Genomic DNA, 50,739 nt, shown 5'->3' with positions numbered 1-50,739 from the left:
CAGCCTTATCGACGTTGACCCCAAAAACAACTTAACCGCAGATGGTGTCCAAAAATATACCTATACGGCGGTGATTTTAGATCGTAATAACCAGCCTGTACGCAATGAAAAAATTAACCATGTAATATGGGATACCAATAAAAAGGGAATTGCCGGACTTAATTTGAAGTGGGAACCCATAACAGATAACGACGGGAAACTCACGGCAAGTTTAACCAGTACGGAGCCGGTAACGAATATCACGGTTTCACTCACGATTGAAAACCAAAAAGCGGTAGAGGTAAAACAGGCGGTATCGTTCGAACCGGAACAGCTATCGCCAATAACCGTTTCACCACCCAGCCCGATATTAGTGAATAATACTTATACCCTGAAAGTGAAAGTGAAAGATACCACGGGTAAAAATCCAGAACCTAATAAGAAGGTTAACTGGACGATAAAAGACCCGGCCCAGAAAGGCGTGACACTGACCCCAACCAGCGGCACAACCGATGCCAGCGGTGACGCCACCACAACATTGACGAGTACCCAAGCTCAGAAGGTCACCGTAGTGGCTTCAGTGGAAGGAATTAAAACACCGCAGTCTGTGGATGTGGAATTCCATTGGCCAACGATTCAGAAAATAGAGTTAACACAAAAGAATGGCACCGTTCTTCCCGGTGGAAAATATGACCTTACCGCAACGATATCAGGTACTTCGGCGGATAGTATTGACCACTATAAGGGTAAATTTGAATGGCAGCTTGAAAGCCCAACCAATCAAGGACTCGCTTTGTCGCCGGCCGGAGCCGTGTCTGTTGAACCCGGTGGAATAGTAAAGGCGAAATTGACAAGTCCAGCGGGTAACCCCCCCGTTACAGGTGCGAAAGTCTGTCTGAATGTTGTGGGTGCCCCTGCTGTTGGAAAACCGTTGTCGCCAGCGCAATGTATAGATCCTGTGAATTTTGCATCTCCGCCGGTGGAGTTCGATATTGTCAGTGTTGAAGTGACAAATTTTGATAAAGATAAGCCATTACAAGGTGATGGATTATCGGCGTATCGCTATAAAGCATTGATTGTCAAAAAAGGTACAACAGAACCGATTACCCATCACACATTCAGCGGTGTGAATTGGGTTCATGATCATGACAAAATTGCAGAATCAAAGCTCCCTCCGCCTGAAGCCTATTCACCCACAAAAGATGATAAATTTAAAACAGACGGGGCAGGGTACTTATATGCAAGATTGAAGAGCCATGTCGGTGTTGAAAATGTCAAGGTGACATTGAAGATACCGGAACCTGATGGTACAGAAGTGAAACGTGATGTAGTTGATGCAGATAAAGTGGAATTCAGCCCGGTAGTGCAAGATGGAGTGCTGTATGTTTATAATAATAATAATAAAAGTGTATATAAATATTTTGATAATACAAATGGCCAGAGTCATCCGCATACTGTTTTTGAAACGTTACGAGGGGAATTAAGAGCGTCAATAAATTCTGATTCCTTTTCTAGTGATAAAGACGTCGCTGAAATTGTTTATAGCCTGCCACCTGATAGCATTAAATCGCCATATGGCGCTATGATGCTATCATTTGGTGATGGAAATCACGGACCAATACAATTTAACGCGCCGGGAACTGCCATAATAAATGTGACAATAACAAAGAAAAGTGGAGAAATTCAATTGCATAAATATGAAATAACTATTATCAAATTGGCAGCTATGGACAATAATTACGGATATGTTGGTGTAAGTTACGATGTTAGTTGCCAGGACAACATTCCTAATTCTGTCGGTTACCTATATTCAGATAATGAGGTATATAATCCTAAAGAACCTTCAGATCCGTATTCTTTGCATAACGAATGGGGAAATATATATAAATGGGGAGTGTTTGATAATCATCCTGTAAGTATATCCAATGAAGAAGCATTTATAGTGAAAGACTCTGATCCTAATAATAACATTAGGTTCAGAATTTATAATGCTAAAAATAATACTTTTGAAGATCAATCTGAGGGACTTGTTTTATGTTATTTTGCAAATAATGAACAATAACCCATAAGAATACAAAATGGTCATGTAATGTCTCTCGTGATAATAAAAAATTATCAGTCGATAACTTTTTTTCATTGTCTTTTGTTTTTATATACATTTACTATGAGCATGAAAATGGAGTGGTTACAGAGGAGGTGATGTTGAACTTATTATGCCAATTCAATATATTAATATATTTTAAAAAAACCATTTAAGCATTAAATTATTTCCAATTGAAATAAATCGATTTAATCTATTAATCGTAAATTATATCTAAATGTAATTAAATTATGAGGTGATAAGATGCCGGGCAATAATAAAATAGAAGTTTTAATTAATCAAGATGCTAAATTAGTTATCGGAAAGAAGGTTAATGTCACTGTAACATTAAGCTCTGATAAACCTATTGATCCTAACAAAGCCATAACCATAAAAAAAGTCAGTCCAAATATAAAGTTTGACCAAGATATTACTCAGCCTATTAAACTTGTCTACGAAGATCATGAAATTAAAGCATCGGCACAATTGAGTTTTACCGTGCTTGAGAAAGTAGGGACTGTACCTGTACAAAAGGGTGCCAGCATTCATTTTGACGTAGATACTGATGCGACTGCAGGTGGAAGTGGCTTCACTGTTACAACTTTCTCAGATAAAGTTATAGCAGATAATAACAATAAAATGGAAATTTCAATTGCTCAGAAGGCTGATTTAGTCATAGGGCAGAGCGTGATTTTTACAGTAAAATTAAGTTCGGAGAAAATTATTCTTCCAGCAAAAAGTGTAATCATAAAAAATGCCAGTAATAATATAAGATTTGATCAAGATATTACTAAGCCTATTGTTCTTAAATATGGAAGTAATTCACTCTCTGCATCTGCAACATTAAGTTTTACAGTGGAAGATGTTAGTGGTAATCCTGTACAAGAGGGTGACAGTATTCATTTTGACGTACATACTGATGCAGTTACTAGTGAAGGTGATTTTCAATCTTTACCTTTTGCAGGTCAAGCCAATGAGATTGATGTAAATTCATTAGCACTTTTTATTACAAGACCTTATCTGCAAACACCACTTAAAGATAATATTAAGCCATCAGAGAATAATAATTCCACATCAATATATACAACGTTAAAAAGTAAATCTGGAAAAGTGTTAGTCGGTACCCCCGTGTTTATTACGTCAGGGATTCATAATAAAATGGAAGAGTTTTATTTTAAGGATGCCAATAATACAAATGAGATTCTCCTTGAGAAACTTGGGCCTAATAAAGGAATAGCGATAACTTCAGATAGTCATGGATTAGTTAAATTTTATCTTTACCCTAAATTGTCACTGGTGAGTATACTTGATTTAAAAATGGTTATTCCAAATGTATTTGATATCCTTGCTAAAAATATGCTTTATGTGGTTAATTACAGCAACCCAGGCTATATGAATTCTATTGGTATGCCAAGTATTCTTGGTTATGCTTCCGGTAGCTTATCTGCAGATGGGGGAGTACCATATTTTCTCACAGCTGTAAGCAGCTACGATGCCCAATCACCAGGTGATATGATCTTATTTTTTGTTAATGGTATCTTTACCGGTCATATTGTGCCCGTTGATTCCAAAAAAAATAAATTAGATCAGTACGATATTGAACTTCCTTATTCTATCTTTAAACAAGATGAGCTATCTAATTTTTCTTATACTGTGATTAAAGAAAGTGGGCAAGCGTTATATTCTGAACCATTACCGTTGACTTATGTAGGCGGAGTTCCTTATGAAGCGGATACGGAGGCTAAGAGAGAATATGTATCTTGCGTAGTTCATACCAGCCTTGGTGTTGATGCTGATAACATTATACCAGAGGATAATTATATTAGTTATGATTCTATCATGAAATACCCTGGGTACACCCATAATGGGTTATTTATTGAGGTATTACGTTCTAATACCAATACCAATACCAATACCAATACCAATACCAATACCAATACCAATACCAATACTCCTACCCCAGTGATACAACAAGTTCCGTTAAATATAACGGATATTACTTTAAATATGTACATAAATTCACAGAACAAAAATTTTATGACATCTTATACCGCACAATCCACCTTGCATGAAATTGGTGGTAATGGTAATGCAAGTTCTGTTTTTTTTCATATTCCTTATCTGGATATAGTTAATGTAAGAGGAAATGGCAATATCAGTTTTGACTATCAATTTTATCAAGGCGAAGATTTGAAATATAGTGAAATTTGGAATGGATTTATTGAAACCGTTCCGGGTCCAGGTCAAGATAAAGGTCAAGGTAATAGTTAATTTTTTAAGAAAAAGTTAGGGATCATACTGATAAGAATACTCGAATAACTTCATCTTTATAAATGACATTTTAAAATGTAGGGTACACACTTACTCTCCGCACTGCGGAGAGTAAGGAATATTCAGTTTTTCAATGTATAATATTGAGTCGCTGTTTTGTGAGGTTAAAAATAAAACTGTTACAAATAATTTATGTAATAGGATGAACTTAATAGCCATTAATTATAACCATTATTAATTAAATATGAGGTGGTAAAATGTCAGGAAAAAATAATAAAATGGAGATTTCAATTTTACATAACGCTGATCTAATTATAGGTCAGCATGCTAGTTTTGTTGTAAAATTAAGTTCGGATGAAAAAATTCTTCCATTAAAAAACATAATCATAAAAAACCCCAGTGATAATATAAGTTTTAATGTGGTTTCTGCTAAAATTGTCTATGATTCCACTTCAAAAAAAGGTTCTGCAACGTTAAGTTTTACAGTACTGAAAAAAGTGGGTAATAGCTCCATACAAGATGGTTATCCCATTAAATTTGAAGTACATACTGATGCAACTACTAGCGATGGGAGTGGTTTTCAGGCGGTGAGTTTTGCGGGTACTGCGCATGAAATAAATGCAGAGACATTATCGCTGTTTATTGAAAAATCTTATCTGCAAACACCACTTAAAGATAATACCAAACCATCAGAAAATCATAATTTCACATCAATATATACTACGTTAAAAAGTAAATCCGGAAAAGTATTGGTTGGTACTCCCGTATTTATTACGTCAGGAATTCATAATAAAATGGAAGAGTTTGATTTTAAGGATGCGAATCAAAATGAGATTCTCCTTGAGAAACTTGGGCCTAATAAAGGAATAGCGATCACTTCAGATAGTCATGGTTTAGTTAAATTTTATCTTTATCCTAAATTATCACTGGTGAGTATGCTTGAATTAAAAACAGTTATTCCAGATATATTTGATGTTTATGCCAAAAAGACGCTTTATGTGGTTAATTACAGTAATCCAGGTTATATGAATTCTATTGGTGTACCAAATATTCTTGGTTATACTATCGGTAATTTATCTGCTGATGGTGGGGTGCCATATTTTCTCACAGAGGTAAGCAGCTACGATGGCGCATTAGTAGGTGATGTGATTTTGTTTTTTGTTAATGATATCTATACTGGCTATGCTGTGCCTCTCGTGGATATAAAAGCACAGTTGGATCAGTACAGTGTAAAATTGCCTTATTCTATCTTCAAACAAGAAGAACCATCTAATTTTTCTTATACGGTTGTTAAAAGTAGTGGGCACTCGTTATATTCTGAGCCATTACCGTTGACTTATGTAGGCGGTATTCCTTATGAACCTGTTGCAGATGTTAAAAGAGAATTTGAACCTTGTATAGTTCATCCCAGCATTGGCGTTGGTCCAGATAACATATTACAACCCGGTAGGGGGAATTATATTAATTATGACGCCATAATGAGGTATCCTGGATATAAACACAAAGGATTATTTATTGAAATTATACGTTCTAATGATATTAATAAGAATGCAGAGATAAATCCCGTCCCATTAGATATAACAGATATTACTCTGACAATGTATATAAATTCAGACAATAATAGTTTCCAAAAAACTTACACCAAACAAATGTCCTTAGCTGAAATTGGTGGCACTGGTAATCCAGACTCTATTTTTTTTCATATTAAGTATGATGATATCTCTGGTATAGAAGGTCGTGGTTATATATATTTTGACTATCAATTCTATCAAGATAACTTATTGAAATACGGTGTGGCATGGACTTCAAATATTGAAACGGCTGCAGGCCCTGGTGAAACAGGTAATTAATTAACAAAAATAAATATGAGCGCTGATTGTAGCAGCGCTCTTAAATCTAATTTTTATAAAATAAAAAAGGAAATAAAAACATGGCTGGTACAATTGAATTTTCCCTACCTGATAATGGCGATTTAATTATAGGACAAGAATTTTTATTTACAGTAATACTATCATCTAATGAAAATATTGATGACCTTTCCACTATTTCATTTTATAATAACAAAAATATTACTGTACCATTTGGCCCTATCCCCTTAACACTAGATCACAGTAAAAAAACGGCGACAGCAACAATCACTCTTACTGTACCTAACTCTGTAACAGAAAATGAAAATATTTATTTTAGTGTAAAAACATCGTCAACCGGTTTTCCATCTAAAAATTTACAATCCACAGCAAGAACTATTGATTCGGATTCAGTGAGATTACATATTGATAACCCATGTTTAGTTATTCCAATCTCATTTACCGACTCTCAAATTGGCTCTATATTAACTAAAATTCATACAATTTTAAGAGATAAAAATGGAAAATCATTATCAGGAGTACCTGTATTTATAAAATCCAATATCACTAATCAGTTAAAAGAAATAAACATTTACCATGCTGATAAAACCACAAAAATAGAAATTCATGAATTTGATAACCATCAGGGTATTTTCATAAATTCAGATGAAGAAGGAAAGTTGGAATTTTATATTTCCCCGAAAAAAGCAACGTCACCAATTATTCAATTATCTTCTACCATACCAAAATCAACCGACTTTAAATTTGCTAATGATCCTATATTTATATTTGTTGATGATTTTAAAGATTATCGGCAACCTTTAAATATAGTAACCGCCATTAACGATAATATAAAGTCAGAAGGCGAAAGTAAATTCTGGGTAGATATGTCACCGTGTGATGATCATAAGTTAGGTGATTTTTTGTTATTTTTTGTTAACGATGAATATAAGTACTACATCAGAATCCTTAGTAATAATGAAAGTGAACCCTGTTTAAAGGCGTTACCTTATTTTATTTTCAAAAAAGATGAACCATCAAAACTATCTTATTTGTTAATTAAACCAAGTGACAATGTAATCGCTAAATCCAGTCCTACTGATGTTATTTATAGAGGAAGAAAAAACCAACCGTGGAATGATATTGATAGAACCTATGAACCTTGTAAGGTTTACTCTAGCTTCAATGTTCCTATTGAACAGGATGGCGGCATTAATAACCAAAAGGTCTCCAATCATGAACACAATCTTGGTGATGCAGGCTTGTTTGTTAAAATAACAGGAACTAATGATAAAACGGATAATACCAAAGTTAAACTGGGTTCAGAAATAATTTTAAATTTATATATTAACTCTAGCACCAGAACAATAACACATAGTTTCAAAGGAAATATGCCATACCAACCCGATAAATCAGGTGGTGAAACAGCTATATTAACATTTGGTATACCCTATGATTTATTGAATAATAACTTAGCTTTTCCATACCATGATGGAGAAATTTACTTTGATTATCAAATCGGAAATGATAATGATATTGACGTGACATATGGAGGTATCTGGTCAGGGCATATTGTTGTGTTCTAAGTGCCTTTTTATAATAGTGATACATTACATTTATGAAGAGCCCTAACTCCCAGTATAGCGGGAGTTAGGGAGTGTTCTACAATTTTGAGATGTCATTTAAAATTATTTTATTAGAGAGGTTTTTATGAGTGTTCTGGATACAAATCTTCTACCGGCACCTCAGTTCCCTCAGGATTATGGGAATGGTAAAATTAATATTTCTGATGTCAGAGCTATGGGTAGTCAATATATATTGATGCAGGTGGATAAATATGATAAGGCAGAGGTGGAAGATAAAATAGAAGGCGTTATTTATCTAAAAAATGACACAAATACCAAGGTGAAAAGTGTTCCTTATACGATTACACCAGATAAGCTCAAACGGAATTATCATCTTCTATTGTTTCATGTTAGCGAGATAGAGGTATCTGGTTTATACGAAGCTGAATATACGGTAACAGAATTAATTAATAATCAACGTTACTCATTAAAATCAAACATCACTTTTACAGGATCTTGTAATATGAATACATCTGGCAATGAAGTAATATTTCTTGATGCTAAAAACTCTACACTGGATTTACGCACAATAAAGTCTGAAGGGGCTATTAAGATTAGGGCGAAATTTACAGGATTAGTAGATTATGACAATATGGTTATTACCATTGAATCTTTGAAAAAAGACGGCTCGGAATTGAAATCTTTGTCCTCTGCAAGCCTACCATTGCTTCCTAAAGATATACAGAATGGTTATAAGGATTATGACTTTTCTATAAATAAATTTGACTTTATTGAAGCCGATTCTTTTATTGCAAATTTTTCCATTACGAATAAACAGATAATCTCTGATTATACTCAGGTTACACTATTAGAAGATTTGGATACGATTAATGTTAAAGTACAAACAACTAAAAACATTGCTGGTAGGATTAATAAATTTCCTGATATAAAACCGCTTTTATCCGCCATAATTTATACGGAACCTAATAACAAATTAAATGCGCAGCTAACAAATGCTTATTTTAATAATGGTATCACCAATACCGAAATAACTACAAATGATAAAGGTGTAGGGTATCTATATATCTATAGTGATGACATTACCAAAAACAGTGTCTTAAGCCTTAACTATGATAATCCGGTTATTGCCTATAATGTTCCCTTGAGTTTTGCGAATTGGAAGTCATCTTCAGACGGAATGATATCTTATACCTATAGTTCTTATGGTGTCGCAGACGGGATCTGTGAGTGTGAACTTCTTATTCAATTTACCTTAAAAAAACCTGCTGTTACCGGGATTACCGTCAGTTTTGATAGTACTGATATTATGATTAACAATGGAGGTCATATTTTAGAAATAACCCATCCTGATGTTAATAATATATTGGTTTATAAATTGAAAACTAAGAAAGCGGTTCGCTCTAATTTTACGGTAAGTGTGACCGGTGTTTCCATGGACCCAATTAATAACACTATTGTTTTTATTGACCCTCTTACATTTTAAGTGAGGCTATATGAGTATTAACGTGATATTTTCTCAATCTGATACCACCTATCAAGAAAGACCGGCGACTAACATTCAGTTTTTAGTGCGCGAAGGAAACATAAATCTAGGTAATGTCGTTTTAAATCTTGAATGCTCATTAGGCAGCTTTATTGTCAATGGTCAGGATATAGGGCAAACGACATTTCAAACTTCCACAGATAGTTCAGGAATGTGTACTGTTTTGATTGCAGGTTCGAGTGCTGGAGGGGATGGACAGTTGACCATCACTCTTCATGAAAGCGGTCAACAAATTGGTGTACAATCCTACCATTTTAAGGCCGTGGCAAATTATACGCTGAACTTTAAGGTCATTCATGATAATGCGATGGCTGATGGTGTGCAGAGTAATAAGGTCAGGGCGATCCTCACAGGAACAGGTTCAGGGGCAAATATTGCTAATCGCAATCTAAAGCTGAACGTTACAGACTCAGCATCTTTTGAGAAAGGTAGTGCAATTAAGGCTACCACGGTTACCACTGATACATCAGGAATGGTCAGTTTTGAACTCTATGACACAAATAAAGATGGGGAAGCTGTAACACTCACGGGGATGTTAGATACCGACCAAGCCGTTAATGCAACAACACCAGTCCATTTTCAGCTTAATCTGGATTGTGAAACGTCTCCTCCCAGCGATGGCATCTACATTAGATCAATATTTACCTATTCCATCAATAATCAACTGTATCTTTTGCGCCAGCGTCAATGTGATCATCTGGTGACGGTGCACCAGCTTCTCTCAGGTGGAAAAATGGGAGAGCAAACATCCACTGGACAGAAATGGACACATTTTTATGATTTACTCTTTCCTTTTGTTCTTGGGAAAGAACAATATATTTTCGGACTGGCGAAAAATCTTATCAATACATCACAAGTTACGTATAAATCCTATTGGATGATCGCGAAACTGGATGAAAAAGGACATAAAGAAATCATAGATAGTGGATATTGGGATAACTCTTATGATGTAGGTTTTGCATATGCAAATAGAGGTAATCAATTTATTTACCTTCATAGTAAAGATAAAAGTAGTAGTGGGGGGTATCCTTATATTATACAGAATATCCATCCGAATGGAAAAATAGGTATAATAACAGATAATGGTCATCGGGATGATTTTTATGAAGCTACATTTTCCTTTTCAATAAAAGAGAAGGTATATATTTATGGTCAAACACGTGTTAATAACGCTTTTTTTATCTATGAATTGGATACGTATGGAACTATAGGTAAGTTGACAGGATCTGGTAATTATGACGATTATTTTGATTGTCAGTTTTCATATTCATTTCGTGATGAACATTTTCGCTCAGGCCAAAAATATAGTAATAATCAATGGTTTATTTCTCGTATGAATAAAGAGGGAACGTTGGAGCGTTCTGAGCGTTCTATGACTCACGGGATGTGGGATACTATTTATCAATATCAAGTTCCATTTCTTATTGATAATGAACAATACTTCATCAGGCAGAATCAGAGTAAAGATCATTGGTATATTAGAGAGCTTGGGATTAATGGTGATATGATGGACAGTGACACAGATTCTAATAATAATCACTAGGAAATATTCATGTTTTATCCAGCCCGTATGAGTGGCTACATTATCATAAACACCAATACCAATACACAGACGTAATTTTATCTGAACCCATCGTATTTTTATTCTGCATGAATGATGATAAAATTGGGAAAAATAGCAAATAAGGTAGATTACAATAAGGGGCATATAATGCCCCTTGTCATTTGTCCTGATGAATAACCCATTATTCAACTTCAAGTATGCGGCAGGTATTGGTGCTGCCAATGGTTCTCATTTGATCGCCCTGAGTCACCAGTACTAAATCTCCAGAGGTGAGGTAGCCTCTATCGCGTAGGCGGGTAACTGCTTCGCTTGCCGCCGCGATCCCGTCAGTGTGTGTGCTGCAATAAACCGGGGTGACACCACGATAAAGCGCGGTACGGTTTAAAGTCGGTTCATGGCGTGACATGGAGAAAATAGGCAGGCCAGAGCTGATGCGGGACATCATGCGAGCCGTGCGTCCTGATTCCGTCATGGCAATAATGGCTTTGACCCCCTTCAGGTGATTGGCGGCATACATGGTAGACATGGAAATCACTTCTTCGATGCTATCGAAGGTAATATCCAGCCGATGTTTGGAAATATTGATGCTCGGCATCTTTTCCGCCCCCAAACAGACTTGCGCCATGGCTGCAACGGTTTCCGCCGGGTATTGACCCGCCGCTGTTTCGGCTGAAAGCATAACCGCATCCGTGCCATCCAGCACTGCGTTGGCAACGTCCATAACTTCAGCGCGGGTCGGCATTGGGTTAGTGATCATGGATTCCATCATTTGTGTGGCGGTAATTACGACACGATTCAGTTGTCGGGCGCGGCGGATCAGCTTCTTCTGTACACCGACCAGCTCAGGATCGCCGATTTCAACCCCAAGATCACCGCGAGCAACCATAACAACATCCGCCGCCAAAATGATTTCATCAATAATTTCGTCACTGCTGACGGCTTCCGCCCGCTCAACTTTGGCAACGATTTGGGTTTCACAGCCTGCATCGCGTGCGAGGCGGCGGGCATAATTCAGATCTTCACCTGAACGAGGGAAAGAAACCGCCAGGTAATCCACCCCAATTTTGGCGGCGGTAATAATATCTTCTTTGTCTTTTGCCGTCAGTGCTTCGGCTGATAATCCGCCACCCAGTTTATTGATGCCTTTATTGTTAGAGAGTGGGCCTCCTACCGTGACTTGCGTGAATACTTTCATGCCCTGAACATCCAGAACCTTCAATTGTACTCGTCCATCATCCAGTAGCAGGATATTACCGGCCGTGACATCAGACGGTAGACCTTTATAGTCAATACCGACTTTTTCTTTATCTCCTTCTCCTTTGCCCAAATTGGCATCCAGCAGGAATTTATCCCCAATATTGAGGAAGATTTTTCCTTCTTTGAACGTGGATATGCGGATTTTGGGGCCTTGAAGATCACCGAGGATAGCAACGTGGCAGCCTAAACGAGCAGCAATTTCGCGCACTTTATTGGCACGTTGGATATGATCTTCCGCAGTACCATGAGAAAAATTAAGGCGGACGACATTGGCGCCCGCGTTGATAACTTTTTCTAGATTGTTGTCACGATCTGTAGCCGGGCCAAGTGTAGTGACGATTTTTGTTCTTCTGAGCCGTTTGGACATGTATTACTCCGTTGACCTGTGAAGTTTCGGTTACTGTAGAATAACCATTAATTTACTGACTATTAACCCCATACTGCGAATATGCAGATGAGGGAAAGTCTACCTATGCTATCAGTCTGGAGAGTTGATAAATAGTGAACAAAAACACAGTCTATTTTCTGGTTTATTCATGCTTATCAAACCGCGAATTGCGCAATGCTTCCTTGACCCTCTTCAAGTTATCCCTGAATTTTGAGCCTCGACGCAGTGTAAAACCGGTTGCCAGCACATCTATGATGGTAAGTTGAGCAATTCTTGAGACCATCGGCATATAGATATCTGTATCTTCAGGAACGTCCAGCAGAATGGAGAGGGTCGCTTCGTATGCCAACGGGGAGCCGGTAGAGGTAATGGCGATCACCGTTGCATCATTCTCGCGGGCCAGTTTAGCGATTTCCACCAGGTTTTTTGTTCTTCCGGTATGGGAAATCAGTACAACCACATCGCCGTCGGTACTGTTAATGCAGCTCATGCGTTGCATCACAATATCGTCAAAATAGGTCACCGGAATATTGAAGCGAAAAAACTTGTTCATGGCATCATGGGCGACAGCGGCTGAGGCCCCCAAGCCGAAAAAAGAGAGTTTTCTGGCCTGTGTCAGCAGATCAACCGCCCGGTTCATTACCGCAATATCCAGATTACTTTTGACCGTTTCCAGATTCGCCATAACAGATTCGAAAATTTTATGAGTATAAGAGGTGACGCTGTCACTTTCTTCTACGTTACGATTGACATAAGGTGTGCCATTGGCAAGGCTTTGTGCCAGATGCAGTTTAAAATCAGGAAATCCTTTGGTATCCAGGCGACGACAAAAACGATTAACCGTAGGTTCGCTCACATTCGCCATTTTAGCCAGAGTGGCGATACTTGAATGGATGGCAGTCTGTGGTGAAGCAAGAATGACCTGCGCAACCTTTTTCTCTGACTTACTCAAAACATCAAGACTATTTTGGAGCCGTTCCAGTATGTTCATAAAACGCGGTTTAACCTCGGTTTTAACGATTTCATTAACAGGAGAAATCTATGTCATTTTGGTGAAAATATACTACTTGTTATTGCACGCTGGCAGTGGCAATAACCGGATAACAGGCGATTTTTCATGAAAGTATGACCAGTGTCTAACTTTCAACTTAGTAATATTACTTCGTAAACGTTAGAAACTTACAGTTTCTTGCCACTAGTAGCGACAAATTTTGACCAATAAACGTTGCATGAAGAAAATTTGAATCGTTTTTTTTCAACGGATCCTATATTGCAGTCAAACGGCAATTTAAAAGACGCAGGGTGTATACGAATAATCAATGTTTACTGCTTATAACCAAAAGAGTACATTACTCGCAGGTTCTGTAAAAAAATTACAATATCCCGTAATTGAGGAGATGCAACAATGGCGGTGACGTCTACAGCTCAGGCTTGTGATTTGGTAATTTTTGGGGCTAAAGGAGACTTAGCACGCCGGAAATTAATGCCTTCCCTTTACCAGTTAGAAAAAGCGGGTTATATCCATCCTGATACCCGCATTATTGGTGTCGGTCGGGCCGACTGGGATAAAAAAGCCTATACCAAAGTCGTTGAAGAAGCGTTGACGACATTTATGTCCGAGAAACTGGATACTGAATTGTGGAAGAAACTGAGTTCACGTCTGGAATTCTGTAATTTGGACGTTAATGAGACAGAACATTTCACCGAATTGGCAAAAGTACTTAATAAGGATAACTTGCCGGCCATCCATTATTTTGCCATGCCGCCAAATACCTTTGGCTCAGTATGTCACGGGTTGGGGGTTGCGGGACTGAATAAGGAGCCCAATCGCGTGGTGATGGAAAAGCCGCTGGGCACAGATCTCGCTTCTTCCAAAGCCATCAATGATGAAGTTGCAAAATATTTCAATGAAAGTCAAATTTATCGCATTGACCATTACTTGGGTAAAGAAACTGTATTGAACCTGTTGGCCCTGCGTTTTGCCAACTCCCTTTTCGTCAATAACTGGGATCACCGCACGATTGATCATGTGCAAATCACTGTTGCAGAAGAAGTCGGCATTGAGGGGCGCTGGGGGTATTTTGATCAGGCAGGGCAGATGCGTGACATGATCCAGAATCATCTCCTGCAAATTCTGACAATGATTGCCATGTCTCCACCTGCTGACCTGACGGCCGATCGCATTCGTGACGAGAAAGTGAAAGTGTTGCGTTCATTGCGTCGGATTGATCAGACGAACGTGCGGGAGAAAACGGTTCGCGGGCAATATACTGCCGGTTTTGTGCATGGCAAGAAAGTGCCCGGTTATCTGGAAGAAGAGGGGGCGAATAAGGTCAGTAAAACGGAAACGTTTGTATCGATTCGTGTTGATATTGATGACTGGCGCTGGTCTGGCGTCCCTTTCTACTTGAGAACAGGGAAACGTTTGCCGGCTAAATGCTCTGAGGTTGTCGTCTATTTCAAACAGCCTCCGCTGAACCTGTTTGCTGAGTCTTACCAACAATTACCACAGAACAAATTGACTATCCGTTTGCAGCCAGATGAAGGCATTGATATCGAGGTATTGAATAAAGCGCCGGGATTAGAACATAAACACCGTTTGCAAACGACCAAATTGGATCTGAGTTTTTCTGAAACCTTCAATCAAACGCATCTTGCTGATGCTTATGAAAGATTGTTGTTGGAAGCTATGCGTGGCATTCAGGCATTATTCGTCCGTCGTGATGAAGTGGAAGAAGCATGGAAGTGGGTGGATTCCATTATGGAAGCGTGGGCGGCGGATAATGAACCCCCGAAGCCTTATCAGGCGGGCACTTGGGGACCCGTGGCCTCTATCGCCATGATTACCCGCGATGGGCGTTCGTGGAATGAGTTTGAATAACGAGGTGTTATTTGGGTTGTCCTGAATTCACTCATTAAAGTCACAGCCGGGCTTAATGTCCGGCTGATGTTGTTTCATGTGATACGGCATAATCTATCCCACTGTTTAAAACCAAAAACTATCAACAAATACAAATCATTGCTTTTTATTTTAAGCTATGATAGAAATATTCCTTCATTAACGCCACCAATATGAGGGTTCTTAGTCTATTGCACAGTTGTTATCGTGTGATGAAAGAATGAAAAAATCATGAATAGCGCCAAAAGCGTCAACATTCAACATAGTAATAAAATTCAACGTTGTACCCACGTTTTTTTCCTTTCAGCTATCTTATCCAGTGAGCACTATTGGTGCGGCGCTCTTTAGTGCCTTCTCCTGTTAACCGGTTCTTCACCGGTCATTCTTATTTGCCAAAATATTTCGCTAAGACGTCAGTTTGATTCTGACATTATCTCATTGTATTTGCAGCCGTTTCTGTTGGCATTTATAGCTTGATATCTTGGCATGCTTATCAGTATGTTCAGGAGAAAAAAAAATGATTTATTGGATATTTCTTGCACTGGCGATTGTGGCAGAAGTGACAGGCACTCTGTCAATGAAACACGCCAGCGTTTCGGGTGATTTTACCGGTATGATCGTGATGTACACCATGATCACAACGTCTTATATTTTGCTGGCAATTGCCGTGAAAAAAGTGGCATTGGGCGTGGCTTATGCCTTATGGGAAGGTATTGGTATCCTGTTTATCACGACTTTTAGTGTCGTGTGGTTCAACGAATCTCTGTCATTGATGAAAATGGCTGGATTGGTATTGCTGATGGCAGGCATTGCTTTGATCAAAATAGGGTCGAAAAAAGCATCAGGCAGCTCTTCAAACAATTCCTCAAGTAAATCCTCAAATAATGTCTCAAACAATGCCTTAAACAAGCAAATGAAGGAGGCATAATATGTTGACTCAATTTGAATGGTGGCATGGCGCGTTTCTGGTACTGGCGGTTGTTTTGGAAATTGTGGCGAACATTTTATTGAAATTATCCAATGGCTTTCAGCGCTTTTGGATCGGTGTTTTATCTCTGGTCGCTGTTTTGGGCGCATTCAGTGCGTTGGCTCAGGCCGTGAAAGGCATTGAGCTTTCTATTGCTTATGCTCTGTGGGGAGCATTTGGCATTATTGCTACAGTCGCCGCAGGCTGGATAATGTTTAATCAACGACTGAATTTTAAGGGATGGGGCGGTATTGTATTGCTATTGATTGGCATGCTTATGATTAAGATGGCTTAATTTTTGCGTCCCATACCTTAAACTTCATTTTATACATGCATTTCCATCAGGGCATTGAGCGAGTCATCGCTCGTTCAATGCTCTGTTTTTTCAGATGAATACAGATTATAAAGCGGCGATAATTTTGATTTCTACTTTATACTTTGGGTTCATCAATGCAGCCTGAACGGTACAGCGGACAGGAGCGCTTCCGGCAACCACCCAGGCATCCCAGGCAGCATTCATGCCGGCAAAATCAGCCTTGTCCGCCAGAAAAATGGTAGCATCCAAGATCTTACTCTTATCTGACCCAAGACGATGTAACAAGGTATCAATGGCTGTCAGTGTATCGGTGGTTTGCTCTGTAATATCGCCATCCAGCTTTTCGGGTACGCTGGTATAATAAATGGTGTCATTGTGAACGACCGCTTCTGACCAACGAGTATCTGGATCAATGCGTTTAATAGTCATTAAATCTCCTGTTAATTCATACAGTTTTTTGCTGAACCGGGTGGTTATTACAACTCAGTATTGGCATAATTCTGCCACATTTTATTGAAAGAGACAGTTCGTGTCAGACGATTTTGCGAAAAATGGCATACTTGCCAAAGCCATAACGGGTTTTAAGCCGCGTGATGCCCAGCGAGAAATGTCTTCAGCTATTGCGATGGCAATCGAAAAACAACAGCAATTGGTTGTGGAGGCAGGAACGGGAACCGGTAAAACATTTGCTTATTTAGTGCCTGCTTTGCGTTCCGGCAAGAAAGTGATCATTTCTACTGGCTCCAAGGCATTGCAGGATCAGCTCTACAATCGGGATCTGCCTACCATTGTTGATGCTTTGGAATTTACGGGGCATTTGGCGCTGTTAAAAGGGCGTGCAAATTACTTATGTCTTGAGCGCCTGGAACAACAGTCAGTCGGCAATTCGCAATTGGAGGCTGAAATATTGGCGGATGTGATCAAGCTGAGACACTGGTCAGCCCATACGGATGAGGGGGATATCAGTACTTGCCACCAAGTAGCGGAAGACAGCACTGTCTGGCCATTGGTCACCAGTACGAATGATAATTGTCTTGGCAGTGATTGTCCTCGCTATCAGGAATGTTTCGTCCTTAAAGCCCGTCGCAAAGCCATGGAAGCAGATGTGGTGATCGTGAATCACCATTTATTTATGGCGGATATGGTGGTTAAGGATACCGGGTTTGGCGAGTTAATCCCGCGAGCCGATGTGGTCATTTTCGACGAGGCGCACCAAATTCCCGATATTGCCAGCCAGTATTTTGGCCAGCAGTTAAGTAGCCGCCAATTGATGGATCTCTCAAGGGATATCATTATGGCTTATCGGACTGAAGTCCGGGATCAGGCCCAACTACAAAAAAGTGCAGACCGCCTCAGCCAAAGTGCGCAGGATTTTCGTTTATCGTTGGGAGAAAACAGCTATCGGGGCAACCTCCGTGAAGCCCTGCAGCAGCAACAAGTTCAGCGGTCACTTGTGCGGTTGGATGATGCCCTGGAGCTTTGTTATGACGTGATGAAGCTCTCTTTAGGACGTTCAGCTATGCTGGATGCGGCGTTTGAACGGGCCACTGTTTATCGTAATCGCCTTAAACGTCTTATTGACGTCAGCATTCCTAATTTCAGCTACTGGTTCGAAAGTTATGGCCGGCATTTTTTGCTGGCATTAACGCCATTATCTGTTTCAGATAAATTCAGTGAAATGCTCCGGGAGCAATCCGGTTGTTGGATTTTTACGTCAGCAACCCTGTCGGTTAATGAACAGCTTGATCATTTCACAGAACGTTTGGGGTTGAAACAGGCTCAGACGCTGCTTCTGCCCAGCCCGTTTGATTATCAGCGTCAGATGTTACTGTGTGTTCCCCGTCATTTACCATCACCTAATCAGCAGGGTGGAGCAAAGTGGTTGGCACGTATGTTAAAGCCGCTGATTGAAAGCAATAAAGGCCGCTGCTTTTTCCTCTGTACCTCCCATCAAATGATGCGCAGCCTGGCGGAAGAGTTCCGTGCCAGTATGACATTACCGGTATTGGTACAGGGAGAAACGAGCAAGGGGCAATTGTTGTCTCAATTCATCTCCGCAGGTAATGCCTTGCTGGTAGCGACGGGTAGCTTTTGGGAAGGGGTGGATGTCCGTGGTGATGCACTGTCCTGTGTCATTATTGATAAATTACCCTTTACGGCGCCGGATGATCCGCTACTGAAAGCCCGCATTGAAGATTGTCAGCTTAAGGGCGGAGATGCGTTTAATGAAGTCCAGCTTCCCGATGCGGTAATCAGTTTGAAGCAAGGGGTCGGGCGCTTGATTCGCGATATTGATGATTATGGCGTTGTGGTTATTTGTGATAACCGGTTGGTGATGCGCCCATATGGCGAGGTATTTCTTAACAGCCTGCCGCCTGCGCTTCGTACCCGTGATTTATCAAAAGCAGTGGCATTTCTGAAATCACACCCATCACAGCCCGAGTAAAATTGTTGGGGTTATGGGGGTTATGGTAATTATGGTAGTATAGCCCCCTTGTTTCGAATACTTTTCTTGCCGGAGTTAAGGCATGTCCACGCGAATTTTAGCTATTGATACTGCAACCGAAGCCTGTTCTGTTGCACTTTGGAATGAAGGTGTCGTAGAGGCACAGTTTGAGATTTCCCCACGCGAGCACACTCAACGTATTTTACCGATGGTTCAAAATGTATTATCGAAAGGCAACGTGAGTCTGCAACAACTGAATGTACTGGCATTTGGTCGTGGGCCGGGTAGTTTTACGGGGGTGCGGATTGGTGTCGGTATTGCCCAGGGGCTGGCATTGGGCGCTGAATTGCCGATGCTGGGTATTTCTTCTCTGAAAACGATGGCACAAGGTGCCTTTCGCCTAAAAGGGGCGACAAACGTTCTGGTTGCCATTGATGCGCGCATGGGGGAGATCTATTGGGGGCAATACAGCCGTAATTTACAGGGTGAATGGCAAGGTGATGAAACAGAAGCAGTTTTGAAACCTGAACAAGCACAAGAGATGATGAGTTCCTTGTCTGGTGAATGGGCCATTGCTGGAACGGGATGGGAAGCCTATCCTCAATTATTGGATAGCCATTTAACACTGGTAACCAGTGATATTACCTTGCCTCATGCGGAAGATATGTTGCCACTGGCGATCCAGATGTGGGAAGCAGGAGAAGCGACGTTGGTTGAACATGCTGAACCTGTTTACTTACGTAATGAAGTCACATGGAAAAAATTACCCGGTCGTTAAATAAATTCTGTCTGAAATCCATTGATTATAGTTTGTTTGGTTTATAGCTAGTTTAATTGTAGTTAGTATGATCAAATTTCACAGGGTTACCCTGATTATAGCCATTTGGAATATATAGTGTGGACTTAGACCAAAAAGTAGTAAATCAATGTATAATCAACATATTATAAATCCAGAGGTTAATCAAGGAATTAACTTATTGATAAATAAATAAAAATAGCATAGGCGGCAGAAGCTGCCTTATTTTTTGCCGCAATTGATTGTATTAATTTAGTGATGTGCATCGCCAACCTGAACATTGTTTCTTTTCAAACTGGTACGCTGAGTTAATAATTTGTTAAATATACAGGTCTGGTTTGTTTTATGGTCAGTGGTGACACCGCAATTAGATTTCAGGAGTATTCAACTTGGAAAAAGTCTGGCTAAAACATTATCCGGCAGATGTTCCGGCAGAGATCGATCCCGACCGTTATTCGTCGTTGATTGAAATGTTTGAGAATGCTGTGGCGCGTTATGCCGATCAAGTCGCATTTATCAATATGGGCGAGGTGATGACTTTCCGTAAACTGGAAGAGCGTAGCCGTGCCTTTGCTGCTTATTTACAGAATGGATTAGGGCTGAAAAAAGGCGATCGTGTGGCATTGATGATGCCGAATCTGCTGCAATATCCCGTTGCCCTGTTTGGCATTTTGCGGGCAGGGATGATAGTCGTCAATGTCAATCCGCTCTATACCCCACGTGAATTGGAACATCAGCTTAATGATAGTGGAACATCTGCTATTGTTATCGTTTCAAACTTTGCTCATACCCTAGAAAAAGTTGTCTTCAACACCAAAGTCAAACACGTTATTTTAACGCGTATGGGCGACCAACTCTCTCGTCCAAAAGGAACCTTGGTTGATTTTGTCGTCAAATATGTTAAGCGGCTTGTGCCAAAATATCATTTACCTGATGCCATCTCATTCCGTAGCGCCATGCACAAAGGCTACCGTATGCAGTATGTCAAACCGGATGTGCAAGGTGAAGATTTGGCATTCCTGCAATATACGGGGGGAACGACAGGCGTGGCAAAAGGTGCGATGCTGACTCACCGTAACATGCTGGCAAACCTCGAACAGGCCAAAGCCTGTTATTCTCCGTTATTGGGGGTAGGGCAGGAGTTAGTTGTCACTGCATTGCCGTTATACCATATCTTTGCTTTGACGATAAACTGCCTGTTCTTTATTGAACTGGGCGGGCAAAATCTGTTGATTACCAACCCCCGTGACATACATGGCACGGTCAAAGAACTATCGCGTTATCGCTTCACTGCGCTATCAGGTGTTAATACGCTATTCAATGCCTGGTTGAATAACCCGGAATTCCAGAAGCTGAACTTCTCCTCATTACGCTTATCTGTTGGTGGCGGCATGGCGGTACAAAGGGTGGTGGCCGAAAAATGGCAGAACCTGACTGGCCGTCACCTATTGGAAGGTTATGGGCTGACCGAATGTTCCCCGTTGGTTTCAGCTAACCCCCATAATTTGACTTATTACAGTGGCAGCATTGGTTTCCCTGTTGCTTCAACAGAAATTAAGTTGGTTGGGAATGAGGGGAATGAAGTTTTACCGGGTGAAGCCGGTGAAATGTGGGTGCGTGGGCCACAGGTAATGAAAGGCTACTGGAACCGCTCTGATGCGACGGATGAGGTATTGAAAGACGGCTGGTTGGCAACCGGGGATATTGCCAGCGTAGATGAAAAAGGCTTTTTCCACATTGTTGATCGGAAAAAAGACATGATTTTGGTTTCTGGATTTAATGTCTATCCAAATGAAGTGGAAGATATTGTTTCCTCCCATCCCAAAGTGTTGGAGTCGGCAGCCGTGGGCGTTCCAAATAAAAACTCAGGAGAGACGGTCAAAGTCTTTGTAGTGCGCAAAGATCCCAGTCTGACTGAGGATGAACTTAAAACGCATTGCCGTCGTTACCTGACAGGATATAAGGTGCCGAAACTCATTGAATTCCGCGATGAGTTGCCAAAATCCAATGTAGGTAAAATTCTTCGCAAAGAACTACGCAATGAAGAATTGGCAAAAGTGGATAATGCCGCCACAAATTGAGCAGGTTTATTGCTCTACCCCCCATCAACAGCGCCGGTTTTTTACTGGCGTTGTTGTTTACATCTGAGTTGCTTACATCTGAGTTGCTTACATCTGATGAATGGCTAAGAGAATGATATTTTCAGTTGACTCATCTCTGGTTTATTCCTTATCTAATCACCGGCAGGAATTTTGCGGCTGCGGATAATAACAGAAAGCCTGTCAGGATTGCCATTTTGGGGTTGCAATGGGCTATTGATACGTGCTGTTTCGATACAGGCCATATTTTTATAACCTTCTTGTCCCATATCTTTCATACTACTGGAGAGTGTAGCACCAGGGTTCCAGCACACGACATCGCTATGGTGGTAGTGGTGTATTTCAATTGTTCGTTTCCACTGAGTGTCTCTCAATAAGCTGAAATCGTCGGGTTCCGTATAAATGCGATCCGTTCGTCCCTTGAAAATTAAATCTTCGTGGGCGTATTGTTTTCTGTCTGTAATTTCTCTGTCTGCAACCGTATCAATGAAATGAGCACCCAGCCCACTGACTCGAATTTGACTGATGTCACTGACATTGAAGTAAGAGTGAAGGGCGCTGGTAGCCTGATATTCACCGTGACATTCCAGCTCTATTTCGCAGGTTTCCCCTAATTTAAAACGGGCAATTAACGTGAATTCATGTGGCCATAATTTATGGGTATATGCGTTATCCTGAAGAGTAAATGTCAAAATAACACCGTTTTCATTCTCATAGTGTGCCTTGAGTTCCCAAGGCAATATTCTGGCGAAGCCGTGACTGGGAGCCGCAGATGGGTCAAACCACGGCCAACAGATGGGAATTCCTCCCCGAATTGCAGTACCTGCTTGAAAGGCTGTTTTGTCACTTAACCATAATATTGGTTTTTCGCCACTAGGCTGCCATGTAAGTAAATGTGCTCCCTGAATACTGATCGCACCGCGAGCTTTAGGATGGGACACCACAATCAGAGGGAAGCCATCGATATCCCGTTGACTGATATAAGGAGATATTTGCTCTACAACGGGTAATGAAAAAATTTTATCAAGCATTTGTCATAACCTTATGTAAGTCTGGATAGGTCATTGTGTTGGTACTAGAGCACAAGAATAGCGCAATATTTTTAAAATATAAATTTGGAAATATAAAAAGCCACCCGTAATTGGGTGGCTCTTAAATATGGACAAAGCGCGATTATTTAGAAATATGCGCGATCAGATCCAGAACTTTGTTGGAGTAACCCGTTTCGTTGTCATACCAAGAAACCAGTTTTACAAAGTTGTCGTTCAGGGCGATACCGGCTTTTGCATCAAATACAGAAGTCAGTTTTTCGCCGTTGAAATCAGTAGAAACAACGTCATCTTCAGTGTAGCCCAGAATGCCTTTCAGATCGCCTTCCGCAGCTTCTTTGATTGCGTCACAGATTTCTGCGTAAGTTGCTGGTTTTTCCAGACGAACAGTCAGGTCAACAACAGAAACGTTAGGAGTAGGAACACGGAAAGACATACCGGTCAGTTTGCCGTTCAATTCCGGGATCACTTTACCGACTGCTTTTGCTGCGCCGGTAGAAGATGGGATGATGTTCTGTGCCGCGCCACGGCCGCCACGCCAGTCTTTTGCAGAAGGGCCGTCAACGGTTTTCTGAGTGGCTGTCGTTGCGTGAACAGTCGTCATCAGACCTTCAACAATGCCAAATTTGTCATTGATAACTTTAGCCAGTGGAGCCAGGCAGTTAGTGGTGCAAGATGCGTTAGAAACGATGTCCTGACCTGCATAGGCATTGTGGTTAACACCCATAACGAACATCGGGGTGTTGTCTTTGGATGGGCCAGTCAGAACCACTTTTTTCGCGCCCGCCGCGAGGTGCTTACGTGCCGTTTCGTCAGTCAGGAAGATACCGGTTGCTTCTGCAACAACATCAGCACCGACTTCGTTCCATTTCAGGTTAGCTGGATCTCTTTCAGATGTAACGCGGATGGTTTTGCCGTTAACAACCAACTGACCTTCTTTAACTTCAACAGTACCGTTGAAGCGGCCATGGGTTGAATCGTATTTCAGCATGTAAGCCATGTACTCTGCATCCAACAGATCATTGATAGCAACGATCTCAATGTCTGAACGCTCTTGTGCAGCACGGAAAACAATACGTCCGATACGACCAAAACCGTTAATACCTACTTTGATAGTCATAGTATTCCACCAGCTATGTTTTAGTGAATTAAAAGTTGTTTCTAAAGTTACCAAAATCTTGTCAGCCGTCAAGCGGAATCGTGTCAACAATTGAAAAAGATCAATTTAATAATCACTATCTGAACGCTTGCTATACAACCGGGACAAGCTCTACGCCCCCATTATCGGGGTATAGGGCGATATTGAAAGTTACCATAGGTTAGATATGTGAGACTTATCACAATTAGTAAAGTAAATTGCTATGTTGAATGGGTTAGAATGCATCTTGACATTCTTATGTTGATTTTTTGTTGTTTTCGATGATTTTTTATTGAAAATATTGACCTTAAAAGGTGGTCATTATGACTAAAAGTCAAAATATTTCCCTTGCAGTAGAGCAGCTTAGTGCCATGCAGCGCCACGTTACCCAAGAAGCGGGCACTGAGCCGCCTTTTTCGGGAAAACTGCTGCATAACAGACAAAGCGGTATTTACCATTGCTTGTGTTGTCGGCAGCCATTATTTGTTTCTGAGACTAAATTTGATTCTGGATGTGGATGGCCGAGTTTTTACCAGCCGATCAACGATGAGTCGATTACTTATCTTGATGATTATTCGCATAATATGCACCGAATAGAGGTGCGTTGCAGCCATTGTCGGGCACATTTGGGGCACGTTTTTCCTGATGGACCCAAACCAACAGGAGAACGTTTTTGTATTAATTCAGCCGCACTGCGTTTTATTGCTCAAGAAACGGGTGAAGAAACAGCAGGTTAATGCCATTTTGGCGTGTTTTTAAATTTAAATGACACCATTGGCTTCAGTAATCACATAGAAACGATTCAGCTTTGTGTTGAATAGCACTGTGTTGAATTAAGTACAATCGTGTAATAACTGCAAATAGCCGTTAAGGAATATTGATGAAGTTGGATGATTTACTTTCTGCCATGACACCCGAAATTTATCAGCGATTGGTTCAGGCGGTCGAATTAGGTAAGTGGCAGGATGGCGTACCACTCACGCCAGAACAAAAGGAACATAGCTTACAGGCGGTGATGCTTTGGCAAGCCAGGCATAATCATGATCCTGAACATATGACGATTGGTACGGATGGGCAAATTAGTATAAAAAGCAAACAAGAGTTGAAAGCGACTTTCCAGTCCGAAATACGTGTCATTAATAAACTCTAGTCATCAATGGTCATGCCAAGCGATAGCAGATAGCGGATGCCAATGGGAATGGCGCCCATCTTACAGCCCCGATTTGAATCCTATCGAACTCAAATGGGCCGGAGCAAAAGCGATAAGAAGACGAGAAAGATACTCGGTGGATGAACTGTTTATGGAACATATTGATTGCGCCAAATTATACTGATTCTGCTATATAGCCCAGAACACCGGTGATCCTGTAATGACCAAGGCCAAGTTTGGAGACTGTGGCAGCCTTTGATTCGTCATTGGTGGTAAATGTGCCGTCGGGGAAGATTTGGATGATAGGGGAAGATTGTCGTATATAGCCACTGTTATCACGGTAGCAGTTTTGTCCCAATATCAAAATCTCACGATTGTTAAATGAGACGCCATTTTTCTGTAGTATCAAATGGCAATCTGCCCTGTCATTCCTGATTATCATGTTACTGAGATTCACGCTGCTACCAAAACCCAGATATCCGATTCTGCCCGCGGGTTCAACAAAGGTCATATATATGGTCTCATGATTGGTGATGGTGCATAGTGAGAACAATCCCGCGTTAGAGCTGGTTAATTGCAGATTCCTAAAGCTGGCATTCGCAGTTTCCCCTAAACCAACCTTTAATAGAAACAACCGTACCGTTACAGTAACCTATTAAAAACGTCTAATGCCGCATTGTGGATTGAAAAATCAGCAATTATTCAGGGTGCTTTGTATTCAAAATGGGGGATTGCGGCGAGACGGGAGAGGATGGGTGGAAAGTGAACCACGTGGTACGTTACGGTGTGGAGTGTGAGGCAGGGGGAAGCGGGGGATTTGGGGCAGAAAGCGGCTTCTGATGTTGATGTGTCTGAACAGGTGGAGTAAAGGAATAATTAACCCGCAGAAAGTTGCGGGTTAAATTGTCAGCTCAGACTTAAGCGGCTCTGACTATGTAGTTGAAGGCTATGTTGCGGGGGCGGGTTTCTTTTCCTGTGGAATTAGCAACCACATTATCCATATAACCATAACCACCTGACCCTATTCCTATGGCAATACCCAATCCTCTGGGGTCAGCACCATAGTTGATGTCTTTGTGAACGCTATTGAAAATGCCGTTTCCTGTACCTAAATCCTCAGCTCCCGCAGTGGATCTGGACCACATGCGTTGAATTCTGTGGTTATGTGGAGCAACATCTTCTGCTTGATTAGAAAGTAAATGCCGCCCAGCATCCACCCCTCGACCATTATCCCAGCCGCGAATAAACTCCCCTCGCAAATCGGGTAGCACACCAGATGGATAAGCAATAGCAAGTTTTGGATATTTTGCCTTATCAAACGAATCACCGTTGCATATGAACCATCCTTCTGGGGGAGCTTCTGTCGGCCAAGGAACGGGAACACCAACTGGCAAAGCTATTCCTTCCATTAGTGTACCTAATCCAAGATTCTTAACAAATTTTTCCTTATCGGGAATATCCGCCCCGTTCTGATCTTTTGCTAAGCGAGTATCAGCATTCTGATTTGCAGTATTTGCCAGTGAAGTGACATTGTTGATTTGAGAATCTGTCTCTTCTTTGGTATATGCTCCGACATCCGATGCATTCAATGCAATATCAGAAGATAGCGCTTTTCCGTTCACTCTACGGCTATTGGGGACATAATTATTATTGCTGCAATTGGCTTTACTTGCCAAATCATAGACTTCCTTAACAGCTTTAGAGGTTGCGACAGTTATTTCACTATCGCTATCAACATCATTACTAAGGGTAACAAACCCTGGTTCTGCCTGAGTTGCATATGGGTGATTACGGCTTTTGGCGTGTTCTTCTATAGCGTTTTTAACATATTCCGGTGTTGTAACAATCACGAGACTACAACCGTCTGAGACAGGTACATCAGGCTTTTTATCTTGCATATTTATTCCCTCATTTAATCAACAATACACATTGCTAAATAACATGAAGGCGGTAGGAGACTTCTCCGCCTGTGAACATCAATAAAATAGGTTCATCAATACTGGAGAGTACGGCTTGATTTAATTCAGTCGGTGAGCATGTTTTGTTGGCAGGATGGCATAAAATGACGGGAGGGGAATTAATAGAATTTATCAGATGGCTGATAAAACGTAGCCGGGTAACAGCGGGATATCCCGTTTTTGGACTTCTTCTGTTTCAAACGGAGGTGTGCTTGCATGGTGCAGGTTTAGATGCGGGATAATCCTGTATGTTAAAGGGCAAGTTTCTGTCCCTTGGGGGTTATTCTTCTCTGCTTTGGAATCCCCCGCTTTCCCTACCTAATGAGTGTAAAATCAATTTGCATATGCTGTATGGGGTGCTTTTTCTGTTGTCAGATGACTGAAATGAACTCGCTGGCATTGAAATGAAAACCTCGCCCTTGGTAGATACTTGTTTTAAGTAAGTATCGGTCTTAAATAAGCACGGGTCTTAAATAAGAATAGGGCGAGGTTATCTTTCATATTTGTAAAAGGGGTCTTAGTTCACTTTGTGTGATTAATTTGGCACCTTTATTCGCCATTTCCTCAAATGCGCGCTGGCTGTCGTCTGGCTGAATATTAACACCGCGACAACCCTCTGTAATCACATAGGTTTCGTAACCTAAAGCCAACGCATCAAGTACAGTAAATTTGACGCAGTAATCAGTAGCGATGCCCAGTATAAACAGGCGTTGTACATTATGTTTTGTCAGCCATCCATGCAGTCGGGTCTGGCTCTTATGGTCATTGTCGAAAAACGCACTGTAGCTATCTATCTGGGGATTTTCACCTTTCTGGAAAACTTCTGCGATAGCTGATTGGTTTAACGAAGGATGAAACGCTGCCCCAAATTGCCCTTGGACACAATGAACAGGCCACCATATTTGGGGAATGCCATTGAGTTCACCCGATCCGCCAACCTCCTGCCCGGAATTGACCGCAAAGCTCATGTGGTTGGCCGGGTGCCAGTCCTGGCTGGCAATGATAGCGATGCTATTTTCCTGAACCTTATTTTCTGGATCATGGTTTTCGGGATCATGGTTTTCTGGAGTATTGTCTTTCCGGTTATTGATAGCCTGACATAAAGCAATGACTGAATTTGCTACCTCAATGACCGCATCACTCTCTTTGACCGCCAGCGCGCCCCCAGTACAGAAATCATTTTGCAGATCGATAAGTAATAATGCTGTTTTCATCATATTTATTGATTTCCTTTCTGTTATTCATCTGAATAGCTCAATTCACCACGCAGATTCTGTTGCATCAGGTGGCGGATCTCTTCGGGTGTATAAGATTGACTCAGTAAATAGTGTAATTTTGTTAATGCTGCCTCGAAAGTCATGTCATAACCGCTGATAACACCAGAGGCGGCCAACGAGTGGCCTGTAGCATAGCCACCCATATTGACCCGGCCAGAAATACATTGGGTCAGGTTAACCACGATAATTCCTCGCGCGGTTGCTTCCTTTAATGTTTTCAGCAAAGCGGCACATTGCGGCGCATTCCCAACACCATATGATAGTAAAATTAATGCCCTGACCGGTTGCATCAGGATATTTTCTACCACTTGACTGGATAAACCCGGATAGATGGTCACAACACCAATCGGTTGTGATGTGATCGGATTGACGACAAATTCACGATGATTGACAGGTATGGGGCTTGTTTTGAAAGTACGAATATTAATCCCCGCTTCCATGAGTGGTGAGCAATTGGGGGATGAAAAGGCATCAAAGCCATCGGCGTGGGCTTTAATCGTTCTATTTCCACGAAATAATTTATTGCTGAAAAACAGGCTCACTTCGTTGATCGGGTAGTTAGCCGCGAGATACAGCGCGTTAAGCAGATTTGTTTGCCCATCCGAGCGTAGTGCTTCTAAGGGAATTTGTGACCCTGTCACAATAACCGGCTTATTGAGGTTCTCAAGCATGAAAGAGAGTGCAGAGGCAGTGAAGGCCATGGTATCTGTGCCATGTAGAATCACAAAACCATCATAGTCATGATAATTCTGATGGATATCATTCGCGATAATGCCCCAATCATCAGGTGTCATATCAGAAGAGTCAATCAGGGGCTGATGTTCACGGATCGTAAATGTTGGCATTTCTGGACGGTGAAATTCAGGCATTTTTGCCAGTTGCTGCTGTAAATGGCCGGAAACAGGAATGTACCCATTGGGAGAATGCTGCATCCCGATGGTACCGCCAGTGTAAACAACATAGATGGATTTCTTCTGCATAGTCACGTCTCAATAAAAATATTTAGCTGGATTATAGGGAGTATGAAGAATAAAAAAAGCCTGATGGTGAGATCAGGCTTCAAATTTGATGGGTTGTTTCTAATGGACATCGACACAGTTTAGACAGAACGTATAAATATGCCGAGGATCATTCATATTGTTATAAAACAGGGCTTGTTTTTTCATGTCTTGAGCAACTTGAGAAAACGGCGCTGGCAACATTGATTGCAATGTATTTGGCAGCAGGGCTTGTGCTGATGAGGTGAAGCCTAACATCATTTTTTCAGAGAATGAAAAATCAGGTTGCATCCAGTCCAGTGATACCTTTTTGACCCCGGCCAATTCAGCGGCTTTTGTAACAGCATCATCAAAATCACCCAACTGATCGACTAAACCATGCTTTTTGGCATCAAGGCCGCTCCAAACACGTCCCTGGGCGATTTTATCCATATCCGCCAGTGATATTTTGCGAGAATCTGCAACCAATTTAATAAACTTATGGTAGCCGTTTTCAATAGACATCTGCATCATATCGGACAGTGTTTGATTAAGGTCTTTGGTAGCAGAGATATTTGCCAGTGGCGTTGTTGAAACACCATCAGTATGCACGCCAAGATAATTTAGGCTTTTTTCATAAGTCTGGAAAATACCAAAAACACCGATAGAGCCTGTTAATGTATCCGGATCAGCGATGATGTAGTTAGCCGGGGTTGATATCCAGTAACCCCCTGATGCTGCTAATCCTCCCATCGACACCACAATAGGTTTTGCATTTTTGCCGTTATCACCATAGCGGGTTGCGGCAATTTCACTGCGAATAATTTCAGACGCACTGAGACTGCCACCAGGACTGTTTACCCGCAGTACAATGGCTTTGATGTTGGGATTGTCACGTGCTTCACGTAGCTGTTCCACGACGGTATCACTTCTCACTATACCAGATGATTGTTTACCATCTGAAATTGCACCTTCGGCAATAACGACGGCAATGTTGCCTTTATTATCGCTGTCTGATTTTTGCGCCATGTAATCATAGATGCTGATGTAATTGAAATGTTTTTTCTCTGCATCCCAACCAAAAATTTCCTTCATTTTATTTTCAGCAGCACTACGTAGTTCAACATAATTCACGAGCTTGTTTTGATACGCATAAAGTGCGGCATCACCACCGGCTTTACGATATTTTTCAAGTAAGTTAGCTGCGCCAGGGAAGACTTGATCAGCAGGAATATCCCTGTTAACTGCAACGGTGTTCAAGTAATTGTGCCAGAATTCGTTGATCCAGAGCCTGCCAGATTCACGTGCTTCTTCTGACATATCATTGCGCAAAAGGGGTTCCACTGCTGATTTATAAGTACCTACACGGAAAATATGGGTGGTAATTTTTAACGTATCTAATAATGATTTGTAATATAAGCCATTGGTTGCGAAACCACGGATATCGACCATACCTTGTGGAGACAGGTATATTTCATTTGCATAGCTGGCTAAATAATATTGTGATTGGCTGTAATTATCACCGATTGCAAAAACATGTTTGCCCGCGGCTTTAAATTCGTTGATGGCTTTACCAATATATTTCATAGAAGGCAGATCGGCACTGACAAATTTATCCAGCTTTAATACCATTCCGGTAATCTTGGGGTCATTTTGAGCACGACGAATGCTGTCAACAATATCAAATACAGAGGTTTCCTGAGAACTGTCACTGGAAAAACTTAAAAGGTTTCTTTCTAACTGCCCAATCGGGTCAGGAGCGGATACGCGATCAACAACGATACCAGATAGGTCAACATATAAAGCTCCCTGATAGTTATCGTTGGATTTAGACTGTTGCTGATAAGCAATCACACCGGCAGCAACAACAATAACCAGCAGAATAAATATAAGATTAGAAATGAGTTGGCGAACGAAGTTTAGCAGTTTCCAACTCCATCTAAACAATGACGCTATAAACTTCCAAAAAGTACGCATATCGTCTCCAGTGAGGATCTCAAATGGGGTTATCCTAATCAGCTTATTGGTAAATGTCAGCCAGAAATCACGCGAATGGTTGAAAAAATGGTTTCAGCGCTTTCATTCATTAACGAATAAACAGAGAATATTGGGTCTGACAGATTATCTTATTTAGGAGAACACCATGAATGCTTTGGAACTTTTGTTGAATCGTCGTTCAGTTTCACGTTTAACGACACCGGCCCCAGAAGGCGATGAATTACAGCACATTTTAGCTTCAGGGATGAGAGCCCCTGATCATGGGGCGCTGCGTCCTTGGCATTTTATCGTAATGCAGGGAGAAGGTATTGATAAATTTAGTGCACTGCTTGAAAAAGCGGCTGTTGTGGAAGAGCTGGGCAAGGAAGTTGAAGAAAAAGCCAAAAACGCTCCTTACCGTGCTCCTATGATTATCACGGTCATTGCCAAGGTGGTTGAACATGCGAAAATCCCCGCATGGGAACAAGTTGTCGCAGCGAGCTGTGCTGTTCATGCCATGCAGATGGCGGCAGTTGCCCAAGGTTTTGGCGGGATATGGCGTTCAGGCTCATGGACAGAAGATCCAACGGTCAAAGCGGGTTTAGGGTGTGGTGAAAATGACAAAATTGTAGGATTCCTCTACTTAGGGACACCGGAACTCAGGGCGCCTGTAAAAGTTGCCACTCCAGATTTAACGCAATTTGTCAGTTATTTCTAACCGGGGTGAGCAATATCAACTAAAATCCGTCTGACTCAGTGCTGATATGTATATTGATAAAGGTTGCGTACTGATGGTACAGGACGCAACTTTGACAGTAACGGGCACTTAATAGGGGCAATGACCGCTCGTCAACGTCATCTCCTGTGTGATACACAAACTTCGGGTGGTTTATTACTGGTTATTTTGCCAGATGCGTGGAAGAGGCGAAAGCCATTGCACGCAACCACAACATTGGATTGATTGCAATTGGTGAACGGACTGAGTCATGCTCAGGCAGGACATTAATTGAAGTTGTTGAATAATTCCATGCGTCTTTTTATTGCAGAAAAACCTAGCCTCGCAAGAGCTATAGCGGATGTTTTACCGAAACCCCATCGACGTGGGGATGGGTTTATTGAGTGCGGTAATAATCAGTTTGTTACTTGGTGTGTCGGCCATCTATTGGAGCAGGCTGAGCCAGATGCTTACGATACCCGTTATGCCCGTTGGGTATTGGCTGATTTACCGATCATTCCTGAAAAATGGCAGTTAAAACCACGGGCTGCCGTGGCTAAACAACTCAATACCATTAAATCCTTATTGGAAAGGGCGAACGAAATTGTCCATGCAGGTGACCCGGATCGTGAGGGGCAGTTGCTGGTGGATGAGGTGCTGGATTTCTTAGAGTTGGGCACTGAAAAAAAACAAAATGTCCTGCGTTGCCTGATTAATGACCTGAATCCTCAGGCGGTCGTCAAGGCGATTGAGCGATTGAGGAGTAACCGGGAATTCGTCCCGTTATGTGTTTCTGCACTTGCCAGAGCCAGGGCAGATTGGCTTTATGGCATCAACATGACCCGTGCTTATACGCTATTGGGTCAAAATGCGGGTTATCAGGGCGTATTATCGGTTGGCCGTGTTCAGACACCGATTTTAGGGCTGGTCGTGCGTCGTGATGAAGAAATAGAACATTTTGTGCCGAAAGATTTTTTTGAAGTCAAAGCCCATATTGTCACGCCAAACGAAGAGCGGTTTACGGCATTATGGCAGCCGAGTGAATCATGCATTGATTTTCAGGATGAAGAAGGAAGGGTTATCCACCGTCCATTGGCAGAGCATGTCGTGGCGCGGATTAGCGGACAACCGGCCCACGTCACTGCATATCAGGATAAACGGGAATCAGAAACGGCACCATTGCCATTTTCACTCTCTTCCTTGCAGATTGAAGCTGCGAAACGTTTTGGTCTCAGTGCTCAGGATGTACTTGATATCTGTCAGCGGCTCTATGAAACCCATAAATTGATCACTTATCCACGTTCGGATTGCCGTTATTTACCAGAAGAACATTTTACCGGGCGTCATGCGGTCTTGAATGCCATTTCGGTGCATTCTGCCCACTTACTGCCTCAGGCTGCTTTGGAGGTGGATAAAAAGAATCGTTGTTGGGATGATAAGAAGGTTGATGCACACCATGCCATTGTTCCTACAGCGCGCAGTAGTCAAGTCAATCTGACAGAAAATGAAAGTCACATTTACAGTCTGGTTGCCAGACAATATTTAATGCAATTTTTCCCTGATGCGGTATTCCGCAAATGTACGATTGAACTTGATATTGCGGGCGGGAAATTCATCGCCAAAGCCCGTTTTCTGGCAGAAGCGGGCTGGAGGACACTGCTTGGCAACAAGGAACGGGATGAAGAGAATGAAGGGACTCCATTACCGATTGTTGCGAAGGGCGATGCGCTTGTGTGTGAGAAGGGGGAAGTGGTGGAAAGGCAGACACAGCCACCGCGACCTTTTACTGATGCCACATTATTATCCGCAATGACCGGTATAGCCCGATTTGTTCAGGATAAGGCACTGAAGAAAGTTTTGAGGGCAACGGATGGTTTAGGCACGGAAGCAACCCGGGCCGGAATTATCGAACTGCTCTTCAAACGGGAGTTTCTATACAAAAAAGGGCGTCATATTCATGCTACGCCTGCGGGACGGGCTTTGATCCATGTATTGCCGGATATGGCGGTATTACCCGATATGACAGCACATTGGGAATCCCGGCTGACGCAAATCAGTGAAAAGCAATTCCGCTATCAGGATTTTATGTTGCCACTTCAGGAGACCTTGCAGCAATTAATCTGGCAGGCAAAACAGTACCGTAATCTGAAAGCGTTTAGGGATTTACCTCCTGTTCCTGCGAAAGGCAAAAAAGGGAAACAGGTAAAATCCCGTCAGAATAAGGCAAAGGCAGATAAAATGAATCAGTCAAAAACCAACCCGTCATAAGCAACGTGATAATACAGCACCAGCATAATTGATGGTGCTGTGTTTCATCATTGGGTCACGTTATTTGAAGTTATATTGTTTGAAATTATATTGTTTGAAATTATATTGCAAATTCAGTCCAAACCGGAGCATGGTCAGACGGTTTTTCCATGCTGCGAATGGCATAATCAATCCCGGAAGAGATACACCGTTCTGCCAATGGTTGGCTGGCAAGCAACAAATCAATACGCAGCCCCCGATTATCATCAAACCCTTTTGAACGATAATCAAACCAGGAAAATTGGTCATCGATCTCAGGGTGCTTGGCCCGGAATGTATCGATTAATCCCCAATTGGCAAGGCGCCCCATCCACTCTCTTTCTTCCGGTAAGAAAGAGCATTTTCCGGTTTTTAACCAGCGTTTTTGATTATTTTCCCCAATCCCAATATCGAGATCGGTCGGGCTGATATTCATATCACCCATAATCAGAATATGTGATTCTGGGGTATGGTGATTTTCTAAGTAAGACTGCAAGTCCTGATAAAACTTCTCTTTTGCCGGAAATTTAATGGGATGGTCACGACTTTCCCCTTGGGGAAAATAACCGTTAATGACAGTCAATAAACCGATAGGCGTTTCGATATCGGCCATAATAATCCGGCGTTGTGCCTCATCATCATCGGTAGGGAAACCTTTACGAACATCGACGGGTTGTTGGCGGGTGAGTAGAGCAACCCCGTAGTGTGATTTTTGACCGTGGTGGAAGACGTGATAGCCTAATTTGCTCACCTCTTCCAGTGGAAACATTTCATCATGAACTTTTATTTCCTGTAATCCGATCACATCTGGTTGGTGTTGTTCAACAATTGCAGCAAGTTGATGAGGTCGTGCCCGCAGTCCATTAATATTGAATGAGATAAATTTCATATCGTTATAATCACCTTAAGAATACGTTATGTTTTAATATTAACAGATATAAATAAAGATGTAACTGTTTATTAAATAATAAAATTTGCCTAATCACTTTGATATCTCGCTATTTTACTCTTATATGTCATACTATACTGAGTATAATACTCTTGCTACCCGAAATTTAGAGTGTTGAATCGTTTTTTAAATAATAAAAAACATAAAATTAACGACTGGTGAATTAATGGATATATAATAATTCACTAGTTGTAATCTGTTATATTAAACGTGCGATATTATAATTTCCGTTAGGTTTTTTATCCTTGGAATTTATTTTATGTCATGCGTTACAAAAATTAATTAATGAAAAAGTAGAAGAGTTAATCAATCTCTGATAGAAAATTGACCTTGTAGGTCATGCTTATATTTATTAATGGCTTACAATCACGGTGGAATATTCATCATGATATAGATGAATAATATAGTTCATCTAAACCGCATTATTGCATCAGGGACTGGCATTTTATATAAATGTCATTTGAAAAATATCTGTTTTTATTGTACAAAATTATACCTTCACAATATCAAGTTTGATTTAGCGGTTACCTGATGAGAAGGCCATTTCAAGGATATTATTTTAGCCACAAGTTACATAGGAACGGTGAATTATGTTTTTTTCTCGTAAATTAGAAGCATTCATGGCGGTGGTGGAAATGGGTTCTTTAAGCAAGGCGGCAAGAGTGATGAACCGTACGACTCCCCCAGTCGCTAAATCAATTAAAGACTTTGAGGCGACGTTAGGAAAGCGCTTATTTAAAAGGGAGAAGTTTGGGATGATTCTGACCAAAGACGGAGTGGAGTTATATAATGACCTGAAAGAACTCTATTTGAAAGAGAAAGAAATTACAAAGAAACACATTAGCGGGAGTATTTGTAATGTTGTGAATATATACCATGATTGGGGTAAGAAAAAGCATCTGATTTCGCTTTATAAAGCGGCGGACAGAAATAATGCTCAGGTGAATATATTACGCTTCAGTTATGATAACATTGATGAAATAGTTGATTATGAGGGCAATACGATAATTTTAAGTTCAGAGAAAATACTTAGCGATAGATTTAGTCTTGTACGGAAAATTGATGGACCAAATTTGGGGATCTGCTGCCGTAAAGAGTTACTGGATGAAGTGAATGGTGACTTTACTCAATTACTGAAAAAGAGAACGTGGTTATGTGATCCCGTGCTCTATAAAGGTAATTTGATAAAGAGTTTGGAAGAGGAAATGATAAAAAGTGGAGAGAAAATCAATATTAGACAGATGGATAATGTAGAGTGCTGTCTTAATTTTATTCAGTCAACCGATTATATATTTATTACAGATTCCCACTCCGGTGCATTGGAAGAGGGAGAGAGCTTAGGCTTCATTCCAATATTACGACCTGATGCAGTGAATCAGTGTTATGTCTACAAATCAAAATCTCATTCAAGCGTGTTAAATCGTTTCATCGACTCTGTTAGCGATATGGAGTAACCGATTGCATAAGCGGAGCGAACTATCCGCCTTTCCAGCTCCGCTATTGGTACTTGACGAACGTATTTATTTATTGCTTTTGCAATGCATTGAAGGCTTGAAGTCGGTTTTTGATAGTGGTGGGGAAGGATGATTCGTCATTTCGTTCCTCACCTTCGGATTAACATATTACGTTATATGACATCACGTTATATTACATCTCCTACATGCCATTATCTCATTACATGGCATTCTGCGTATCAGGCGCGTTGTTATTTCGCTACGCTCAATTCAAACTTGCAGTTTAAAGTTTTTCTTGCCTGGATAAAGGCATAGGGTCAGTGTTGTGTTGACAATCAGAAATAATTCTTTGAGGGGCATCGGGAAAATGGTGGTGGGGGAAGGATTCGAACCTTCGAAGTCTGTGACGGCAGATTTACAGTCTGCTCCCTTTGGCCGCTCGGGAACCCCACCAAATTTTTGAATTGTGCGCTGTCGTTAGCAGCGGACGGCATAATATCAAATAAACCGCCGCTGTAAAGTAGCTTATTGAAAATAAAGCATCAATCGCTGTTTTTTTAAACCTTGCGGTCACATTGTGATCCAAAATCCAACAGCTTGTTCTTTCTTAAAGGAGACTTTCTTTTTCTTAAAGAATAATAGTACGGTTACCATAGACGAAAACTCGCTGGGAAAAAACGGAGTGCAATGCCTGGCTCAAAACATTCTTTTCAACATCTCGCCCTGCACGCATCATCTCTTCAGCAGTATAGCTATGATCCACATTTATCACATCCTGAGTGATGATCGGGCCTTCATCCAAGTTGTCATTTACATAATGAGCCGTAGCGCCAATGATTTTTACACCCCGTTCATAGGCTTGATGATAAGGACGTGCTCCGATGAATGCGGGTAAAAATGAATGGTGAATGTTGATGACTTGGTTTGGATAATGCTGAACAAAGGCCGGGGTTAAAACACGCATGTATTTGGCAAGTACGACATAATCGGGTTTATATTGGTCGATTTGAGCCATCAATGCTTCATCATGCTGCTCACGGGTTAAACCCTCATGGCTGATGTAATGAAATGGAATGCCAAATTGTTCAATCAATGGTTGCAGGGTTGTGTGATTACCGATAACCGCCGCAATTTCGACATCCAGCCCACCATAGGCGCTTTTTACCAGGATATCACCAATACAATGTGCTTCTTTTGTTACCATGATAACGATACGGCGACGCCCGGCTGTATTTAATTCACGATTTGAACCCGCAGGTAGGGCGTCATCTAAATCTGCCAGAAGTGTTTCATCATTGAAAATACCTTCCAGTTCTGTGCGCATAAAGAAACGACCGGTACGATGGTCTACAAACTCGCTATTCTGAACAATATTTAATTGATGCTTGTAGCAAATATTTGTGATCTTTGCGATTAATCCTTTTGCGTCAGGACAGATTGTACGCAAGATTTTTTTTTGTATGTTTGTGTTTTGCATGGATTATGAGATTCCCAAATCGGCTTCACTGCTTGTGAATTGTTATGTTTGATATTTAGAGACTGATTTTAACCACAGCACTTCTTGTATTTTTTGCCTGAGCCACACGGACAAGGGCTATTACGGCCTGTCTGAGGACGGACACCATCTATATAAAACCAACGTTGATCAATGCGTAAAAAACGCGAGCGCTCGTGGATCAATTGCTTATCTTGCTTTCCTTGCTCTATAAAGCAAGCTGAAAATTCAACATAAGCCTCGTTATTATGTTTACCTTCGCTCGTTTCAAGCACATTTAGACCCAACCATTCTACACCCGCAAAATGTTGTTCTATTTCTGTACGCCAATTTTCGGCCTGACAATCAGGATGCCAAGTCGCGATAAGATAGTCTGCATTTTGTGTAACGTAAGCACTATATCTGGAACGCATCAAGGATTCGGCATTTGGAGCAGGATGATGATTTTCAAGATAGGGGCTACAGCAATGCGTGAAAGGTGAACCACTGCCGCAGGAACACATGTTTGTCAAAATAACTCCAATAATTCAAAGAGGTTGCTGTTAAATGAGCAATGTCGCAAAGAGATGTAAGAGTATAAAAAGAGTATAAATACTACAGTCCTACTGGACTATCATCGACTGATGATACTCGAATATAGACAATGGCCGCAATGCCTGACAAGAGTCTGGCGTCATGGGATGGATTGGTACTAAATATCGAATCACGGAAGCGTGATTAAACGCTTACGTACTGTATATCTCGTTAAATTAACTGCTATACTCGTGCGCGTTATTTTTTACGGGTGCGATTTTCTTCACACAAACAATTTTTTTAAGAGAGTCAATGCTATTGTTTAAGCTGTAAAGGGGCTTTTCAGTGACAGCATAGCGGCAGGAGACAATATAATGTCAGTAATAAATAAAAAGGTAAAAAAAGCTGTTATACCCGTTGCTGGTTTGGGAACACGGATGTTGCCGGCTACCAAAGCCATCCCTAAAGAAATGCTCCCTCTTGTGGATAAGCCACTTATTCAGTATGTCGTCAATGAATGTATCAAGGCGGGCATTAATGAAATTATTCTGGTCACGCATTCATCCAAAAACTCTATAGAAAACCATTTTGATACCAGCTTTGAGCTGGAAGCGATCCTTGAAAAAAGGGTCAAACGTCAATTATTGGACGAAGTGCAGTCAATTTGCCCAAAACACGTCACAATCATGCAAACCCGTCAGGGGATCGCTAAAGGGCTGGGACATGCTGTGTTATGCGCCAAACCGCTTATTGGTGATGAACCCTTTGCGGTGATTTTGCCGGATGTTATTTTGGATGAGTACAGCACTGACCTGTCAAAGTATAATTTAAGCGAAATGCTGTCGCGCTTTAATAGCAGTGGGGCAAGCCAAATTCTGGTCGAACCCGTCCCTGTAGAGAGTGTTTCGGACTATGGTATTGCTGATTGTCTGGGCGAAGAGCTGAAACCCGGTGATAGCAAACCTATCGCCCGTGTTGTTGAGAAGCCAAGACCAGAAGAAGCACCCTCGAATCTTTCCATCGTTGGCCGTTATGTGTTATCTGAAAAAATTTGGCCGTTATTGGCAAAAACTGCACCAGGGGCAGGGGATGAAATACAACTGACAGATGCGATTGCCATGCTGATGGAAAAAGAATCTGTTGAGGCTTATCACTTACAGGGACGTAGTCACGATTGTGGCAACAAATTGGGCTATATGCAGGCATTTGTCGAATATGGCATGAAACATAAGGAACTGGGCAAATTATTCACGGATTGGGTTATGACTTTGCAAAGTCAGGATAAAAAATAATCTACTGGTAATTTAAGGTGTGATATGAAAGTTACTGTATTTGGTATTGGCTATGTGGGCTTAGTTCAAGCAACCGTGTTTGCAGAAGTTGGGCACGATGTACTTTGTGTTGATGTGGATGCAAAAAAAGTTGAGAGCCTGAAAAATGGTCAGATCCCTATTTTTGAACCAGGTTTGGCGCCCTTAGTAAAGAAAAATCACGCAGAAGGGCGTCTGAATTTTACAACGGATGCCAAAGCCGGTATTGCTCATGGCAAATTACAGTTTATTGCAGTAGGAACACCTCCTGATGAAGACGGATCAGCCGATCTTCAATATGTCACTGCGGTTGCCAGAACCATCGCGGAAAATATGGATGGTCACAAAGTCGTTGTTGACAAATCAACGGTACCTGTCGGCACGGCTGATAAGGTCAGGGCAGTGATGCAGGCAACGTTGGAAAAACGGAATGCAGACCTGCCATTCGATGTTGTCTCCAACCCTGAATTTTTGAAGGAAGGCGCGGCAATTGCCGATTGTATGCGGCCTGAGCGTATAATCATTGGCTGTGATAACGATAATGTGGTTGATGTCATGCGCGAATTGTATGAGCCATTTAATCGTAATCACGATCGCATGATAGTCATGGATATCCGCAGTGCTGAACTGACTAAATATGCAGCTAATTGTATGTTGGCCACTAAGATCAGCTTCATGAATGAAATTGCTAACCTGGCAGAAATGCTGGGGGCCGATATTGAGAATGTACGTCAGGGAATTGGCTCCGATTCTCGCATCGGATACCACTTTATTTATCCTGGGTGTGGATATGGTGGTTCATGTTTCCCGAAAGATGTTCAGGCATTAATCCGAACTTCTGAGCAGATCGGGTATATCCCCAAAATTCTTCAGGCCGTCGAGCAGGTTAACGAAAAACAGAAAAGCAAGTTGCCTGCTTTTGTAAAACGTCATTTTGGTCATGACCTGTCTGGCAAAACATTCGCTATTTGGGGGCTGTCATTTAAGCCTAATACGGATGATATGCGTGAAGCATCAAGCCGTGTATTGATGGAAACATTATGGGAATGTGGCGCTAAAATACAGGCATTCGATCCTGAAGCCATGCAGGAAGCCCAGCGCATTTATGGACAGCGTGGGGATCTTTCGTTAATGGGGACAAAAGAAGCTGCGCTGCAAGGTGCCGATGCTTTAATTATATGTACAGAATGGCAAAATTTCAGAGCGCCTGATTTTGATGTGATTAAGGATTCATTAAAAACGCCTGTGATTTTTGATGGACGTAATCTTTATGATCCTGAGCGCCTGCAATCGCGCGGATTTACGTACTATGGAATTGGGCGCGGAGCCTCAATCAATCCAGTCATTTGAGTCATTATATGAAATTTTTAGTTACGGGTGCCGCTGGTTTTATTGGCTTTCATGTTAGCCAGCGGTTATTGAATATGGGGCATGAGGTTGTCGGTATCGATAACCTCAATGATTATTATGATGTTAATTTGAAACAGGCGAGATTAAATTTATTACTCCCTTGTTCAAATTTTAAATTTGAAAAATTAGATCTGGCCGACAGAATTGCTATCCCCGAATTGTTTGCCAAACATCAATTTCAGCGAGTGATCCATTTGGGCGCGCAGCCGGGTGTGCGTTATTCAATACAAAATCCAATGGCATATATTGATGCTAATATCATCGGTCATATCAATATTCTTGAAGGATGCCGTCATAATCATGTAGAACATTTATTATATGCTTCTTCAAGTTCAGTCTATGGTCTAAATAAAAAGCAGCCATTTTCTACTGATGATTCTGTTGATCACCCTGTTTCTTTATATGCTGCAACGAAAAAAGCCGATGAGTTAATGTCTCACAGCTATTCTCATCTTTATCAGCTTCCGACTACTGGGTTGAGGTTTTTTACCGTATATGGGCCATGGGGGCGTCCTGACATGGCTTTATTTAAATTCACTAAAGCTATGTTAGAAGGCCAACCAATAGATATTTATAATCATGGCAATATGGTGAGGGATTTCACATATATTGATGACATTGTTGAATCTATAATCAGATTACAGGATGTTATTCCAGCCCCGAATAAAGACTGGTTGGTTGAAGATGGACAGATATCTGCCAGCTCTGCGCCATACCGAATTTACAATATTGGTAATGGTCAACCTACAAAGCTGGGGGATTTTATTGAAGCCATTGAAGTTTCATTAGGGATTGAAGCAAAGAAAAACTTGATGGAAATTCAGGATGGCGACGTGCTATCAACATGCGCGGACTCCAGCATGCTTTACGATAAGATTGGTTTTTTACCCGATACACCAGTAAAGGAAGGGGTAAAACGGTTTGTTGATTGGTACTTAGGCTTTTATCAGAAATCGTAACGTTAGAAGCAAGAAAAAGGAGCGAATCGCTCCTTTTTTTATAACTTTATGTTAATAAAAAACTAAGTTGGTGTTAAATTCTTTTTTGGCACATGAGAATATGAAAGCGACTGGGTCGTTAATATAACTCTCTGCGTTTTTACATCAGCCGTAATTAACCTAGTTAGTTGTATTAATCATAAAAAACAAAAATACCCTCAAGCGGGTATTTTTGTTGAGTGTGCAAGCAACTGATTAGATCAGGAAATCTTCCAGACTTTTGCCTTCTTCATCAATTGCTTTTTTGATTACTGCAGGTGTACGGCCTTGGCCAGTCCAGGTTTTAGTTTCACCGTCGTTATCAAGGTATGAATATTTAGCTGGACGTGCAGCACGTTTAGATTTACCTGTCGCTTTACCACTTAAAGCGTCTACTAAATCACTTAATTCAATACCGTCTTTTTCCAACATTTCACGGTATTCTTGAAGTTTACGTGTACGCTCTTCTATTTGTGCACGAGCATGGCTTTCTTCATCACGACGTTCTTCAACAACAATCGTAAGTTTCTCCAGCATTTCTTCTAAAGTAGTCAGTTCACATTCTCTTGCTTGTGCGCGCAAGGTACGGATGTTATTTAAGGATTTTAAATTTTCGCTCATTGTCCTGGTCTCAAATTATAATGATGATGACTGATGTAGGGATAATAATAGAATGCTATTTTATTTTCTGCAATAGTGAATTTACTTTCTCAGGCTAAAACATGTCATTTTAAAATGCAATTTTTTTGATAATCGATATATTGTGTTTTAATCCTGCTATTGAGATTACCATTTTTCAATAAGCATTGAGGTCGATTTTCTGTAAAGTTGAGTAAGGGATAAACCCCAATGTATAAAACTAATTTATGGTCAATCCGTAAGGAATGTTAACTGTTCTATTGGAAATAAGCTGAAGAGTATAGTGTGGGACGCAAGTTTTTTATGGGTAATCTATTGGTTATGATTATAGTGACTGAATTGAACAAAAGTAAACCACTATGATTATTAATATGCAAAGGATGGAAGGTTAAATAACTATTTTCTTTAGATGTTAATTTCGTTCATTTGTCATGCAAAAAGTGCTGGTGGTGTTGATTTTATATGCACAAATGTGATGGTTATCATGAAAATAATCTTTTCTTATTCACCCTATTTTGTTTCTGCTATCCCACATTTAACAATAACAGGGAGTAATCTCAATCAGAGTTTGTGGTAAACTTGCCGCGATATATCGCCTGATTAAATTTGACAAGAGGATGGACGGGCCAATGGCTCAGCTTTATTTTTATTATTCCGCCATGAATGCAGGGAAATCAACTTCCTTATTACAATCTTCCTATAACTATAACGAAAGAGGAATGAGAACGCTGATTTTTACAGCGGAAATCGATACCCGATTTGGTAAAGGAAAAGTCAGTTCCCGTATTGGCTTATCCGCTGACGCTTTGCTGTTTTCATCAGAAACAAATATTGCGGAGCTTATCAGAAGTGAAAATCAAGCGGAAAAAATCCATTGTGTTTTGATCGATGAATGCCAGTTCTTGACGAAAGAACATGTCGAACAGTTGTGTGAAATTGTCGATTATGATGATATCCCTGTTCTTTGCTATGGCTTAAGGACAGATTTTCAAGGGGAGTTATTCAGCGGAAGCGAATATCTTCTCGCGTGGTCAGATAAATTGGTGGAGTTGAAGACAATCTGTCATTGTGGGAGAAAAGCCAGTCGTGTGCTGCGTTTTGGCAGTGATGGGAGCGTTGTCTACGATGGTGCTCAGGTTGATATTGGTGGTAATGAAAAATACGTTTCTGTGTGCCGTAAGCACTATACGGACGTTATTCGTGAGGCTAAGGCAAAAAAGGCTTAATACTTCAAACCTTGTGATTTTCTAATGGGTTTCACGCCATTAGGCCAATAAAAAAGGCGTAGGGTTACCCCAACGCCTTTTGAGTTACATCAGTTCATCATCTATTACTGTTTCTTATTATTTTTTTATTTGGTTTTACTGCCTCCTGAGACTCGTTCTGTTCAGTGAATTCACGTCCATAGAAAGAATCCAACAACAGTTGCTTCAATTCGGAAATTAATGGATAACGTGGATTGGCTCCAGTGCATTGGTCATCGAATGCATCTTCTGCGAGTTTGTCGATTTTTGCCAGAAAATCAGCTTCTTGAACCCCCGTTTCACGAATGGAAGCGGGAATGCCTAACTGAGATTTCATTTCTTCCAGCCAAGCCAACAATTTTTCAATTTTGGCCGCAGTCCGATCACTTGATGTGGTTAATCCCAGATGTTGTGCAATTTCCGCATAGCGGCGTCGCGCCTGTGGGCGATCGTATTGACTGAATGCCGTCTGTTTTGTCGGATTGTCATTCGCGTTGTAGCGGATGACGTTACAGATTAACAGCGCGTTGGCTAAACCATGTGGAATATGGAATTCAGAACCAAGTTTATGGGCCATGGAGTGACACACACCCAAAAAGGCATTGGCGAAAGCAATACCGGCAATGGTCGCCGCATTATGAACACGTTCGCGGGCAACGGGGTTTTTTGCTCCGTCGTGGTAACTGGCAGGCAGAAAGTCCTTCAGCAATTTCAATGCCTGTAGTGCCTGCCCATCAGAATATTCATTGGCTAAAACAGAAACGTAGGCTTCCAGCGCGTGAGTGACGGCATCCAATCCCCCAAAGGCACACAGGGATTTTGGCATGTCCATGACTAAATTGGCATCGACAATCGCCATGTCGGGGGTCAATGCATAGTCTGCCAGTGGATATTTTTGCCCGGTGATATCATCAGTGACAACCGCAAAAGGCGTGACTTCTGAGCCTGTGCCAGAGGTGGTGGTAATCGCAACCATCTTGGCTTTTACCCCCATTTTCGGGAACTTATAGATGCGTTTGCGGATATCCATAAAGCGCAGGGCCAGTTCTTCAAAATGTGTTTCTGGATGTTCATACATCACCCACATAATTTTGGCTGCATCCATGGGGGAACCACCACCAAGGGCAATGATGACATCAGGTTTAAACAACTGCATTTGTTCAGCACCCTTGCGGACGATGCTCAAAGTAGGATCTGCTTCAACTTCAAAAAAGACTTTGGTTTCCATGCCGTAAGATTTTAAGACATTGATAACCTGATCGGCATAACCGTTATTAAATAAGAAGTGGTCTGTGACAATAAAGGCACGTTTTGCGCCATCTGTGGCGACTTCTTCCAATGCGATGGGCAGCGAACCGCGCCGGAAATAGATTGATTTTGGAAGTTTATGCCATAACATATTTTCAGCTCTTTTGGCGACGGTTTTTGTATTAATCAGGTGTTTTGGCCCGACATTTTCGGAGATGGAATTACCGCCCCAGGAGCCACAACCCAGAGTCAGGGAAGGGGATAACTTGAAGTTATACAAGTCGCCGATCCCACCTTGGGATGCCGGCGTGTTGATCAAAATACGGGCGGTTTTCATTTTGTCGCCGAAATATTTAATACGCCCGGCTTGGTTATCTTGCTCAGTATATAGGCATGATGTGTGCCCGATACCGCCCATTTCAACCAGTCTTTCGGCTTTTTCAACCGCGTCTTCAAAGTCCTTGCCACGGTACATGGCAAGCAGTGGCGATAATTTTTCATGGGCGAAGGGTTCAGATTCATCAACCAAGGTGACTTCACCGATAAGAATTTTAGTATTATCAGGCACAATAATACCGGCCATTTCCGCAATTTTTGTTGCTGGCTGACCTACAATTGCCGCATTTAAATGACCATTTTTCAAAATGATATCTTGAACCGCTTGCAGTTCTTTTCCTTGCAGGAGATATCCACCGTGAGTGGCAAAACGCCCACGGACTTGCTCATAAACCGCATCAACAACAATAACTGATTGTTCTGAAGCACAAATCACGCCGTTATCGAAGGTTTTTGACATCAGAATGGATGCGACGGCACGTTTGATATCTGCTGATTCATCGATGACCACGGGAGTATTGCCAGCACCAACACCAATGGCGGGTTTGCCTGAGCTATAGGCCGCTTTCACCATGCCTGGGCCACCGGTGGCCAAAATCAGGTTGATGTCAGGGTGGTGCATTAAGGCATTTGAAAGCTCTACAGAAGGCTCATCTATCCAGCCGATGATATCTTTTGGCGCCCCTGCTTCAACTGCGGCCTTCAAGACGATTTCGGCGGCTTTATTGGTGGCTTTTTTGGCCCGTGGATGTGGGGAGAAAATAATGCCATTTCGGGTTTTCAGGCTGATAAGCGCTTTGAAAATTGCGGTAGATGTCGGGTTGGTTGTGGGAACGATGCCGCAGATCAAGCCAATAGGTTCAGCAATAGTGAGGGTCCCGAAGGTATTATCTTCAGATAAGATGCCGCAGGTTTTATCATCTTTATAGGCGTTATAAATATATTCAGAAGCGAAATGATTTTTGATCACTTTGTCTTCCACTATCCCCATCCCGGATTCAGAGACAGCTAATTTTGCCAGTGGAATGCGGGCATCAGCGGCAGCCAGGGCCGCAGCACGGAAAATTCGGTCAACTTGTTCCTGAGAAAAGTTAGCAAATTCATGTTGGGCTTTTTTTACGCGAGCAACTAATTCATTGAGTTCAGCAAGTTGAGTTACAGCCATAAAAATTACTCCTGATAAATGTTAAATTTTTTAAGGTAATTAGCTGCGAGATTATTAATTTATCAAATAATGCCATGAAATTAATCGGTTGGATTTCATCGAAAATACCGCTAATTACCTTAAGAAATGGCCTTAAGAAATTGTTTAATAAAATGATTGATATAGGAATAATTCCTTTTCTTGATGTTTTACGTTGGGAACAGCTTACCATTTACAGGCATTTATATTGTGATTTAGATCATGAAAACATTAAGCTGACACAATTCAGCTATTGTTTTTGGCGAGGAAGTATCAGTTGATATTTCAGCTTGAATTTAAATGATTATTTAACTCACCCAATACAATTTATTAACCGTGTTTTGCTTGCGCCTCTTAGCGTTAGGCTGTTTTTATTGATAATAACAACGGAATGAGTTGATTTAACGTAACGAATTAATCTCGATTTACGGTATTGTTTAGGTATTGTTATAAGTTCTGTTTATCTCAATGAGAAGGGGATAATGGTGGATCAATCATTACTGGGGATTTCTGGATACATTAAATTTTTTATGGGATTGTTTGCGTTAGTCAATCCGGTTGGCGTCCTGCCTGTTTTCATTAGCATGACGAATTATCAGACCATGGCGGGGCGTAATAAAACCAATCTCATGGCAAACTTGTCTGTTGCCATTATCTTATGTATTTCATTATTAGTGGGTGATTCTATCCTCTATGTGTTTGGTATTTCTATAGACTCGTTTCGTATTGCTGGTGGGATGCTAATCGTTACGATTGCCGTCGCCATGATTAATGGTAAGTTGGGTGAAGACAAACAAAATAAGCTGGAAAAATCGGAAGCGGCAGTGAGAACCAGTGTCGCTGTTGTGCCGCTGGCGTTACCTCTGATGGCAGGGCCTGGAGCGATGAGTTCTTGTATGGTATGGAGCGCCCGTTATCAAGGGTGGCAAAATTATTTTGGATTGGCATTAACCAGTGTGTTATTTGCTTTTTGTTGTTGGTTGTTATTCCGTTCAGCCTCTCTGTTAGTCAAGTTTTTGGGTCAGACGGGCATTAATGTGATTACTCGAATTATGGGGTTGCTGCTCATGTCGTTGGGGGTTGAGTTTATTGTCACCGGGGCAAGAACTTTATTTCCGGGGTTGCTGTGATATAACCGGGATCACTTATGTATTTATTTAAGTCGTTAATGTAAGAAAATGAAATTTTCTACTCAAATAGAGAGTAAGTTGACCAAAAACAACCAATGATTGACTAATTAAAACGCAATGGGGCAATAACACTGTTTTCGCATAATTTCTTAAAAACCATTGTTTATATTTTATTCTTTTTTGTTCTTGTTTCCTTAAAATAATACTGTGATTTTCCACACTGTTTTACTTCTCATCGCATTATCTGGCTGGTGGCTTGCTCGGCTATTTTGTGATGAGGGTGGACTTTTACTCAGTGGTGATTGCATTTTGTTAAAATAATGTTTATTTTCTCTTGAGGTGACATGTTAGGATTATTTCTTTAAGTAAATGAAATAAAACTTATTGTTATCAGTGTCTTACATTGATGCTGGGGTGCTTTTCACACAGGAGGAACAAATAACCTTAATCCGTTAATAAATTTATTATAAAAACTATATAACAATTATTATGCGGGCATCGATTCTTAATAGGTTAATTACTGCTTGTTAACGAGATAAGTAAATTATCGGGGTTAGTAGATTAAAAACGATTCATTTACTGTTTATAACGTGGAGAACAAAATGAGAAACAAACCATTAAAGTTGGGTCGGTTGATTTCAAGTCTCGTTTTATTATCGGTTCCTGCTGTGCAGAGTATTGCTGCGACAGTTCCGGCAGGGATCACACTAGCCGACAAACAAGAAGTCACCGTTAACAATGGTGTTGAAGTCACTTCACTGGACCCGCATAAAGTTGAAGGTAACCCAGAAACAACCGTTATCCGTAATTTGCTGGAAGGATTGGTGACGACAGACCCAAATGGCGAAACCCTACCTGGTGTGGCAGAAAGATGGGAAAATGAAGGTAATAAAGTGTGGACGTTCCATTTACGCAAGGATGCCAAATGGAGCGATGGTAAGCCCGTAACTGCGCAGGATTTTGTTTATAGCTGGCGCCGTCTGGCCGATCCAAACACCGGGTCGCCTTATACCAGTTATTTGCAATATATCTATCTTCAAGACGTTGACGATATTCTGAAAGGGATAAAGTCCCCGGATCAGTTGGGTGTTAAAGCATTAGATGATCATCGTCTCCAAGTCACTCTCAGCCAGCCCGTTCCTTATCTGGTCGATATGTTGAGCCATACCGCAATGAAACCCGTCCGGCAAGATGTAGTCGAAAAATGGGGGAATAAATGGACATTACCGGAACATTATATTGGCAATGGGGCTTATACCTTGAAAGAGTGGGTGGTCAATGAACGGATCGTGTTAACCCGTAATCCTCAGTATTGGAATAATAAAGAAACCCTCATTGAGAAAGGCACTTTCCTGCCTATTGTCTCAGAGATCAGCGATGTTAACCGTTATCGTAGCGGGGAAGTCGATATCACCGGCAGTGCCATTCCACCTGATCTGTACAAAAAAATAAAACGGGATATGCCGGAACAATTGCAGATTTCTCCTTACTTGTGCACGTTTTACTATGAAATCAATAACCAAAAACCGCTGTTTAAAGATAAACGGGTACGGGAAGCCATAAAACTGGGCCTTGACCGGAATATTATCGCGGAAAGGATTATGGGGCAGGGGCAAATCCCTGCGTATGGTTTCAGCCCGACGTATATTGGTGGCGGCCTGAACATTAATCCGAAATGGGCAAGCTGGACACAGGAACAGCGAAATCAGCGGGCAAGGGAACTGTTAAAAGAAGCGGGTTTTGATGCCAATAATCCCCTTAAATTCACTTTGCTGTACAACACCTCAGAGCAAAACAAACAACAAGCCATTGCCGCGGCTTCTATGTGGCAGAAAAATATTGGCGCAAAAGTCACTTTGCAAAATCAGGAGTGGAAAACCTCTCTCCAAAACCGCCATGAGGGAAATTATGATGTCGCGCGAGCGACCTGGTGTGGGGATTATAACGAACCTTCTTCTTTCTTGAATACATTGCTGTCAACGAGCAGCAACAATACGGGTTTCTATCAAAGTGCCGCTTTTGACCATTATCTTCATCAGGCTTTGGTTGCCAAAGATAACGCGACACGCAAGGAGTTTTATCAACAGGCCGAAGCCCAACTGGATAACGATTCAGGTCTGATACCGGTTTATTATCGCGTCAGTGTACGCCTTATTCGCCCGACGGTCGGGGGATTAACCGGGAAAGATCCACTGGATTATATCGACTTCAAGAATTTGTATATTAAAAAGGTGGGTCACTGATCATCTCTGCAACATAGTGTCTTACTGTAAAACATAGTGTCTT

The 50,739-nt window shown here is 41.3% G+C and carries 38 protein-coding genes, 1 tRNA gene and 1 pseudogene; 24 read left to right on the top strand and 16 right to left on the bottom strand.

Annotated features, from left to right (window positions below):
* The 6 genes from Xbed_RS09615 to Xbed_RS09590 form a co-directional block, all read left to right on the top strand.
* On the top strand, positions 1 to 2,041 hold a 2,041-nt coding region (locus Xbed_RS09615), incomplete at its 5' end, for an Ig-like domain-containing protein (RefSeq protein WP_139837476.1).
* Between the two features lie 282 nt (positions 2,042 to 2,323).
* The gene (locus tag Xbed_RS19975) at positions 2,324 to 4,330 is read left to right on the top strand and encodes a hypothetical protein (protein WP_086112713.1); all 2,007 of its coding nucleotides are present in this window, start codon (positions 2,324 to 2,326) and stop codon (positions 4,328 to 4,330) included.
* A 257-nt stretch (positions 4,331 to 4,587) separates the two neighbouring features.
* Positions 4,588 to 6,180, top strand: coding sequence for a hypothetical protein (locus Xbed_RS09605; RefSeq protein WP_086112712.1), 1,593 nt, complete (start codon positions 4,588 to 4,590; stop codon positions 6,178 to 6,180).
* 80 nt (positions 6,181 to 6,260) lie between these two features.
* Complete coding sequence (locus Xbed_RS09600; protein ID WP_086112711.1) at positions 6,261 to 7,763, top strand: hypothetical protein; 1,503 nt, start codon at positions 6,261 to 6,263, stop codon at positions 7,761 to 7,763.
* Positions 7,764 to 7,887: 124 nt separating this feature from the next.
* A complete protein-coding gene (locus Xbed_RS09595; protein WP_086112710.1) occupies positions 7,888 to 9,246 on the top strand; it encodes a hypothetical protein in 1,359 nt (452 codons plus the stop codon).
* 10 nt (positions 9,247 to 9,256) lie between these two features.
* Positions 9,257 to 10,849, top strand: a complete 1,593-nt coding sequence (locus Xbed_RS09590; protein WP_086112709.1) for an Ig-like domain-containing protein — start codon at positions 9,257 to 9,259, stop codon at positions 10,847 to 10,849.
* Positions 10,850 to 11,051: 202 nt separating this feature from the next.
* Here Xbed_RS09590 and pyk read toward each other — a convergent pair whose 3' ends face one another.
* Positions 11,052 to 12,494 (bottom strand): pyruvate kinase, encoded by a 1,443-nt coding sequence (gene pyk / locus Xbed_RS09585; RefSeq protein WP_086112708.1) that lies wholly within the window; start codon positions 12,492 to 12,494, stop codon positions 11,052 to 11,054.
* Positions 12,495 to 12,657: 163 nt separating this feature from the next.
* Positions 12,658 to 13,506: a MurR/RpiR family transcriptional regulator gene (locus Xbed_RS09580; RefSeq protein WP_086112707.1), complete on the bottom strand. Its 849-nt coding sequence runs from the start codon at positions 13,504 to 13,506 to the stop codon at positions 12,658 to 12,660.
* A gap of 414 nt (positions 13,507 to 13,920) precedes the next feature.
* On the opposite strand from Xbed_RS09580, the gene zwf reads away from it, so the two are divergent.
* The 3 genes from zwf (at position 13,921) to mdtI (ending at position 16,676) form a co-directional block, all read left to right on the top strand.
* Complete coding sequence (gene zwf, locus Xbed_RS09575) at positions 13,921 to 15,396, top strand: glucose-6-phosphate dehydrogenase (protein WP_086112706.1); 1,476 nt, start codon at positions 13,921 to 13,923, stop codon at positions 15,394 to 15,396.
* A 535-nt stretch (positions 15,397 to 15,931) separates the two neighbouring features.
* Positions 15,932 to 16,342 (top strand): multidrug/spermidine efflux SMR transporter subunit MdtJ, encoded by a 411-nt coding sequence (gene mdtJ, locus Xbed_RS09570; protein WP_086112705.1) that lies wholly within the window; start codon positions 15,932 to 15,934, stop codon positions 16,340 to 16,342.
* 1 nt (position 16,343) lies between these two features.
* Positions 16,344 to 16,676: a multidrug/spermidine efflux SMR transporter subunit MdtI gene (mdtI, locus tag Xbed_RS09565; protein ID WP_086112704.1), complete on the top strand. Its 333-nt coding sequence runs from the start codon at positions 16,344 to 16,346 to the stop codon at positions 16,674 to 16,676.
* Between the two features lie 105 nt (positions 16,677 to 16,781).
* Here the strand turns inward: mdtI and Xbed_RS09560 are convergent, their stop codons facing one another.
* Entirely contained in the window at positions 16,782 to 17,126 is a 345-nt protein-coding gene (locus Xbed_RS09560) for a RidA family protein (protein WP_086112703.1), read from the bottom strand.
* Positions 17,127 to 17,226: 100 nt separating this feature from the next.
* Here Xbed_RS09560 and yoaA point away from each other — a divergent pair, with 100 nt between their 5' ends.
* The 3 genes from yoaA (at position 17,227) to fadD (ending at position 22,020) form a co-directional block, all read left to right on the top strand.
* Positions 17,227 to 19,143, top strand: coding sequence for a DNA repair helicase YoaA (gene yoaA / locus Xbed_RS09555; protein ID WP_086112702.1), 1,917 nt, complete (start codon positions 17,227 to 17,229; stop codon positions 19,141 to 19,143).
* 82 nt (positions 19,144 to 19,225) lie between these two features.
* Positions 19,226 to 19,921, top strand: a complete 696-nt coding sequence (gene tsaB / locus Xbed_RS09550; RefSeq protein WP_086112701.1) for a tRNA (adenosine(37)-N6)-threonylcarbamoyltransferase complex dimerization subunit type 1 TsaB — start codon at positions 19,226 to 19,228, stop codon at positions 19,919 to 19,921.
* Positions 19,922 to 20,328: 407 nt separating this feature from the next.
* The gene (gene fadD / locus Xbed_RS09545; protein WP_086112700.1) at positions 20,329 to 22,020 is read left to right on the top strand and encodes a long-chain-fatty-acid--CoA ligase FadD; all 1,692 of its coding nucleotides are present in this window, start codon (positions 20,329 to 20,331) and stop codon (positions 22,018 to 22,020) included.
* Between the two features lie 152 nt (positions 22,021 to 22,172).
* Here fadD and Xbed_RS09540 read toward each other — a convergent pair whose 3' ends face one another.
* Entirely contained in the window at positions 22,173 to 23,069 is an 897-nt protein-coding gene (locus tag Xbed_RS09540; RefSeq protein WP_086112699.1) for a D-hexose-6-phosphate mutarotase, read from the bottom strand.
* 142 nt (positions 23,070 to 23,211) lie between these two features.
* A complete protein-coding gene (gapA, locus tag Xbed_RS09535; protein WP_086112698.1) occupies positions 23,212 to 24,207 on the bottom strand; it encodes a glyceraldehyde-3-phosphate dehydrogenase in 996 nt (331 codons plus the stop codon).
* A gap of 341 nt (positions 24,208 to 24,548) precedes the next feature.
* On the opposite strand from gapA, the gene msrB reads away from it, so the two are divergent.
* Positions 24,549 to 24,962 carry a peptide-methionine (R)-S-oxide reductase MsrB gene (gene msrB / locus Xbed_RS09530; RefSeq protein WP_086112697.1) on the top strand — a complete coding sequence of 138 codons (414 nt, stop codon included), beginning with the start codon at positions 24,549 to 24,551 and terminating at the stop codon, positions 24,960 to 24,962.
* A gap of 143 nt (positions 24,963 to 25,105) precedes the next feature.
* Positions 25,106 to 25,375, top strand: a complete 270-nt coding sequence (locus Xbed_RS09525; RefSeq protein WP_086112696.1) for a YeaC family protein — start codon at positions 25,106 to 25,108, stop codon at positions 25,373 to 25,375.
* 175 nt (positions 25,376 to 25,550) lie between these two features.
* Here the strand turns inward: Xbed_RS09525 and Xbed_RS09515 are convergent, their stop codons facing one another.
* The 5 genes from Xbed_RS09515 to sppA form a co-directional block, all read right to left on the bottom strand.
* A complete protein-coding gene (locus Xbed_RS09515; RefSeq protein ID WP_086112695.1) occupies positions 25,551 to 25,886 on the bottom strand; it encodes a phage tail fiber protein in 336 nt (111 codons plus the stop codon).
* 406 nt (positions 25,887 to 26,292) lie between these two features.
* Positions 26,293 to 27,273 carry a phage tail protein gene (locus Xbed_RS09510; protein WP_086112694.1) on the bottom strand — a complete coding sequence of 327 codons (981 nt, stop codon included), beginning with the start codon at positions 27,271 to 27,273 and terminating at the stop codon, positions 26,293 to 26,295.
* A 557-nt stretch (positions 27,274 to 27,830) separates the two neighbouring features.
* Positions 27,831 to 28,547, bottom strand: a complete 717-nt coding sequence (gene pncA, locus Xbed_RS09505; protein WP_086112717.1) for a bifunctional nicotinamidase/pyrazinamidase — start codon at positions 28,545 to 28,547, stop codon at positions 27,831 to 27,833.
* A 23-nt stretch (positions 28,548 to 28,570) separates the two neighbouring features.
* Positions 28,571 to 29,590 (bottom strand): asparaginase, encoded by a 1,020-nt coding sequence (ansA, locus tag Xbed_RS09500; RefSeq protein ID WP_086112693.1) that lies wholly within the window; start codon positions 29,588 to 29,590, stop codon positions 28,571 to 28,573.
* 99 nt (positions 29,591 to 29,689) lie between these two features.
* Positions 29,690 to 31,564, bottom strand: coding sequence for a signal peptide peptidase SppA (sppA, locus tag Xbed_RS09495; protein ID WP_086112692.1), 1,875 nt, complete (start codon positions 31,562 to 31,564; stop codon positions 29,690 to 29,692).
* A gap of 166 nt (positions 31,565 to 31,730) precedes the next feature.
* Here sppA and Xbed_RS09490 point away from each other — a divergent pair, with 166 nt between their 5' ends.
* From Xbed_RS09490 to Xbed_RS09480, 3 genes and pseudogenes are all read left to right on the top strand, one after another.
* Positions 31,731 to 32,282 carry an NAD(P)H nitroreductase gene (locus Xbed_RS09490; RefSeq protein ID WP_086112691.1) on the top strand — a complete coding sequence of 184 codons (552 nt, stop codon included), beginning with the start codon at positions 31,731 to 31,733 and terminating at the stop codon, positions 32,280 to 32,282.
* Positions 32,283 to 32,331: 49 nt separating this feature from the next.
* Positions 32,332 to 32,587, top strand: a pseudogene (locus tag Xbed_RS20695) (selenide, water dikinase SelD); the annotation flags it as partial.
* Positions 32,588 to 32,591: 4 nt separating this feature from the next.
* Complete coding sequence (locus tag Xbed_RS09480; RefSeq protein ID WP_086112690.1) at positions 32,592 to 34,547, top strand: DNA topoisomerase III; 1,956 nt, start codon at positions 32,592 to 32,594, stop codon at positions 34,545 to 34,547.
* Positions 34,548 to 34,647: 100 nt separating this feature from the next.
* On the opposite strand, the gene xthA is transcribed toward Xbed_RS09480, so the two are convergent.
* Positions 34,648 to 35,454: an exodeoxyribonuclease III gene (gene xthA / locus Xbed_RS09475; RefSeq protein ID WP_086112689.1), complete on the bottom strand. Its 807-nt coding sequence runs from the start codon at positions 35,452 to 35,454 to the stop codon at positions 34,648 to 34,650.
* Positions 35,455 to 36,104: 650 nt separating this feature from the next.
* Here xthA and Xbed_RS09470 point away from each other — a divergent pair.
* Complete coding sequence (locus tag Xbed_RS09470; protein ID WP_086112688.1) at positions 36,105 to 36,968, top strand: helix-turn-helix domain-containing protein; 864 nt, start codon at positions 36,105 to 36,107, stop codon at positions 36,966 to 36,968.
* 368 nt (positions 36,969 to 37,336) lie between these two features.
* On the opposite strand, the gene Xbed_RS09465 is transcribed toward Xbed_RS09470, so the two are convergent.
* The 3 genes from Xbed_RS09465 to Xbed_RS09455 all read right to left on the bottom strand — a co-directional run bounded on the left by Xbed_RS09465 (position 37,337) and on the right by Xbed_RS09455 (position 38,966).
* Positions 37,337 to 37,421 (bottom strand) — tRNA-Tyr (locus tag Xbed_RS09465).
* Positions 37,422 to 37,596: 175 nt separating this feature from the next.
* Positions 37,597 to 38,445: a formyltetrahydrofolate deformylase gene (gene purU / locus Xbed_RS09460; RefSeq protein ID WP_086112687.1), complete on the bottom strand. Its 849-nt coding sequence runs from the start codon at positions 38,443 to 38,445 to the stop codon at positions 37,597 to 37,599.
* A 68-nt stretch (positions 38,446 to 38,513) separates the two neighbouring features.
* Positions 38,514 to 38,966, bottom strand: coding sequence for a YchJ family protein (locus tag Xbed_RS09455; protein WP_086112686.1), 453 nt, complete (start codon positions 38,964 to 38,966; stop codon positions 38,514 to 38,516).
* Positions 38,967 to 39,350: 384 nt separating this feature from the next.
* Here Xbed_RS09455 and galU point away from each other — a divergent pair, with 384 nt between their 5' ends.
* The 3 genes from galU to Xbed_RS09440 are packed head-to-tail and all read left to right on the top strand — an operon-like array spanning position 39,351 to position 42,655.
* Entirely contained in the window at positions 39,351 to 40,268 is a 918-nt protein-coding gene (galU, locus tag Xbed_RS09450) for a UTP--glucose-1-phosphate uridylyltransferase GalU (protein WP_086112685.1), read from the top strand.
* A 24-nt stretch (positions 40,269 to 40,292) separates the two neighbouring features.
* Positions 40,293 to 41,636 carry a UDP-glucose dehydrogenase family protein gene (locus tag Xbed_RS09445; RefSeq protein WP_086112684.1) on the top strand — a complete coding sequence of 448 codons (1,344 nt, stop codon included), beginning with the start codon at positions 40,293 to 40,295 and terminating at the stop codon, positions 41,634 to 41,636.
* Positions 41,637 to 41,644: 8 nt separating this feature from the next.
* Complete coding sequence (locus Xbed_RS09440) at positions 41,645 to 42,655, top strand: NAD-dependent epimerase (RefSeq protein WP_086112683.1); 1,011 nt, start codon at positions 41,645 to 41,647, stop codon at positions 42,653 to 42,655.
* A 234-nt stretch (positions 42,656 to 42,889) separates the two neighbouring features.
* Here the strand turns inward: Xbed_RS09440 and hns are convergent, their stop codons facing one another.
* Complete coding sequence (gene hns, locus Xbed_RS09435) at positions 42,890 to 43,294, bottom strand: histone-like nucleoid-structuring protein H-NS (protein ID WP_086112682.1); 405 nt, start codon at positions 43,292 to 43,294, stop codon at positions 42,890 to 42,892.
* Positions 43,295 to 43,941: 647 nt separating this feature from the next.
* On the opposite strand from hns, the gene Xbed_RS09430 reads away from it, so the two are divergent.
* Positions 43,942 to 44,538, top strand: coding sequence for a thymidine kinase (locus Xbed_RS09430; RefSeq protein ID WP_086112681.1), 597 nt, complete (start codon positions 43,942 to 43,944; stop codon positions 44,536 to 44,538).
* Positions 44,539 to 44,635: 97 nt separating this feature from the next.
* Here Xbed_RS09430 and adhE read toward each other — a convergent pair whose 3' ends face one another.
* Complete coding sequence (gene adhE / locus Xbed_RS09425; protein ID WP_086112680.1) at positions 44,636 to 47,305, bottom strand: bifunctional acetaldehyde-CoA/alcohol dehydrogenase; 2,670 nt, start codon at positions 47,303 to 47,305, stop codon at positions 44,636 to 44,638.
* Positions 47,306 to 47,805: 500 nt separating this feature from the next.
* On the opposite strand from adhE, the gene Xbed_RS09420 reads away from it, so the two are divergent.
* Positions 47,806 to 48,453, top strand: coding sequence for a YchE family NAAT transporter (locus tag Xbed_RS09420; RefSeq protein WP_139837475.1), 648 nt, complete (start codon positions 47,806 to 47,808; stop codon positions 48,451 to 48,453).
* A 602-nt stretch (positions 48,454 to 49,055) separates the two neighbouring features.
* Entirely contained in the window at positions 49,056 to 50,696 is a 1,641-nt protein-coding gene (locus Xbed_RS09415; protein ID WP_086112679.1) for an ABC transporter substrate-binding protein, read from the top strand.
* Positions 50,697 to 50,739 lie beyond the last annotated feature (43 nt).

The organism is Xenorhabdus beddingii (assembly GCF_002127545.1).
GTDB classification, from domain to species: Bacteria; Pseudomonadota; Gammaproteobacteria; order Enterobacterales; family Enterobacteriaceae; genus Xenorhabdus; species Xenorhabdus beddingii.
This window is presented reverse-complemented; position numbering and strand designations above follow the sequence as displayed.

Coding starts and splice junctions, on each gene's coding strand:
- Xbed_RS19975 (WP_086112713.1), top strand. CDS start 2,324: ATGCCGGGCAATAATAAAATAGAAGTTTTAATTAATCAAGATGCTAAA.
- Xbed_RS09605 (WP_086112712.1), top strand. CDS start 4,588: ATGTCAGGAAAAAATAATAAAATGGAGATTTCAATTTTACATAACGCT.
- Xbed_RS09600 (WP_086112711.1), top strand. CDS start 6,261: ATGGCTGGTACAATTGAATTTTCCCTACCTGATAATGGCGATTTAATT.
- Xbed_RS09595 (WP_086112710.1), top strand. CDS start 7,888: ATGAGTGTTCTGGATACAAATCTTCTACCGGCACCTCAGTTCCCTCAG.
- Xbed_RS09590 (WP_086112709.1), top strand. CDS start 9,257: ATGAGTATTAACGTGATATTTTCTCAATCTGATACCACCTATCAAGAA.
- pyk (WP_086112708.1), bottom strand. CDS start 12,494: ATGTCCAAACGGCTCAGAAGAACAAAAATCGTCACTACACTTGGCCCG.
- Xbed_RS09580 (WP_086112707.1), bottom strand. CDS start 13,506: ATGAACATACTGGAACGGCTCCAAAATAGTCTTGATGTTTTGAGTAAG.
- zwf (WP_086112706.1), top strand. CDS start 13,921: ATGGCGGTGACGTCTACAGCTCAGGCTTGTGATTTGGTAATTTTTGGG.
- mdtJ (WP_086112705.1), top strand. CDS start 15,932: ATGATTTATTGGATATTTCTTGCACTGGCGATTGTGGCAGAAGTGACA.
- mdtI (WP_086112704.1), top strand. CDS start 16,344: ATGTTGACTCAATTTGAATGGTGGCATGGCGCGTTTCTGGTACTGGCG.
- Xbed_RS09560 (WP_086112703.1), bottom strand. CDS start 17,126: ATGACTATTAAACGCATTGATCCAGATACTCGTTGGTCAGAAGCGGTC.
- tsaB (WP_086112701.1), top strand. CDS start 19,226: ATGTCCACGCGAATTTTAGCTATTGATACTGCAACCGAAGCCTGTTCT.
- Xbed_RS09540 (WP_086112699.1), bottom strand. CDS start 23,069: ATGCTTGATAAAATTTTTTCATTACCCGTTGTAGAGCAAATATCTCCT.
- gapA (WP_086112698.1), bottom strand. CDS start 24,207: ATGACTATCAAAGTAGGTATTAACGGTTTTGGTCGTATCGGACGTATT.
- msrB (WP_086112697.1), top strand. CDS start 24,549: ATGACTAAAAGTCAAAATATTTCCCTTGCAGTAGAGCAGCTTAGTGCC.
- Xbed_RS09525 (WP_086112696.1), top strand. CDS start 25,106: ATGAAGTTGGATGATTTACTTTCTGCCATGACACCCGAAATTTATCAG.
- Xbed_RS09515 (WP_086112695.1), bottom strand. CDS start 25,886: ATGACCTTTGTTGAACCCGCGGGCAGAATCGGATATCTGGGTTTTGGT.
- Xbed_RS09510 (WP_086112694.1), bottom strand. CDS start 27,273: ATGCAAGATAAAAAGCCTGATGTACCTGTCTCAGACGGTTGTAGTCTC.
- pncA (WP_086112717.1), bottom strand. CDS start 28,547: ATGAAAACAGCATTATTACTTATCGATCTGCAAAATGATTTCTGTACT.
- ansA (WP_086112693.1), bottom strand. CDS start 29,590: ATGCAGAAGAAATCCATCTATGTTGTTTACACTGGCGGTACCATCGGG.
- sppA (WP_086112692.1), bottom strand. CDS start 31,564: ATGCGTACTTTTTGGAAGTTTATAGCGTCATTGTTTAGATGGAGTTGG.
- Xbed_RS09490 (WP_086112691.1), top strand. CDS start 31,731: ATGAATGCTTTGGAACTTTTGTTGAATCGTCGTTCAGTTTCACGTTTA.
- Xbed_RS09480 (WP_086112690.1), top strand. CDS start 32,592: ATGCGTCTTTTTATTGCAGAAAAACCTAGCCTCGCAAGAGCTATAGCG.
- xthA (WP_086112689.1), bottom strand. CDS start 35,454: ATGAAATTTATCTCATTCAATATTAATGGACTGCGGGCACGACCTCAT.
- Xbed_RS09470 (WP_086112688.1), top strand. CDS start 36,105: ATGTTTTTTTCTCGTAAATTAGAAGCATTCATGGCGGTGGTGGAAATG.
- purU (WP_086112687.1), bottom strand. CDS start 38,445: ATGCAAAACACAAACATACAAAAAAAAATCTTGCGTACAATCTGTCCT.
- Xbed_RS09455 (WP_086112686.1), bottom strand. CDS start 38,966: ATGTGTTCCTGCGGCAGTGGTTCACCTTTCACGCATTGCTGTAGCCCC.
- galU (WP_086112685.1), top strand. CDS start 39,351: ATGTCAGTAATAAATAAAAAGGTAAAAAAAGCTGTTATACCCGTTGCT.
- Xbed_RS09445 (WP_086112684.1), top strand. CDS start 40,293: ATGAAAGTTACTGTATTTGGTATTGGCTATGTGGGCTTAGTTCAAGCA.
- Xbed_RS09440 (WP_086112683.1), top strand. CDS start 41,645: ATGAAATTTTTAGTTACGGGTGCCGCTGGTTTTATTGGCTTTCATGTT.
- hns (WP_086112682.1), bottom strand. CDS start 43,294: ATGAGCGAAAATTTAAAATCCTTAAATAACATCCGTACCTTGCGCGCA.
- Xbed_RS09430 (WP_086112681.1), top strand. CDS start 43,942: ATGGCTCAGCTTTATTTTTATTATTCCGCCATGAATGCAGGGAAATCA.
- adhE (WP_086112680.1), bottom strand. CDS start 47,305: ATGGCTGTAACTCAACTTGCTGAACTCAATGAATTAGTTGCTCGCGTA.
- Xbed_RS09420 (WP_139837475.1), top strand. CDS start 47,806: ATGGTGGATCAATCATTACTGGGGATTTCTGGATACATTAAATTTTTT.
- Xbed_RS09415 (WP_086112679.1), top strand. CDS start 49,056: ATGAGAAACAAACCATTAAAGTTGGGTCGGTTGATTTCAAGTCTCGTT.